This window comes from Ferruginibacter lapsinanis (assembly GCF_020783315.1).
GTDB lineage: Bacteria > Bacteroidota > Bacteroidia > Chitinophagales > Chitinophagaceae > Ferruginibacter > Ferruginibacter lapsinanis.
The window spans coordinates 3,219,626-3,276,936 of sequence record NZ_CP086063.1 but is presented as its reverse complement, the minus strand read 5'-3'; the positions used below and the strand labels follow the sequence as shown (position 1 = coordinate 3,276,936).

The window sequence follows — 57,311 nt, the reverse complement described above, 5'->3', positions numbered from 1 at the left end:
GCAATGCTATGTTTAAAGTTAAGCTTGAAAACGGGCATGAAATATTGGCAACTATCTCCGGAAAAATGCGGATGCATTACATCAGGATCTTACCGGGAGACAAAGTGGGGGTTGAAATGAGCCCATATGATTTAACAAGAGGTAGAATTATTTTCAGATATAAATAAAACAAAGCAAAATGAAAGTTAGAGCTTCCATTAAAAAAAGAAGTGTTGATTGTAAAATTGTACGTAGAAAAGGCGTACTATTTGTGATCAATAAAAAGAATCCTCGTTTTAAACAAAGACAAGGGTAAGAACAATTTGCAATAGACAATTAGCAAATTGTGTATTGTTCATTGCCAATTCTAATAAAAAGAAAACAATAAATTAAAAGAAAATTATGGCTCGTATTGCCGGTATAGATTTACCAAAAAACAAAAGAGGCGAAATAGGACTTACCTATATATATGGTATTGGTCGTAGCACTGCTCAGTACATTTTAGGAAAAGCTAACATTAGCGTTGACAAAAAAGTGAACGAGTGGAATGATGACGAACAAACTGCTATTCGTAACATCATCAACAATGAGTTTAAAACTGAAGGTGCTTTACGTAGTGAAGTACAAATGAGTATTAAACGTTTGTTGGATATCGCTTGTTACCGTGGTTTACGTCATCGTAAAGGGTTACCGCTTCGTGGACAACGTACTCGTACTAACAGTCGTACTCGTAAGGGTAAACGTAAGACAGTTGCCGGTAAAAAGAAAGTAGCTAAGAAATAAGTAAGAGTTACGAATGTTGAATAACGATCAATTCGTCATTCAACATTCGGTATTCTAAATTTTAATAAGGCTTATTATTTTGAACCAACGCCAGATCGCTTTATAAGCCAGCGGGAGGGTTAGTTCAGCTCTGATGAAAATCGGAGTGTATTTTTTAAGATTACCTAAGTTTAAATTAATTATGGCAAAAGCACAGAACAGCGCAAAAGCAGCTGCAAAAAAAAGAGTAGTTAAAGTAGATAGCTACGGAGATGCACACATCGTTGCAAGTTTCAACAACATCATTATCAGTTTAACCAACAAACAAGGTCAGGTAATTTCTTGGTCTAGTGCAGGTAAAATGGGTTTCAAAGGAAGTAAAAAGAATACTCCTTATGCAGCTCAAATGGCTGCTGCTGATGCTGCAAAAGTAGCTTCAGATGCTGGATTAAAAAGAGTAGATGTATTTGTAAAAGGTCCAGGTAGCGGTCGTGAAGGTGCTATCCGTTCTTTGTCTCAAAATGGCATCGAAGTAAATATGATCAAGGATGTAACTCCATTACCACATAATGGTTGTCGTCCTCCAAAGAAAAGAAGAGTATAATCAAATAAGCAATGTGCAATAAGCAACTGGCAATTTGTCTATTGTTTATTGCCAATTTTTAATAACAGGGTGTATCATTAAATTTTAGATTTTTACGATGATGCACTGTAACTAAAAAATCAATTAACAATTATGGCACGTTACACAGGCCCCAAAACAAAGATCTCCAGAATTTTCGGAGAGCCTATCACAGGCAATGGTAAATGGTTGACTAAAAACAGCAACCCTCCCGGAATGCACGGTGCAAACCGTAAACGTAAAACTTTAGGCGAATACGCTTTACAGTTACGTGAAAAACAAAAAGCAAAATACACTTATGGTTTGTTGGAAAAACAATTCCGTAAAACTTTTGATGAGGCTGCTCGTCGTAAAGGTGTTACCGGTGAAAATTTGATCAAATTATTAGAAGCTCGTTTAGATAATACTGTTTACCGTTTAGGTATCGCAGTTAGTCGTCAGGCTGCTCGTCAATTAGTAAGTCATAAGCACATTACCGTTAATGGTGAAGTGGTGAATGTTCCTTCTTATTCTTTAAAACCAGGTGATGTTATCGGGTTGAAAAATAAGAGTGCTGTGAATGCTTCTATTACTGGAAATGTTCGTCCTAAGAATGTAAAATTCAACTGGATCGATTTCAATGAAACCGAAGTTAAAGGTACATTCATTGCATATCCTGAAAGAGAAAGTGTTCCGGAAAATATCAAGGAACAATTGATCGTGGAATTGTACAGCAAGTAAGAAATTAAAAGTCAAAACCCAAAAAACAGGTTTTGACTTTTACCTTTTGACTTTACTAAATGCTTCATTTTAAAAACAATAATAAACATTCATATGGGTATTTTAAATTTTGTTAAACCCGATAAAATTGTTCTTCAAAAAGCTAATGATTTTGAAGCTCAGTTTGAATTTCGTCCGCTTGAGCCAGGATATGGTGTAACCATAGGTAACGCACTTCGTAGAGTATTGCTTAACTCTTTAGAAGGGTATGCAATTATTGGTATCAACATCGTTGGTGCTGATCACGAGTTTGCTACCATCAAAGGTATCACTGAAGATGTAACAGAAATTATATTGAACCTTAAACAAGTTCGTTTCAAAAAGAAAATTGAAGGAGAGATCGGTACTGAAAAAATTACCCTTTCTATCAAAAATAAAACTGAATTCACGGCAGGTATGATCGGCGAAGCATCTCCTTCTTTTGAAGTGATGAATCCTGAATTAGGTATCTGTGTTATGGATAACAGCGCTAAGTTGGACATCGAGATCACTATCGGAAAAGGTAGAGGTTATGTGCCTGCTGAAGAACACAAAGAAAAAAGTTCTCATTTCGGATATATTCCGGTTGATGCTATTTACACACCGATCAAAAACGTAAAATACACCATCGAAAACACTCGTGTGGAACAACGTACGGATTTTGAAAAATTGATCATGGAAGTTATTACCGATGGTACTATTCATCCTGAAGAAGCGGTAAAACAAGCCAGCCGTATCTTAATTCAACATTTGATGATCATCACTGATGAAAACATCACTTTTGATACTAAAGAAGATAAGAAAGAAGACTTAGTGGACGAACAAACTTTACAATTACGTAAAGTATTGAAAACTCCATTAGAAGATCTTGATCTTTCTGTACGTGCATTTAACTGTTTAAAAGCAGCTAAGATCAATTCATTAAGTGAGTTGGTACAATACGAACAAGAAGACCTGATGAAATTCAGAAACTTCGGTCAAAAATCTTTAAGCGAAATCGAACAAGTACTAAACGAAAGAGGTTTAGGATTTGGAATGGATCTGAGCAAATTGAAAATAGACGACGAATAATTAATTAGTTGATATGCCGATGTGCTGAAGTGCTGATTAATTAGCACATTAACACATCAGCACATCAGCACATCAATAACCAGTACTCTGCAAATCCTGACACGGTGCAGAGGAAATTTAAAACAAAAAAGTCATGCGTCACGGAAACAAAAACAACAATTTAAGCAGAACAGCTTCTCACAGAAAAGCCTTGCTTATGAATTTAGGTTGTCAGTTGATCACTCACAAGAGAATCACTACAACTTTGGCTAAAGCTAAATCTTTACGTGTTTACATCGAGCCATTGATCACCAGAACTAAAGCTACCGATAGTAAAGAAACGATCATGCACAATCATCGTGTTGTGTTTAGTTACTTAAACGATAAAGCTGCTGTTAAAGAATTATTTACAGTAGTTGCTCCAAAAGTTGCTAGTCGTCCGGGTGGTTACACACGTATCATCAAATTAGGTAAAAGAATTGGTGATAATGCTGAAGTTGCAATGATCGAATTAGTTGACTTCAATGAGATCTACGGTAAAACTGCTGTTACAGCTGCTGAACCTGCTAAGAAAACAAGACGTAGTGGTGGAGCTAAAAAGAAAGCTGATACTACTGCTGTTGAAGAAGCAGTTGAAGTAAAAGCTGAAGAAGCTACCGGAACTGATTCTGAAGAAAAAACAGAAGCGTAATTTGAAGAAATTATAATCATATAAAAACTCCGGTATTAGTATCGGAGTTTTTTTTATGTCTAGATCAAAATTTTTTGAATTAAAGAATTCTCAGAATTGCACTTTTGTGATGAAAATGCATTCACTATTTGAAAGTTATTGCTAATTAATTACTCTAATTCTGCAAATTTTATAATTCCGAAAATTCTGAGCCGAATGTGAAAAAAATATTTATCTATTAACCAATTTGAATTCTTTTCTTTGCATAACCTTTAAACAATGACTCCAACAAACGTATCTCAACAAGCAATTTTAGTATTACAGGACGGAACAGTTTTTTACGGAAAATCCTTTGGGAAAGTAGGAACTACTACCGGCGAAATATGTTTCAATACAGGTATGACCGGTTATCAGGAAGTATTTACCGATCCTAGTTATTATGGCCAGGTATTGATCATGAACAATGTTCATATCGGCAACTATGGTGTAAAAGACGTAGATGTAGAAAGTGATAGTGTAAAAGTGAAAGGTGTGATTGGAAGAAACCTGGAAGAACAATACAGCCGTTTTATGGCTGATAATTCTTTACAAAAATATTTCGAAGATCAACAGGTAGTTGCTATTGATGATGTTGATACCAGGGCTTTGGTAGCACATGTGCGTAGAGAAGGTGCAATGAATTGTATTATCTCATCTGATAACATGGATGTAGAAAAATTAAAAGCAGAATTGGCTAAGGTACCATCAATGGGTGGACTTGAATTGGCCTCAGTAGTATCTACTAAAGAATCATATTATTTAGGCAATCCGGATAGTAATATCAGAGTAGCGGTCTTGGATTTTGGAGTAAAGAAAAATATATTGAACTGCCTGGTTGAAAGAGGCGCTTACGTAAAAGTGCATAATGCAAAAACCAGTTTCGAAGAGCTGCAGGAGTTTAAGCCTAACGGATATTTCATCAGTAATGGTCCTGGAGATCCGGAACCAATGGATTATGCAGTAAAAACTGTAAAACAAATTTTAGCAGCAGAAAAACCTTTATTCGGTATTTGTTTAGGGCATCAACTGCTTGCATTGGCAAATGATATTCCTACATTTAAAATGCACCATGGCCACAGAGGATTGAATCACCCCGTAAAGAATCTCATAAACGGTAAAAGTGAGATCACTACGCAGAATCATGGGTTTGGTGTAAATCCAGATGCTGTAAGGGCCTCAAACGCTGTAGAGATCACTCATCTTAATCTCAACGATGATTCTATCGAAGGGATCAGAATCAAAGGAAAACCGGCCTTCTCTGTACAATATCACCCTGAAGCTACTCCGGGGCCACATGATAGTCGTTATTTGTTTGATGACTTTATTTCAATGATTAACGTAAATTAGTTTTCATTACACTGATTTCAACTAATTACAGGATCGTTTTATTTATCAGCGGTGTAAAAATTAGTGTAATTAGTGTAATTCTTTTAAATTCGTGGATATGAAGATAGCCATTATCAACGGACCCAATCTCAACTTATTAGGAACAAGAGAAACCAGTATTTATGGAGCTCAGACCTTCGATGCTTTTTTTGAATCATTAAAGCAGAAATTCCCTACGGTTGAATTCCATTATTTCCAGAGTAATATAGAAGGAGAGTTGGTAGATGAGATACAACGTGTTGGCTTTTCATATGACGGGCTCATTATTAATCCTGCGGCCTACACACATACGTCTGTAGCCATTGGGGATGCGATTGCTGCTATTAAAACTCCGGTGATAGAAGTGCATATCTCAAATATTTTCGGCAGAGAAGATTTTAGAAAATTATCTCACGTGTCAGCAAAAAGCATTGGTGTTATCAGCGGGCTAGGATTAAAAGGCTATGCGTTGGCGGTAGAGTATTTTCAACAAGATTAAATCATTGTTCCCAATACATCGGGATAAAGGCTTACTGATCAATTTCAGCTCATGAAACTACCTTTTGTATTTATCGGGCTTCTGTTTGTTTTGTGTTATTCCTGTACATCTACTACAGATGAACAAACAAAGGAAATTGACTCATTAAATAATTCCACAGACTCTATCAATATAGATAACTCTTCTCAGGCAATCTGGAAAATGGATTTTGATTCCGTTTTGAAGAAAGATACCATGATCAAATTAAGAGAAGTAAATAGTGATACATTAACTCCACAAAAACTCATCTCCATTCTAAATAATACCTGGCCCGATATTCATATTGATTTTATAAAAACAGCACATGATACTATTTTTATAAAGATACCTGATAGTAATGTGTTAACCCAACAGATGGGCACCAGCGGATCAAATAGTTATGTGTCTACTGCGATATATACACTAACAGAATTAAAAGGGATCAGGTATGTGAACTTCGACTTTATAGAAGGTGATCACGCCGTTCCGGGAACTTACGGACGTATATGGTAGTTAAGCAATTGCATCATTGCATTTACATTATTTCATGCCGATTACTAATACTAAATTGTTATATTCTGCTAGCCTGAACCAATATAGCAGTTTGGAGTGTGAGCGTTGCAAGCAGAATAACAAATTGCATGCTGTCTAAAACTTCATTAGGGAAAGTTACTGCACATAAAAATTGTACTATTCCCAACAAGTTGATCATGAAAAAAAATAAGAGATAAAATCTATGATTTTTTGAACTGCTTTTGAGACATTTCAATACCATTAATGAAAAGATGATACTCAGATTAGCATAGACCATATTCATCATTTTATAGTCGCTGATGATTATCCCTGCAAGGCTGTTTAGCGCAATTGTAGCTAGATGAATTATTACCAGATTAGCTTTCATAGTTTGTTTTTTACAAAATTAAAAACAGACAATGAAGCAAAAATAATTTACGTATTTACACTTATAGTTGGATGATGGTTATTGACTAAAAGAGCCTGCAATTTAGCTCGAGATCCTTCTGTATAATGGATTTGATGTCTCTGGTGACGGATAGTCCAGGTTATTGTTTAGCATTGTTTGATCAGTTTTTTTAGGGATATTAAGCATAGAGTAGTGGGTCAGTTTTAAAATATCATGTAATGTAGAATTACCAATGTTCAGTTTACAGTTTGAAAATCCCGAGCGTAGTCTCGGGAAGTACAAAAGTTTAATCAGGGAACCATCCCCAAAACGGGATGTAATCGTTTTGGGGCGGCTTTGGCGCCTGTCCCGATTATTTCGGGAGTTACTTTTTTTCCGCAAAAAAAGTAACAGAAGAACATTTACCTATAAAACAGTTCTTATTATAATTTTCAAACTGACCAACTACTGAACATAGCTTATACAAAAAAAACAGCATCTGTAAGATGCTGTTTCCATTGAGGGATATAAGTACCCAAGGTCTAATTTTTTTCGGCTTCAGCTTTTGCTTCGGCTTTCATTTTTTCGTTTGCAGTAATAACAAATTGTACACGTCTGTTCAAAGCCCTGTTTGCATCTGTATCGTTAGGTGCTATTGGTTGAGACTCTCCATACCATTTGATCGTTAATCTTGATGCAGGAACACCTACAGCTTTTAGATAATCGCCTACAGCATCTGCTCTTCTTTGAGAAAGACTTAAATTGTATGCATCAGTCCCTACATTATCTGTATGTCCTTCTATCAGAATATTTGTTTCCGGATATTCAGCAAATATTTTTTGCAGTTTATCCAATGCCAGTTTTGAATTAGCGCTGATAGCATATTTATTAGTTTCAAAATATACACCTGCTTTACTTCCATCAGGATTATTTTCATCAAAAGTTACGTTGATACCTTCTCCGATACGCTCAACTTTTGCTCCGGGTATTTCTGTTTTTATTTTTTCAGCCTGACGATCCATTTTGTTACCAATGATACCGCCGGCAACACCGCCAACAACACCACCAATCAATACGCCTAATGCAGTATTGTTTTTATTACCTACATTGTTACCAAGGATACCACCAATGATACCGCCTCCGATTGCACCTATGGCCACACCTTTATCCTGATTAGTAGCTTTCTTTGTTGTTTGGCAACTGCTTATCAGCAACATCATTGATGCAGCTGTTAATAGTATATTTCCGGTTCTGTTTTTCATTATTATTTAGTTGTTAGTTTTTTGTAAAATTGTAGATGATCGCAGCAGGTTTATTTTCAAAAGTTATAGTTGATTTCAGCTGCATGGTAGTTTTATCCAACTGCACAATGGTAAATCTATAACCATCACCATTGTCCATTTCTTTTAGTTTTTCATCCAGTCTTTTAAACTGAAAGAGTTTAGGTTCTCCCGGGGCTTCGTAAATGCTCCAACGGAAATTTCTTTTTACAGAAAAACAATTGTTGGTATTACTGGTAGTATAGGTTCCCAGGCTTCTTCTGTAATCAAACGTCCAGCTTGTACCTACAAAGCACTGAAAGTCTGCTTCATTGAACAGATCGATCTTTACTTTCCCGGTAATACCTTCAGTAACTACGGTTTGTAACTGCCAGTTGCCGTCTATTAAACTCTTATACGTACGGGCTTCTTTAGACGTTGCACAAGATGCCAACAGGCAAATGATAATAAAGCTTAAAAGGATGTGATGTTTTCTCATGATTGAAATAGTTTCAAATTAAATGCCAAATAAAAAAGTCTCAGTACTACTGATTACAGATTAAACACTATAGTTTTTCAGGGGCAACTGTGGAAGAAAATCTACAAATTGGGAAAGGCTTAATGGTAGGATTAATATGGCACGAAGATATAAGATATTTTGGAAATGGTACAATTCTTAAATAAAAACCTTGGTCATAAAAAATGAAATTCCATTTGATTACCTTTGCCCGAATTTTAAATTAAAAAATATGAAACTCGAAGATGTACTGCTAAACAGAAGCGAAAACAAATGCGAATTATGTAAATCAGAAAATTCACTTACTATATATGAAGTTCCGCCGTCATCAAACAAGAGTGAAGATGATTGTATCATAGTATGTGAAACATGCAAAGCGCAGATTGAAAAGAGAGCAGAGTTAAATAGCAGTCATTGGAATTGTTTAACAGAGAGTATGTGGAGTGAAGTACCGGGTGTGCAGGTTGTTTCATGGCGTATGTTGAACCGGTTAAGAAATGAAAGCTGGGCAGCAGATAATTTAGATATGATGTATTTGGATGATGAAAGGTTGGCCTGGGCAAAAGCTACCGGCGATCATGATAATGATGGCAGTGTAGATCTGCATAAAGATGCTAACGGAAATATTTTGCAGAACGGCGATACGGTGGTGTTGACAAAATCATTGGATGTAAAAGGCTCTACCTTAAATGCAAAAATGGGTACGGTGGTAAAAAACATTCGTGTTGTAGAAGATAATACAGAACAGATAGAAGGAAAAATTGAAGGACAACTGATTGTTATCCTCACAAAATATGTAAGGAAACAGAACTAACAAAACGGCTATTTTTTTAAAGGGTAATGCAGTAGCCATTGCACTCCATATTTATCCGTAAGATCTCCAAATAATGCCCCCCAGAAAGAAGTTTCCGGGGGGTGTGTTTTTTCTCCGCCTTTAGATAGTTTTTCGTACAATGAGCGTATCTCTTTTTCGCTGTTACAGTGTAGCAGCAGCGAAACTGTATTGCCTTTGATCAGGCCCTTATCTGCCACCATATCCGAAGCCATTATAGAAATTGCTCCTTTTGATAATACCGCATGAAGAATTGAATTTTTCATCTCTCTCGGCAGTTTATCTGCCATTGGCGATTTACCAATTGTTTGTAAGGAGAGTTCTCCGCCCAAACATTGCTGGTAAAATTTCATGGCTGCACGGCAATTGCCATTGAAAGTAAGGTATGGTGCAATTGAAGTGGTCACGGTTTCTTTTTTACTTGCTGTAAATTTTGCTGCACCTTATACTTTACGATCTTTGTGATCAGGCTGTAAGGCATTGGCTTATCTAATGGAAATTGTACAGAGCCTTTTCCTGTTTTGTAAGCAGATAATTCTTTTTTGAATTGACTATGTGCTGTAGGAGTGGCATACAAACCAATATGATTTTTGTAAGCTGCAAAATAAACCAGCACACCATGTAGTTTGTATGCCGGCATTTTATAGCTGATGAGTTCTTCTGCATTTGGAGCGGCTTTTTTTATGATGGCTCTCAGCTGCTGTAATTTTTCCTGTACATCTTCAGGAAAGCTAGAGATATACTCGTCAACATGTAAAGGAGTCAACTGCTTCATATCAAAATGTTTTATGCATTCACCAATGCATTAATATCCAGTTTTCTCATCTTAAATAATACTGCAGATACCTTTGCTGCTTTTTCAGGATCACTCATCAACTGACCGATGATCTTTGGCACGATCTGCCATGACACACCAAATTTATCTTTCAGCCATCCGCACATACTTTCTTCTCCGCCTTCGGTCAATTTATTCCAGTAATGGTCAATTTCTTCCTGTGTATCGCAGTTTACTACAAATGAGATTGCTTCATTAAACTTGAACATTGGTCCACCGTTCAATCCCATAAATTTTTTTCCGTCTAATTCGAAAGTTACCACCATCGGATTTTCGGCTGTTATTTTTGAATTGTTGAAAACGGTGCAGTAAAATTCTGCAGCTGCTTTGGCCTGTCCATCAAACCATAGGCAGGGATAAATATTATTTGACATGGGGATGTTTTTAGTTGTTATACACTTTGTTATTATAGATGTAAGAAATTATCCCTAATGCAAATGGAAGCAGCATAAAAGATATTTGCGGAGATACGCCATATATTGCGATCACAGAATAAGTAGCACCTATCAAGTCAAAGAACAAACCTGCATAAGCCCATTCTTTTATTTTAGGAAACCCGGGAATTAAGATGGCTATACAACCCAGTATTTTTGCCACACCGATAAAACGGGTGAAATAATCAAGGTAGCCAAGGGTTTTCATAAACGCAACTGCCTCGGGAGTTAACCGTACATCGGGAATGGCAGTAAATGCCATGAATGCGGCAAACAGAATAGTGAAGACCCAGTAAATTATTTTTGTCTTTTTCATATAAAGAAGATTAGTTGTTTTCTACATATTTTTTAAAATTGTTCATTATCGATTGCCAGCCTTGTTTCTGCATGTCGATAGGGTTGGTTTGTTCTGCTTCAAAAGTTTCGGTCACGATGGTTTTGTGGTGAGATACGGTAAACACGATGACTACTTTTCTGTTATCGCCTAATGTATAGGCAATCTCTTCATTCGGTACTACTTTGGTGTATACACCGCCAAAGTCGAAACCAAAGCTGCCATCTTTGGCTTCCATACGGGAAGAAAATGTGCCACCAACCCGTAAGTCGTTTTCAGCTTTGGTGGTATGCCAGTCTTCGGAGGCATTGTTCCATTTTACAATATGTTCCGGGCTGGTAAAAAGTTGCCATACTTTTTCTACAGGAGCATCTATACTTGCTTCAACTGTGATCTTGGTTAAAGCGGTTAATGTTTTCATTGTTTATGTTTTGAAGGTTAAGCTTGGTTTAGTATTGCAAACATACGATGACTTATAATATAACAAAATGTGCAAAAACGACAATTGATGGGTGTTTTGCGACAATAAAAAATTCTATATTTATGGAATGAAAAATGTATCAATTCTTGTGCCCGAAACGGCTATCATTGAAGCAGTGGCTGATCCGCTGTATATGTTTAAAGCAGTGAATCAATTTTTAGAAGCTTCGGGTAAAAAACCATTGTTCAATATCAAGCTGGTGGGATTGACCAAAGAGGTTAAACTACACAACAGTTTATTTACAGTGCATATCGATCAGTTATTGAATGAGGTAAAAAAGACCGACCTGATATTTGTTCCGGCCATCAGTGGAGATATTGCCACCGCATTGGCGTTGAATAAAAAAGCTGTTCCGTGGATCGTTAGCCAGCATAAGAAAGGAGCAGAGGTGGCATCGCTTTGTATCGGTGCTTTCTTGCTGGCATCTACGGGTTTATTGAATGGTAAAAAATGTTCCACTCATTGGAATGCAGCGAATGAATTCAGAGCCATGTTTCCGGAAGTGGAATTAGTAGATGGAAGTGTGATCACAGAAGAACAGGGTATCTACTCAAGCGGGGGAGCCAACTCTTACTGGAGTTTATTATTGCACCTGGTAGAAAAATATACGGATAGAGAAACGGCTATCCTTGCGTCGAAATATTTTGCAGTGGATATTGACAGGAACAGCCAGGCGGCTTTTGCCATGTTTCAGGGACAGAAAGAACATACTGATGATGCCATCAAACAGGCACAGGAATACATTGAAAAAAATATTGAAGACAGGATAGCTGTAGATGAATTGGCCGAAAGGGTAGCATTGGGCAGAAGAAGTTTTGAAAGAAGATTTAAACAGGCTACTAATAATTCGGTGCTGGAATATATTCAGCGGGTGAAAATAGAATCGGCCAAACGCAGTTTTGAGAACAGCCGCAAAAATATCAATGAAGTGATGTACAACGTAGGATATACTGATACCAAAGCTTTCAGAACGGTATTTAAAAAAGTAACAGGCCTTACGCCGGTTGAGTACCGAAATAAATATAATAAGATGGTGATGGAGTGAGAGCTGTAATAAATAAAAAAGCTGCCGGTGTAATGAAACACCGGCAGCTACACTACACAACTATAAAGATCATCAGGGAAGATTAGAATATCCGTTCCTCATTTTCCACAAAAAATATTTCTCTAATAATACTTTAGTGAAATCATACAATACGTTGGGCAACATCAAAGCAAAACTTCTTGGCTTAAATAATCTGTTAGACAATATCAACACTTCTTTTTTGCCGGCATCCATCACACATAAGCCTGCTATATCTCCCCATTTTTTTGATTTCAATTCATTGTTGCCATTGGCAATGCGTACAATATTTTCTGCAACGATCTTGCCAGTTTCATCGCTGGGATAACCCGTTTTAGGAACAGCATACGGTACTTTTTCAGGAGTGAAAGGAGCGGTAACATTTACTGTTAATCCTGCGGCCCAAACATTTTTATATTTCTTGTGCTGGTATGTTCCATCTACATCCAAAAAGCCATTGGTCATCGCTTCTAATTTAGGAGAATCTTTTATAAAATCTACTCCGATGAACGGCGGCATCAACATCACAAATTTTGTTTCAATGGTTTCGCCATTGGTAAGTCTGATGCTATGGTCTGTTACTTCTTCCACACCAACCTGTGTACGGTAATGAATGTTGAACATTTTCATAAAAGCTTTCAGCATACTTTCTCCGCCGGGCATTCCGTCTATTCCAAAATGTCCCAGGTAGTCTTCAGGAGTAACCCAATACAGATCTACTTTGTTCCTGATCTTTTGTTCCCTTAACCATTTTTCTATGTTGAATAAAAATTCATACGCAGCACCCATACAACCGGCGCTTTGTGTGGCACCAATTACAATAGGGCCGGGTTGTTGTTTGAATGCTTCCAGCTTTTCTCTTGTCTTCATTGCACCAACAGGTGTGCCGATATAACAGCAATGTTCTCTTACACCGGGAGCAATATCAAAGTTCACTTTAGGGCCGGTGGCAATGATCAACTGATCATAATTGAAATTGCCTTTTTCTGTATATAGTATCTGATCATCGGGATCAACTTTTAATGCAGTGGTGCAAACAAATTTTACTCCTTTTTTTTCCAGCACACTTCTTCTGGGAATACTGATCTCACTTACCTCTCTTCTTTTGAGCGGCACCCATATCAATGAGGGAACATACAAAAAGTCTTCGCTTCTGTCGATAACTGTTACTGTTGCCCTGTTTTTTAATTTTCTTTTTAATTCGAGGGCTGCAGTGAATCCTGCGAAATTGCCCCCAACCACTAAAATTTCCATACTGTTATTATTTATATAGTTGACTGATTGTTGTGATCTGTATGGTAAAATTATCGCAGCCAAAATAGGGGTGTTGTAACTTTAGTTACATTAGAGGGATACATGATGAAAGTCATGTAAATGGGAGAGAGAAGCCTGTATGGTTTGTTGGAGCAGTTTCGTATAATCGTTTGAGTAACTTGTTGCCTGGCCGTTGTTGTGGTGGGTTTTACTCCTCTATCAGTCGCCTGTGATAATTGACTTGTCCAAGATGATAAGCCAAATGAGTGGACAGATGAACCAATAAATATTCGGTTGTTGTCTTTTCTGCAAACACCAAAATAGGGTACTCGCTATTTAGATCCTCGCTTGTTAGGGTAGCAAGCGATTTTTTAACCACACTGATGGTGTCATTTAATTTTTCGATCAGCTCTTGTCTTGCAATATTTTTTTGAGAAAATTCAAGTTCTCGGTTTCTGACATAAGTAGTTTTTCCGATCTCTTTTCCGATATAAGTATTTAGGTTTCCGATTAGATGCAGTGCTAAATTCCCTGCCGAATTTGAAATGTTTTTTTCTGTCCGCCATATATTTTCTTCCTTTTTATAAAGGTTGATCTCAGCGATCAGTTTGTTCAGATCTCTTTCAAAAAGAGATAGTAAGGTCTGTATGAGCATGGTGTTTTGTTTATTTTGATGCAGATCTATTGTAGGTTTTTTATTGCTGGATCATCTTTCTTAGTAAAGCCACTTGCCCTAAATGATAATAACTGTGTTCAATAACCCCTTCTATGTTTCTTAAATAAGTGCCGTATTTTTTGTCTTCAAATGGTTGGTCTAACATGGTTTCATCCATTTGCTCCACCTTATTGGCAAACAACTCGGCATTGTGTAAAAAATCGTTGACCAATGTATGCCAATCTTTTTCAGATCTGATTGGCGGAAGGTCAAAACTGTATTTGTCTCTGATCTCAAGAGCCCCTCCGTTAAACACGTTTAGCAGACCGGCCAGGTAATAGTTTATATGATAGGTTAATAAAGCGATGGTATTAAGTGTATCAACTTTTTGAATAGCCTGTTGCCAGCTCACACTTAATATTTGTTCTTTAAAATTTGTATTGGCGATCCATTTACCGTTTAAAAGAACTTCCCTGATCCGGTTTGCGATAACTGAATTTCTTGTCATTGTATCTGTGTGTTTAAATATGCAGATTTACCTTAAATATAGGTAAAGTTTAAAAAATTGCGAAGCGGTTTACTTATAACAATGGGGGAAACGCATTGGCTATAGCGGGATATATGCAGCACAAATAAGTGGCCTTGGTAAGGGGAGGATAAGAATATCTATTATTAAAAACTAAGCAATACGTAGCAGAAATCGATTCTGTCAGAGCAGAAATCGATTTTGTCGGAGCAGAAATCAATACTGTCAGAGTGGAAATCGATTTTGTCTGAGGAGAAATCGATTTTGTCAGAGCAGAAATCGATTTTGTCGGAGCAGAAATCGATACTGTCAGAGTGGAAATCGATTCTGTCAGAGCGGAAATCAATAACTCCAAGACGGAAATCGACAACTGCAAGAGAGAAATCAACATTGTCGGAGCAGAAATCGATTCTGTCAGTGTAGAAATCGATTTTGTCGGAGCGGAAATCAATAACTCCAAGACGGAAATCGACAACTGCAAGAGAGAAATCAACAACTTCACTAAAGAAATCGATTTTGTCAGAGTAGAAATCAACAATCTCTTGCTGGCACAGATATGCCAGCGCTACTTATCCATGCTGCATATCTGTGACAGCGAGGAAAAACATTTATATCAAATGTTGTTGGTCAGGCGACCAACAACGGCGGAAGCCTCTTTAAAAATTATTTGAGCAGATCTGGTATTATAATGTTCACCTGCAAACTGCCCCTCAAATAACCAATTTTTGGGTTTATATGCTACAAAGTATTCTCTTAAAATCTCTAAAACTGCTTTGCTGAGCGTCGCCACTCTGTCTTTTTTGCCTTTTGCATTACTAATAGTGATCTGCATTCTATCGCTATTTATGTCCGTGATTTTTAAGGAGACTACTTCACTTACTCTTAGGCCGGCACTATAGGCTGTCATCAATATAGCTTTATGTTTAAGGTTTTCGATTTTTAAAAGACCGGCAATTATTTTTTCTTCGCTTATTACTTTAGGTAAGATGACCCTTTTTTTCCTTCTAAGGTGTCCACTTCGTCTTTACTACAGCTAGCTGGGCTATTTTTTTTCAATAAACAAACTCCAATTATTGGCTAGTGGAATACTTTTGCATCCTTCAGTCTCAAGAGCAGTTTTATACTCATTGCAGTAACTATAATAATAGTAATAAGTATAATTATCAATAGATGAATTTAATAATTCAAATATAACTAGATCAAATTTTTTGTTAATTCCACATCCCCCATTTTCAAAATTTATTGCTACAACTCCTTCCATTTTCATCCAGCTAGATATCATAGAATCACAAATTCTATAATCATTATGTATTCTTTTTTTAGATTCATTGCATAATAAAAAGGAAATTCGATTATTTTTTTGCAATTCTGAGGTATCAGAAAAATACTTTAAAATTATTTCATCCTGCATTTTTTGAAATGCTGGTTTATCTGCTTTAAATTTTTCAATTAAAACATGCTCGTAATTTTTATTTTTACAACTACTGAGTGTGATAGCAGTAAAAGCACATGCAAGAAAAATGATACTACATTTCATATAAAAAATTGATGCGGTTAATAGGGGGTGGTTGGAATAGTAGGTTGTACCCCTTCTCTTTCCCTAAACTCCTTAAGATATCCTAATGTATTCGACGGTCGGTAAATCCCTGTTTCATTATCCTTATGAAAATCAGAGTAATCCTCACAATATCGATTTGAAACATCTTCGTAATACTTTTCTTCTTCTGACGACAACACAAAGTTGGAGCCCTTATTCATACCCGCTTGAATCGCCTTTTTTTCATTAGGTTCGTCGTGTCTAAATTGTATATTGGATCCAGCTTCTGCTAGAGATTTAGGATCTAAAATAACTCCATTATAACTAAGTGATAGTGCCCATAAATAATTCCCGGCTTCATTTGTATTGTATAGGGTACCGTAAAACGTCCTCGGCTATGCTACTTGGGCTCGGTGAGAGACGTTGCGGGGAAGAGAAACTAAATCACTATTATGAAACCCTCTCATTGTGGATAGTAATTAAATTTTATCACAGCTTCTATTTTCGCAATTCCATTAAACTGTTTAAAAACTGTTTTTTTTAGTAAATTATTTTTGCCATAAAAATATTCATTTGATGCATAAAGAATCTTTTTTCCAGTTTTTTCATCCGACCTATAGTAATTTAGTCTAGTGATTTTTTTTTCTTTTTTTATTTTCTTGTAACTAAATTCATACATATCAGAAAAGATTTCTTCCCCCAAATATTTTATTATACTATTATATGAGATATCCTTGTGTTTTTTGCCATAACGAGTAATTCTCTTTATGTTATTCTTGTCATCAAATAAACTTGTTATATAACGACACTCCACATCAAGATTTTTGCTTTGTTTAAGAATAAAAAAATTTATTTCTGGATAAAACAAAGTCCTTTCTATAAAACTATCTGTATAATATTTATAAGATGTGTCAAATATTTTAATAATACGACCAGAACTATCAATAACATTTATTTTTTTACCATTAAAAACAGATGTGTCAAAATATATCCCATCTAACAAATTATCCAGCTTATTTTTTGCTGTATCATTTATATCATAAACCCCATCCCTATCAGATATAAAATTTAAGGTATCAGTAAATGGATTATTCGGTTTTTGATAGAAGAAATTTGATATCATATTTATCCTACCGATAAATTTCTTTTCGAACAAATTAAATTGATAGGTATACGTTGGGGTGAATGCCCCTCTAACAATTCTTTGTTGTGAGTATAATGCCCCCGAAGCGAATACCAATATTATAATAAATAAACAAACTTTCATATTAGCGTTGGATTGTATTTAATTGATCTTTTTCCCATTGTAAATTTGAGTAAAAATCTGACCCCAAAATGTTGCCGGATTTTGTATGAATTATATAATTGTTTAATCTAGCTGGTAATTCAGATTGTTGGTCACTCGGAACAGCAAGTAATGTTGTTCCATTTAGCCCCTTCATTGAAAAAGCACTGGTAGATGAAAAAGCTATTCTGTTGGTTTGTGCTATCAATAAACTACTTGTTGCTTTTAAAGCTCTCTGCCTAAGAGCCTTCATATATCCCGAATTATAGGTAAAATCATAGGTATATACAAAAGATACTTTCCCTAAAGTACCCAGAGATTCTTCCGTTCTGCCAGTGCTTTGCAGATTATACACAATTCCCCATTGCATGGAAGTGATTTGGTTACCTAAATTACTCATCATATTTGCCATTCCATTATGATTATCATCATGCCCAGAAGGCAAGATTCCCATTGGAACTGTAATATTAGCCCTCTGCTTTTCAACAAATTGTTCTCCTTTTGCTCCATTAGCTCTACCATATAATTCGTAATACCTATCCATCAATCCTGCAGTATGCAACCATTCATGTGTAGAAACATTAGCATTGTCACTCATATCTGACAGACTAATATACATACTACTTCCGGCCATACTTGAATGTGAAGTTCCCGTGGCTCCAAACGTAACGTTTATAACTGTGGCTAAAGGATCACTCGTATTCAATGATACATTATTCCCATTATATGTATGTCCCCCTTGGTTAATTTGTTGATTTAAATTAGCTAAAAAACTATTTTGCATGTTTAGGAATGTAGGGTCGGTACTACTTCCATCTCCAATTGTCCCATCATTGGTAAACCTAAATTGTTGCCCTAACTGACCATTACCAGCATTGCGTGGTGTATCTAAAGCTATGTCAGAGTAAATAATAGGGTTATTTGAATACATGGTATAAGGTGAAACTGAAACATCTGGTTTAGGATCTAGGTTCCATCTTCTCATCAATCTACTATCATATTCTCCAAACTCTGCCGTAGTAGTATTCACCACAATCTCATCACTCCTCATTTGCCCATTAATACTATAAGGATATTTCGCTTTATCTGTTGCACTTGCATTACTAACAGCACCGGGCAACTGCTGCATGTATCCGTTCAGCGTAAAATCATCCAGCCTGAATACATTGGTTGAGCCATGATTTCCTCCACTCAGGGTTAATACTGCTTTTACTGTCCCACTAAAAGTTGCCGGACCAGATAAGTTAACTGTATTTAATGCAAAGCTCCCTGTAATATTACCATTGCCAACATTTACATTATTAACAGATAGCTGCCATTGCTGATAACCGGAACTGCCTCCATTACGACAATAAAAACTAAAACTGCTTACATTAATTGTATACCCACTGCTCAGGTTAAATGTAAGTGTAATAGTACTTTCAGTTGGTGTAGCAGTAGGGAGCGATAATGATTTACCTGTTACTCCATCATAATTACCAAAGCTTGGTTGAGAGGTAGTCCAGCTACTATTATTCAAATGGCTGTCAATAGTATTTGGCGCTGCTACATAAGGCTTACTACCAATTGGAGTTCCTTCAAAACTATGCTTGTATAGTATTATTGGCGCTGTAGCACTACCGCCGTTAGTAACAGGCTGTATTTGCTCGTTCTGTGGTACCGGGTAGATCCTTCCCGGCATCTGCATACCGCCGGGATAGTAATCAGTGGCCGTTACCACATCCGGCACAAACAAACCTATCGTGTTGCTATATCCGTTACCACTGCTGTTGGTAATGGTTTTGTATATCTTTTTATCTGATACAGTTGCCATTACATTCCCAACCTGGTTGGTTAAATTATATTGTTTATTTCCTCTTGTAACATAAAATACCTCCGAAGTGCCGATACCAATATCCTGCCATCCGGTGCTGTTAGACCATTTTTTTCTTACATCGGTCATTGCCTTTTCCATCAGATCCAGTAAAGGTATCGTCATATCGGGTATTAAGGTATAAGATATTTTTTGCTGCAACAATTTTATGTGCTCCTGTGCCGGCCTTACCAGCTTGCTGCTCATATCTGCGGCTGCTGTTTTTCTTTTATTGGTAGCCGCCTGCTTTTGCAAAAACGTACAGGTGTATGCTAATTGCCATTGCAGCCAGCTGCGGTATATGGCAAACAGGTCAGCTTTTTCAGGATCTATTTCATGCAATCTTGTTGGTTTTATTTTAAAGCTGTCTGCAACGATATTTTTTTTATCATAAATATAAACAGTGGCTGTTGTCATATTTAAAACAGCTTTCGAGAGTATTGAATTGTTATTGATATATCCCACATATTGAACAGCATTACCGTTGTTTTCCCGCTGCAGTTTTAATTTGGACTGCTCATAGTTTTTCAGGCTATCTTTTTTTTCATAGATATTTACCGGCTGATAGAGTATTGTGTTCATTAAGATGCACTGCTGCCAGATCGATCTTTCATAATTATCAAGCAGGGATAGTTTGTCTGATGAACCGGGAGCTGATAGCAGGGGTGTATAATTTATAAAAGAATTTTCGGGCAGGTATTTTTTCAGGTCGTTGGCATGAATGGTTACAAGTGTCCTCATTGCATGTATCTCCTCCAGGCAATCCATCGTAAACAGCCGGGAGAAATAATCAAATACATCTACATTTTTGAGGGCAATTTGTTCCGCCAGTTTGGGGCCAACAGCAATGGAATCGAATATCTTTCCGAAAGTGGTGACATAATATAGTTGCTGTTTTTGGGTATCAAATATTGCAAGTGGGATGTAATGATCATCATCCGTAGCGTGATGAAGTGCAAGGAATCCGGGAGTGTACTGATCTGCTGCTTTAATGACGGGATGTTGCCAGGGTGAATAATTTTGAGAGAGAACCGTTTGCGTAAAAAATAAGATCAGCATGAACAGGTAGTGTTGGATAAATCTCATTGCTAGCGGATTTTTTCCATAGATGAAAAAATCCAAATAAAGGTTGCATACTGGTATGCAATGATTTTTTTCTGTAGCGATTCCGTTGCTCAATAATGATATATCGCACAAGAGTGCGACGCCACTGAAGCTTAATAGCAGTACCACAGCCCGTCACATAAAAAAGTCAGGTACAAAGTACCTGACTTGCTATCATAAAAAATTTGTTTACGCAGAATTTCTTCCGGCATTAATGATACCAAACGAAGAACGCATTACCAGCTTTTCGTAAGTGGGTTTCAGCGGTGAGTTGGATATCAGTTTATCATCCAGCTCCCTGATATTATTAATGGCGTATTGTTGAATGGTCAATATCGGTAATACAATTCTTTCTCTCATAGCGATCGATAAATTGTCTACAGGAAAATCTCCCATCAATTCATATTTGCCCGAAAGTTTTAACACGTATTGCTGCGTTAATAAATACTCATTGTAAATGGTGGTCCATATTTCACCGTACTTAGGGTCATCTGCAAGGTATGCCGTTAACGGAAAGAAACTTTTCTTCATCGCCATCTCACAGTTATCCATCAATGTTTTAAAGAACAAAGAGTTTTTGTATAGTTTCTTTAATTCGTTGAATTTACCTTTTTTCTCCATTGCCTGCAGGGCAGTACCCACACCAAAATAACCCGTTACATTTTGCTTTAACTGTGCCCATGCACCTACATAAGGAATAGCACGAAGATCTTTCAGTGTAAGTTTTGCAGAAGCCGTACGTTTTGCAGGACGGCTGCCGATATTGGTTTCGCTGTAAAATTTCAGCGGACTTACCTGCGATAAATAATCTGCAAAATAAGGATGGCTCTTCAGCGAAATATATTTAGCAAAACTTTCATCTGCCAGTTGTTGTAACAATGCTTCGTCTTTTTGCTCTAACGTAACGTGTCGGTTATTGAAAAGATCGTTAGAGATACCGGCATGCAATAATTTTTCCAGGTTAAATTGTGCGGCATCAATTGTTCCGAAGTTAGAACTGATCGTTTGTCCCTGTACCGTTAGTTGAATTTCTTTGTTGGCAATGTTATTACCCATTGATGCATAGAAATTATGTGTTTTACCACCGCCTCTTGATGGTGGGCCACCACGACCGTCGAAGAACACTACATCAATATCATATTCTCTGGAAACAGCTGTCAGTTGTTCTTTTGCTTTATAGATACCCCAGTTGGCCATAAAGTAGCCACCATCTTTGGTTCCATCGCTAAAGCCCAACATGATGGTCTGGCGGCTATTTCTTTGTTTTAAATGTTTGGCATATACTTTATTGGAGTATAATGTCTTCATTACTTCAGCAGCATAATGCAGATCTTCCACTGTTTCAAACAAAGGAATGATATCTACACTTAATGATTTTTTATCCCAGCCGCTTAATAAGAACAGCCCGTATACTTCCAGTACATTCAGTGCACTGTTGCACTGGCTGATGATATACCTGTTGCAACCCAGTTCGCCATTGGCTTCCTGTATCTTTTTAATAGCACGGATGCTATCCATAGTATCTTCCTGTACGTTATTGGTAAAATGAATATCTTCTGTAACAGGGTTTTTGATGGCGGTAAGTACATCCATCTTTTTCTCTATAGACAGCGAAGCATAATCTTTTGGCAATGCTTCAGACTTTTCAGCGATGGCTTCCAGTACGGTGTTGTGTACGGAACTTTCCTGGCGAATGTCTAAGGAGGCAAAATGCAATCCGAAAACATTTACTTTATTGATCAGGTGATCTATCAGGTGTAGGAACAAGCCATTGGTTTCATAAATAATGGTCTCTCTTACCTTGGTCAGTTTATCAATGATATATTGTTTGGTAAGATCCGTCCGTTGTCCCGGAATGAAAATGTTTTTATAAAATTCATTTTCCAGGTCGGTCAGTAATGCTTCCACTCCTCTGAAAGTTAATCTGCGTTTTAAACGACGAACTTCGAGGTAATAACATTTGATGATACCGCCTCTCAATGCATCAGCCACTTTTAAAGTGATATCAGCATTTACAAAAGGGTTACCATCTCTGTCGCCACCGGGCCAAAAGCCCATGTTGATGATAGGGTTGTTATTATCAATCGACTGCGGAAACTGACTCTTTAAGAAAGAAATTATTTTCCCGGCAGCAGAATAAAATACATTTTCTAAAAACCATATCAGGCTGATGGCCTCATCGTATGGGGTAGGTTTTTGTTTTTTAAAGAAAGGTGTTTTGCCCAATTGTTGCAGATACATATTTACCTGCAGGGTATCATTGTCTTTCAGCGCTTTTGCCAGGTCGTTGATGATACCTAAAACAGAATCGGGATAAAACTGGGTAGGGTGGGCCGTTAGTACCAGCCTTACCGCAAAGTCTTTTAATTTAGCAGTTAATTCTTCTTCTTTACCGTGTTGAATGATTTCGCTTTCAAGATGTTTTAAAGTACCCACACCGCTGGTGTCATTAACATCTTTATAGGCAGCATCTTCCAATGCATCAAACAATACTATCTGCCTTTCTGTAAATTGTATGAAACGAAATAACAGGTCGAGCCTGTCTTTCGGGTCTGTATAAGTGGTGTGTTTTGTAAAGAAATCGTCGATGATCTCTGTAGGGCTTTTTTTGTTTTTATACCCTTCTTCGCACATATTTAGCAGCAAAGAGAGTAGTATCCCCGTTTTTTCAATACGATGGAACGGGAGAGAAGTAAATAAACTGTTATACAGCTGGAATTTAATGCCCACGGCATTTTTAAACTGCTGCAAACCCCTTGATGACTCAATACTCATATTAATAAAAATTAAAATAAATGCAATTGGCGTGGCAGCAACTTGTATTTGGCGTGAAATTACTTTAAAAATTTCAAAATATTTGTACAGACTACAACTTATTTGCCAAAGCGGGAGGCAGGGGGGCATTTATTGAACACAAGCTGTACCTCAGTATCAACATTGGTCCCGCTTTTCGCTGCTACTCCGGCACAGGGCTATGCTGCAATGCCCTCACCGGGGTATTCGCTTCAATCGGGTGTAGTGGCCCGACAATTGGATCTTTGAGCAACATTAAGGGATAAATTCTTGGTGGTTTACGATCAGCTCACAATTGGGAAAGCGTTGTGCAATAGTTGTTAGATCACTGTGATGTTTTTCAGGCTCATCTATGCTTACCAGTAACATCCGTAAATTATGGTTAACGCTTAATTGCATCAGTCCGTTAATACTTACAGAAGTGCCACCCAAATGCAGCAGCTCAAGCCCTTTGATATTGTTAAGATGAGGAAAAGCAGCGTCATCAATTTCTCTGCAACCCTTCAATCGCAACTCTTTAATGCAATCGAGTTGGGAGAGGAGTTGAACGCTGTAATTGGTAATATCAGTTTCGTCAAGATCAAGCATATTGATGGATCGTATATGCTGTACCATCATTTCTATCTGTTCATCTTCTACATGATCCCAGATACGGAAATTCACCCGCTCTATATGGGAAGGAATTGTCTCTAAGTTTTTGGGAACATTAAAAAAAGCAAAGCTGCTCCAGAATTGCTCTTCTTTTAATTTTTGTTTTTTCTTGTTACGCAAGGTGTAATGGGTTTGCGTATTAAAGATAGGTAGGATATTGTATTGGAAGACTGTGTTGCCTCTTATTTTATGGCTAAGTATATAAAGAAGTCCTGAGTTTGCGGCTCAGGACTTCTTTATTCTTTATACGAACGATCCGTTAAAACTTGGCAGTGATATATTCTACCAGTTTTTCATCGCTCATTTTATTGGAAGTAGATTCTTCCGTTTTTGCGTTTTTGAATTGAGGAGTATCTGCCAGGTAATGCATGAATTGTTCTTGCGCTACCCCGGTACCCGTTAAGTGTATATGGGTGGCATTTACCAAATGCGTTGTTATTTCTTTAAAGAATTTTGCCTGCACAGTTCTTTCATGATTGTTGGCATTCTTTTCACTTGAATTTTGGGAAACATTTTCCCCAGTTACATGTGCAAGTACCAGGAAAGTGGCCTCTTCTGCATTATCACTACCTACTACTACTGCCTGGTGGTTATCCATCCAAACGCCGAATTGTTTTTGATTGCTCATAATCTTATTTTAATTACTACTATCGAACCAATAACCGTACCGCAAGTTGAAAGTGATGAATAGTTGATATGGCCATCAAGTAAAAGCCGCCGGCATTTTCGCCGGCGGCTGTAAGTATAAAAAAATAAAGGTTGTTTATTGGTTAGACTTTTAAAATTTAAATCCTTCAATAGTATTATTATCGGAGTGATAATACACTACTTTTCCCAGGTCATCAATGGTATAATCAGGACTCGTTTTATCTCCCAACAACATATCTGCTTTGCGTTTTCCTGTTACTTTATCTACAATGGTTATACCTGCATCCTTGGCCTGGTTGCTGTTGCCAAAGTTGGTCAGCATCGCAATAAAACCATTGGCTTGTTTAGTAGCATTAAAGCGTTTGCCAATACTTTGAAAACTTGCTATCGCAGATGACATGCCCGCTGATGCCAATTGATTGCTGTTTTTAATATCCCTGTCGAGTTGCGGATCTGTACTTCCGTAATATCCTTTAGCATAACTCAGTTGTGCACTGTTTGCAGCGCCGGCTGCACCAACAGCTAAACTGGCTGCACCACCAAGCCCGGATAATAATTTACCTGTTAATGTACGGCCCGGTGCCACTACATAAGTATGATAGATCAACTTGCCTGATTTATCATACAGACTTGCATTTTGATTAGAGGCAACAAATACACCTTCCGGCAATAGTTGTATTGAATTCGGGTCTTCATCTTTATTGAAGCCTAATCCTTTTACCCAATCTTCCATATCTCCGGTATTGAAATTCACTTTGTAGATCATATCATTGGCGCATACATATCCCACACCACCATTGTCATTATAGCCTACACACTTTTTTACAGTAAATCCTTTTTTCCATGTTTTATCGCCGCTTTCCAGGTCCAAAATATTTATCTGATCGGTAGTTCTGTAATACAGTCCTTGTGGGGTTACCTGCAGGTCCTGAATTTCTCCTTTAATGTTCAATGGTTTTTTAGTTACTGATTTACCGGCATCCAGATCTGCAATACTGATAAAATTATCTCCATCATCTTTTTGTGTAGCTAATACCAATTTATTGCCTGTTAATTTATAGGCCAACACATCTCCCTTCAGGTCGATATCACTATTCCATTTTTCGGCTCCGGTAGCAGGATCAATTAAATATAATGATGCCCTGTTTTTATTGGCAGCATTCTTTGCTTTGATTTTTCCTAATAAACCACCGCCGCCTTTGTTGGCCTTGTCAATATCTTCTTGTCTTTTTTCGGCAGTTGCTAACAACATGCCTCTTGTGTCATGTAAAATATAGGCAACCGGAGAAGGCAATTCAAATCTTTTCCATATTTCTTTACCTGTAGCTACGTCAAATTTGGTGAGTACATCCTGGTTCCAGAAATAAAATGAATTATCGTCTTTATGCTGAAAAAAATCAGCAGAGGTCATTGTCTGCATTTCATTGGCTTCTTCCATATTCCCGCTAAATGCATTACCCATTGCTTTAAAGCCACTAAACATGCCACCTTTTTTCTTCTTGGGTGCCAGCACCGGCAGATCGCTTTTCATATCGATGTTGTACATTTCTTCGCCACTCAATTTATTCAGCTTGTAAATTCTTTTATTGGTAGCGATCAATATGGCATCATTCAATTCTCCGGCTTCTGAAACAATTTGCTCAGAATTTTTTTCGAATATTTTTTTCTGCTCCCATACTTTTTTCCCTGTTGTCAGGTCCACCAGCATCAGCATTAAGCCTTGTTTGGATGCTCCGTAAAAAAGTAAATTATTGCTTCTCGGTAAATACAATCTTTTACTGACTGATACCAATCCTTCATCTGCCGTACTTATCACCGTTTTACCCGTTACCACATCCACTACTTTATTGGTTCCTTTAGTAGTACCTTGTTTTACTACCACTATGTAGGGAGTATTCTCAATAAAATCCAGGTTAGATTCTTTAATGTTTTCGATATCATCTGCTTTCCAAACATCTTGCCCCTCCGGCGAAATTCCATACAGCGCATCTTTTGTTGCTACCAGCAACACGCCTGCATCAGAAATTTTATACCAATTTATTTTAGAGGGGAAATCTTTTTTCCAGTCTGCATTTTTTTGTGCTATCAGCATTGCGCTAACTGATTGTAAGATCAGTAAAAAAAATAGTTTCTTCATTTGTGAGGTTTTAGCCACAAATGTTTCAAATTATTTTATCTGTTGCAATACCCTCATGTGGGTATTTTGTAATAGCAGATTTTACTCGGCTATTACATCTACACTATTTGTATTGATCTTATCAATTACTTCATTTGTTTTTATCCTCTCTGCAGCAATACCATTTTGTTCAATAAGGTAATTTTTAATAGCATTCAATTGATTATTTGCAGATCGTTGCAGTGATTTGTTTTCGCCAATGTGCAGGGTGAGGCGTATGTTGCCTGTTGGACATTCTTTTAGTGAATTTGCAATAGCGTCAAGTTGCTTTTTTGTAGCTTCTGATAGATCGCTGCTATTGTTTTTAAAGTTTACGGTAAATGTTGTAAAAGGGACACCTTCGCACAGTTTTATTTTATTACAGCATATGGAGGGTTTGTAAAGTGTAATATCATAAGTCGTATTTACCATAGACGGGTGATAACTTCTTACAGCAGTTACTACACCTTCGGCACTAACAAATATATTTTGTGAGGCAACCTTTTCCTTTTTTAATGTAAAAGAGAATGCACCGGAATTATCGGTAAGTAACTCTTCTCCATACTCTGCTCTTACTTTAGCATTTGCAAGGGGAGCTCCTGTTTCATCCTTTACAAACCCGTTGATAGTGACCTCTTCGGGCATTTCAATTTTTGGTGCTTTCACAACGATAGGGTAATATTCTTCCTGCAAGTTGATATAGCCTTGTGCTGTTGCGGTATTCAAACCTGCAACAGCAGTCATGATAACGATCGCATGTTTGCAATACTTACGGAATGAAAATTTGGTGTTTTGTTCGTACCATATAGATAGAACAAATGTGTTTATCTTTTTCATGTTAAATTAAATGCAGAATGAAATAACTCAAACTAAGCCATTCCTTCCAACAGTATATTTAACTGCGGTACTAACGAATAAGGTTGGGGGATAATCAAAATAAAAAAAGATGCTGAGTGTATATACTCAGCATCTTTTTTACTTAACTGTTAGTTGCGTAAACTATAATTTGCTAAAACGTGTGATATTGATATCGTTGACATTTACAAGCTTTAATATATATCCGCCGGCAGGTAAATTGTTTACAGTCAGCTGAACTTTATTATAGCCGGATACTACCGGTATTTGCTTAGTAGATAATAATCTTCCTGTGTGATCAAATATCAGTGCGGTTGTTACTCCCTGTTCATTCGCATTTAATTCGAGCGTTAAATTACCGGAAGTAATTTGCGGATAAATTTTTACTAATGAGCTGCCCGAGAAGTTGACCTTAACGATAGGAGAATAGGTGAATTTGCCATCGGCATCAATTGTTTTTAATCTGTAAAAATTATTACCCGTGGTAATATTTTTATCTGAAAAAGAATATTCTTTACTTACATCAGAAGTGCCTGCTGCATTCATTGTACTGATGTTTTTAAAATTGGTTCCGTCGGCAGACCATTCCACTTCAAATTGTTTGGCATTTATTTCATTGGCAGTTTTCCAGGTAACGGTAACATCTTTACCTTTTTGAATAGCGTTGAAAGAAATTAGTTTTACGGGGGTTACAATTATAGAACAGCCATTATTTACATACTGCGTATTTCCTGATGCATCCCATGCTAATGAATTCCCATCTGCTTCGGGTGTATTTCCAGGGTTGGCCCATAGATCACCATCATAACTTCTGATGCCGGAGGTGCAGGTATTTCCATTGTATTCAAGCTGTAAATATCTTAATGTTGTAGCAGCGTTTGCCAACGTGCCATTATTCGACCATTTACTGTCACTTGCTGCTGTGATGTCTATATATACTACATACAGATCACCGTTCTTACATAATGCGGACATGTCATATTGCTGATCGAAATTATAAGGGATGAATACTACGCTGCTGCTTGCAGGAATAACTGTTGACGGAGAAGTGACTTCATGCAAAGTGCATCCGTTTTGAATTACAATTGTGCCTGTTCCAGTTTTTGCTGCGGCATGAGTGCCGGCTAAAATTCCCGTGGGTGAGTTAGTAGCAGGAGGAGTGTTGGAACCATAGCTGAATTTATATAAAGAGATTGCTCCCGAAGCACCTGTTGTAAAATAAATAAATTCATTATTTCCCTCCGCTGTGCCACCGGAAGGAGCGCATGAATTGACCATAGCGCCATTAATGACAGGACATTGGGCTACTAATATTTGTGAGATACAAAATGATAAAATAAGAGAGTAAATTTTTGACATACTTAATTTCTTTAAAAATTTTTATGAATAATTTGACTGCCCGGGCAGGTGAATTATTTTTCCATGTGGCAGGAATTCGTATGCAGTTAAATCATAGAAGAGTAGGATACTGCAAAATACATAAAAATTTGTAAGTAGAACTTTCTCTGTTTAGTGTTACCGGGAATCTATCACATTTTTTCTTATTGAAGGATCAAATCGCTTGCATAGGTAAAAAAAATGTATTACCTTTTTCCTACACTAAAAAGTATTCTGTTATGAAAAAGCTATTTTTTCTTTCTTTACTTATTACAATCATTGGTGCATCCTGCAAAAATGAAGGAGGTATGTCGGCCACGGCAAAGAAAAACATGGAAGTGAATGAAGCGATCATGAAAGCTTACGAGGCAGGCGATTTTGGTAAAATGGGAGATTATATTGCAGTTGATGCTGTTGATCATGGAGGTGAGCATGGCGATGTAAAAGGACTTGACAGCATAGTTTCAGAAATGAAAAGATACCATGCACAAATGCCCGACATGAAAACTAAGATGTCTAAAAGTCTTGCTGATGATGAATATGTTTTTACCTGGTCTACAATTACAGGTTCCTCGATGGGCAAGCCCACTTCCATGTCTTCTGTTGATGTATCCAAATTTAAAGATGGTAAGGCTGTGGAGCATTGGATATTTATGGATCCAAAAGAAATGATGATGATGATGCAATCAATGCCACCAATGGCTGTTGATACAGCAAATCATGTTGTTACAGATTCTCTTAAAAAATGATCTGATTTTTTCCGTTAAGAATGTTAATAAGGTTCGACAGTGAAACGAACCTTATTTTGTTGTTGGTATAAAAGAGCGCAGGGTATGAATGTTATTTTTTTAGCTGAGATGCCAACGATCAATTATTTTTACAGTACTAAGTTTGTATCCGATAAAATAAAAATCATGAAAAATTTTACCCTGAGTTTTTTTTCGATCCTTTGCATTGCAGTTTGTTCAGCACAAAATGTAGGTATCAACCAAACAAGTCCTTTAATGCCTTTGCATGTGTCGGCAAATGATAGTGCTGTGCTGCTACTACAAAACAAACAGGCTTTCAATACAAACATAAGCACCTCTTTATATTTTAGCACCGGTGCAAATTATACAGGAGCTATAAGAACGATTGGGCAAAATACTACAGATGCAAGGCTGGGCTTATTTACGTTTGCAACCGGATTGGTAAGTAACCTGAAAGAAAGATTGAGCATATTAGACAACGGAAATGTAGGTATAGGGTTGATCAATCCTTCTGTAAAACTGGAAGTGGCGGGCACCACCAAAACAACCGATCTTATTATTACCGGTAGCGGTTTACAATACGATGTTGCTAAAAAAGGAGCAGGAGGTAATATTGTTTTTGAAAAAGGCCACAAAGGTTTGGGGCTTAATTACATTATTTCCCTGTATGGTATCTTTCCTTCTTCCGGTAGTGGGAGTCCCTCTTATACTCAACAGATAGTTGGAGAGGTTAGACTTTTTGCAGGGACCTATGCACCTGCAGGATGGGCATTTTGTAATGGCCAATTATTGTCGATTGCAAGCAATGAAGCCCTGTTCAATTTAGTAGGAACCACCTATGGTGGAGACGGAATTTCTACATTTGCCCTTCCTGATCTGAGGGGAGCAGTACCTGTTGGCCCGGGCACACCTTCAAACGGAGCTTCCTGGACACAGGGTGAAATCTCAAACTGATTTTTTAAGAAAATGGAATAGGTTGATCCTCCTCTCTAAGATAGGAGATGTTAGTGATTTCCGTCGCCTTGTTTTATAGCATACCCTATAATTTTAGTTTCCCGATTCGAACAAATAAGTTGTGGCTGTAACATATGCCCAAAATATTATTAGATATGCCCAAAAAAGAGTATTTTTTGTGCCTAAACTTATTGTTATGAATACTATTGAAATGCGTCTTCAAAAATTGGAGGCCTCCAATCGGCGTTATAAAATGATCGTAGTTTTAATGATAGCCTCGTTTGCTACAATTTTTATGGCATTTAAAAAACCTGCATCAGTTCCGGATGTATTACAGGCTAAGCGATTAGAAGTAGTGGATAGTTATGGAAATGTATTGGTTAAAATGACACAGGATGAAGGCAAAGGAATTATTAAGACATACAATACCGAAGGAAAAAAACTGGTGAATATTACCTACACTACCAAAAATGAAGGTTACCTGGCATTAGAAGATGGCACCGGGCAAGAGATGATGCGATTAACAAGTTCTAATGATGGGGGCGGAGGGTATATAGGCGTATACAATACTTCCGGTAAAAGAACATTGACCCTATGTAATGAATCGGACGGTGGTAGTATTTATGTAAATAATAAAGAAGGCAATGGCCGCGTTAACATGCAATGTAATGCCAGCTCGGGTGGATATTTGGCTCTTTATAACTATTTGGGCTATACCTCTGTTAAACTTACACAAACCAGCAGTGGAAATGGAGATGTGTATGTCAATAATTCTTCGGGTAGCGAAAGGCTCAGACTGTCAGTGAGTGGTTCAGCAGGAAATATGCAGGTAAAGAACAATAGCAATACAATGGTAGCAGAGATCGGTGCTACTTCCGGAGAGAACGGTGTAGTTAATACTTATAACTCCAGTGGCACTTTTGTGCAAGGAATAGGTAGCAGTTATTAAGGATACAGTTTTTTTTATTGACGCATATATGCAACTGCTTAAAGCTATGTTGCATATATGCGCTGTATAACCATATCAATCTGATCAATATTTTTGATCTGCTGAAATTGATCATGCATAAAAATTCACGGCACCGGTTTCCACATTATATAATGCTCCGATAATTTTTATCTGGCCCTGTTCTTCCAATTCAGCAATGATCGGGCTTTCTCTTCTTATCCTGTCAATTGTAAGGTGCACATTTATCTCCGTCACATTTTGTACAAAATCAGGGTTTGAGCCATCTCTGTTTTCGATGGTTGTTTTTTCTTTAACGATCGCCGGCTGAATCTTATTAAGTAATGTGGTTAAATTACCCATTTCCACATGATTGCAGGCACCCACTATGGCACCGCATTTTGTATGCCCCAGTACCACTATTATTTTTGTACCCACCACTTTAGTAGCAAATTCCATACTGCCCAGGATGTCTTCGTTTAAAATATTTCCTGCAATACGAATGCTGAAAATATCACCTAGTCCCTGATCAAAAATAAGTTCTGCAGAAGTACGGCTATCAATACAACTTAGAATAGTAGCAAAAGGGAACTGCCCTGAGGATGTTTCGTTAACCTGTTGCAACAGATTTCGGTTGGCTTTAAGATTGTTAATAAATCTTTGATTGCCTTCTTTTAATATTTGCAATGCAGTGTCTGGCGTTAAGCTGCTTTGTGTTTCTTTTGATTGTGTACGCATGGATGTTTGATTTAATTGTTATAATGAATAAAATGTTTCAGGTTGTAAAGGTTTGGGAACATCGGTTTCTCCTGATAATTGTTTGATATTTATTTCGATAGTAGTTGCTATAGTTGTTATTGCAGTATCTGTCGGACGATTGCTGAACGGGGCCTGCAAATGCGTAGCTGATTTTTCTAAAAGGAAAAATGCTGACGAGATAGCCAGCAGCAAAGGGATCTCAAAATAACTTTCAATATCTCTGATGGCAATCGACAGCGTAACCACAAAAATATAAATGAAGAAATGCAAAAAGAGTCGATATGTTACCGGAAATATGGTGGTTTTAATGCGTTCGGCCATTCCCATGGCATTGGAAAAATTAACCATTGTATTATTGATCTGTACCTGACTGAAAATATCCAGATTTTCTTTCTCTTTCAGACCAGCTATCTGCAGCGCATTCAATTTTGGCAGTGCCAGAGGTTTGTTATTATGCGAAGCGATCTTATTGATATCTGCTGAAATAAATGATTGTAATTGTAATACAAAACTTCTGCTTTCATTTACAATGCTTTCCCAAATTTTTAGGACTACCCACCATCTGTCATAAGAGTTGATCAGCATACCGGTTATAATTTTTAGTTGTACCGCAAAAGTATAAAAACTGCTTTAAACAATAGTAATACTATCTTAAATAATTGTTTAAATTCTTTTAAAGATACATTTGCTATCGTTTGTAAATAATTGCTACCTTTGTCTAAATCTATAACAATATGGACTTTCAAGTTAAGTTTGACATCAATGACAAGATCTATCTGCGAAATCCTGAAAGCAGTGAAGTGGGTAAGTTAATGGTAAAAAAAGCCATTGACTTAATTTATGAATTGGGGTTTGAGCAGTTTACATTTAAAAAACTGGCAATAGAGATCAACAGTACAGAAGCAACTATATACAGGTATTTTGAAAATAAGCACCGGTTGCTGTTGTACATACTAAACTGGTACTGGTGTTATATGGAATTTTTGGTGACATTTAAGCTGGAGAATGTTACAGACAAACGGGAAAGATTGAAGATAATTGTGCACTTATTAACGCATGAACTGGCTGAAAGTGCTAATCAATTTGATTATAATAAGAAGTTGTTAAATCAGATAGTCATTGCAGAAAGCAGTAAAGTTTATTTAGTAAAAGAAGTGGCCACAATTAATAAAGATGCTGTGTTTAAACCATATAAAGATCTGTGCGCTAAAATTGCAGAAGTTATTTCTTCTTACAATCCAAAATATAAATATCCAAGATCACTCAGTACTACATTAATAGAAACATCTCATCATCAGCAATATTTTAGTGCTAATTTACCCCGACTTACTGATGTGTCTGTAAAAAATAAATCTGAATTTGCCACCCGATTTATTGAAGATTTTTTGTTCAAGGTGTTGAGTTGATGAATTTACTTTTCTATTGGTTAGGATAGCAGGAGGGCTTTCTGCTACAATGATCATCTATCCGGCAAATATTTCTGTATAATATATTACACCACGCCTGCTTTTAGCAATACCAATACCTATGTATCTGTATTTGCCCAACATATTTTTACGATGTCCCGGAGAGTTCTTCCACATTGTTACTACTTCTTTAGCTGAGTTTGCACCATAAGCAACATTTTCGCCAACTCTCCGAACGGAAGGAATGACTTTGACAGCCTTAGCGTTCCTTTGAGAAAAACCCGTGTGCCCGAAAGCCACCATTCCACGGGCCATATCCTCACTATGTTTCTGGGCCAATGCATTCAACTCGTTCCGGATAGTAAGTTCATTCAAGCCATACGACCTTCTGAATTGATTGGTCAGACGTAAAATATTTTCTGTAATACTGCTGTTCTCAGGAGATTTAAATGAATTGAGAGAAAAGAAAAGCGTAATGCATATGATGGTTGTATAGATATGAAACTGTTTCATAGTGATGTTTTTTGATATGAATCCAATTTTTATACCACGATAATTGTATTGAAAAAATTTATACTTTCTTCAATAGGGTAGTTGGGTTTAATTGGAAAAGATCATATGCTTTTAAGAGTAATGGGTAGCATGCAGGTTATTGCAGATTTTAACAATTAAAATAAACAAAAATATCCAGGATATAATTTCTATCTTTCTTATTCATCTAAAACTAAAGATCATGCGAACATTATTATCCGTTTTATTTTTAGGTTGTTATTTAAATGGGATGGCTCAAAATGTTGGCATTGGCACAACCAATCCTACAGAAAAATTACATGTGGAAGGTAATATTAATCTTGCCGGAAACCTTAAGCTGAATGATGTAAGTGGTCAGCCCGGGCAGGTAGTAATGACCAATGGCAATGGTAGTACACAGTGGGTGGATTTGAGTCAATATAAAAATTTTGTTAACCTGAGTTTTGCCAGCGGCAACTGGACGGTTCCTGATGGAGTTACAAAAATTATGGTGGAAATATGGGGCGGTGGAGGCGGAGGCTCCAAAGATGCCGGTGGTGGCAGTGGTGGCTATATGATGGCTAATATCACAGTTACTCCGGGAGATGTACTTCCGTATAATACTGGTGCCGGAGGCCTTGGTGCAGCTTCCATTGGTGGAGATGGAGCCAATAGCATTTTTACGGCCGCCGGTGTTTCATTTTATGCCATGGGCGGCGGTGGTGCACAAACAGATGGCATTAATGTTTCTTATGGTTCAGGCGGTGGTTTTGATATCAGTAGTGCCTTATTCCGCAGCTATTTTGGAGTTAATGGAGAAGCGGGGGCCATTAATAAATTAGAGTACTTCCAAACATCTCCAACTGAATTTCTGAAAGCTACATCGGGTGGCAATGGGGGCAATAGCCCCTATGTACCCAATACCGGGGGAAAAGGTAGGACGATGGTAATAAAAGCATCCGATAATTCTTATGTGCTGGTTTCTAAAACAACTCCCGGAATGCAACCGGGTGGTGGTGGTGGTAGCGGTTTTGATAACGGCAGTATCGGTGTAGGCGGCACAGGTGGAAGAGGTATGATACTGATACACTATTAGAAATCTTTGCTAAAGCAGGGATTTCTTATTCCTTATTTAAATAGTATATTTAAGAATAACTAAACCAAAACTATTATTATGAAAAAGTTACATGTTTGTTTAATTGCATTGTTATCAATGATTGCTTGCAATCAGAAACCTTCAATGGAAAACGCAGATAAAAAAGATAGCGATGCTAAAGCAAAGTATGAGAAAAATCTTGCTACGGTTAAAGCCTCTGTCGTTGCTTTTGAAAATAAGCAGGCGGATGCATTTGCTGCAACACTTGCAGATAGTGCTGTATGGGTGCCTGCGGTCTATGGTACCGTACCCGGAAAAAAAGCAGACTACTGTAATGATTCAAAATGGTATTGGGATAATTTCGATAGTATTCAATTGATCAATGCAGCTTATTTACCCGGTCTCGATTCACTTACACATGAATTTGATGGTAGTGTACGTTATTATGGAACCTGGATCAGCAAGCATAAATCGGGTGTAAAAACATCACTGAATTACTATGCTACTTTTGATTTTAATAAAGACAATAAAATAGTCTATGCCGCTGAGTTTTATGATGCAGGTGGATTAATGAATGCTATTAAAGCTAAATAAAAATAATAAAGTGCTTTATTATAAATGCCGGAAGAAGCGATTCTCCGGCATTTATTTTTCATGGAAATCGTAGTCAAAAGATGAATAAACGATCATCACAAGGAATGTTAAGATCGCTGAAATTTATTTACATAGATACGCTCACTACAGACTTACAGCTTACTTACAGATAGTAGTAAGTGAGTTAATTTCTTCTTAGGTAAACTGATTCAGTCAGTTGGCAGATCAATGCACAACAATAACATTGCCTTTTCTTTTTAATAAGTTTCCTTTGATATCTATTCCTTCTGTAAACCAAATGTAATTTCCTGCATCAACTCTTTTGCCATTATAATAGCCATCCCATCCTTTCTGAGCTTCGGTTGTAGTGTAAATAATTCTTCCTTCTCTGTCATACACTTTAAAGGATATGAATTTTGTTATTCCTACCGGAAAGCATTTCAGTATATCATTCATTCCATCTCCATTAGGAGAGAATGCTGTTGGAACATATATATCAGGACCTTTGTAAACTTTTACCATTACAGAATCTGTTGCTGTACAACCCGAAGGATGAGTACCTTTAACAACATACAATTGACTTGTATTTAATGAAGCGATCGGGTTTGCACTATATGGATTATCAAGACCTGTTGATGGAGTCCATTCAAATTTATTTATACCTAAATTAGATACTTCAACAACATGCAATTGAATTGTTTGTCCTGTTGTTATACTCATATCATTACCGGCAAATATTTTGGGAGGAGCGGCTATAGTAATAGAAGTTGTATCTGAAGTACTGGAACACCCTGTGATATTGTTGGTCATAGTAGCAGAATAATTACCACTGCTTGATATTTTTAATTTACCATCAGTTGTTGTAGAAATGAATGTGCTGCCATTATACCATTTATACTCAATGCCTTGCTGTGGTGAATTAATATTTAACATTACTTCGCCTCCATCACATAACAAATAACCAGTAGTTGGTAAAAGCGCAGAATCGGGTAGAGCGTTTATTGCCAAAGTAGCAGTATTGCTCATGGTTTTACAACCATTGGCATCGGTAACTTCAAGTTGATACACTCCTGCGGCACTTGCGGTAAATGAATTTACATTGGCTCCGGTTATTGCAGTTGTGTTATTATACCACTTAAATGTTTCGCCGGCTTTGGCTGTATGTGTAAATGTTTTTTGCGATCCTTTACAAACATTAAAAGTACCTAGTGGTGATATTGTAGCATCCGGGGCAGGTTTTAATGTAATGGTTGTAGTAGCTGATGTATTTGTACAAGAACTTGAGCTAGGAGAATAAACTCTTACCTGGTAATTGCCTGCCGCATTAGCGACATATGAATTACTTGTAGCTCCTGGAATAGGAGAGCCATTCAGTAACCATTCTATTGAATTGGTAGTGCTGGGGATGGATAAAGTAATATTTTCATTGGAACAAATAGCAGTGCTGGTTCCACTTGTTGAAATAACCGGTGTAGGGATGTTTTGAAATGTAAGTTTATAATTAGCTGATTGTCCTTTACAGGTGCCATTGTCAACAGTTACATAATAAGTGCCCGTAGTAGAAGCAGTGTACGTGTTGTTAGTTTCATTAGGAATAGCGACTCCGTTGTTGAACCATTGATATTGATAACTACCTGCAGGAACTGCAGATGCAGTCATTGTATACGTTTCATTAATACATTTTGTAACTGTAGCAGTAGACGGCGATACATTTACAGTGATCGTATTACCCGAAGATTTAATTTTAACTCCTTTTGTAACGGTGCAGTTCGGGTTAAATATATCACCCTCTCCTTTAACGGTAACATAATATGTACCTACAGCTAAATTGGTAGCCGTAGCATCTGTAGAGCCATTGCTCCACAAATAAGTAAAGGGTCCCTTGCCACTGGTTACAACTGCAGTAGCAGAGCCGGTAGGGTTTCCACAACCAATATCCTGCGTGGTAATATCTAAGCTGATATTGCTGCATTCGCAAAGGCATCCATACATTCGATCAGAGCCTGTTACTACTTTTTGCCGGATCAGATTACCGGGTAAAGGCCCAAAGCCATTTGCAAAATTGATACCTACGGAACTAACCGTATGACAATAACTCATTATCGTGCCGCCACCGGGGGGAGGAGTGGGACCAGTTGAGCAAGGCCCATCCAGAACAGGAGAACAATTATCGATTGGTCCTCCCGGCCACGTACAGCTATGCGTATGTGGTGATCCGATATTATGACCAATTTCATGCGTTACACCATTTATCGAAAAACTATAATTTGGGTAAGCTCCATAAGTGAATGAAAGATTTGCACACATACCTTTACCGCCTCCGCAAAGAACATCTAAAGATGCCAGTCCTCCGCCTAACTTATTTGTAGTTAAATAATGGGCAATATTTCCATTAAAATTCCAGGGAAGCCTGGCCTTAAACGAATTTAAAACACTATTGGTACTTAGCATATTATATTCCGGGTCGATCACATCCCAAACTTTAACTTCCCTGATCTGTGCCAAAATATTTTCATTAGCATATATCGCCTGAATTCCATTGAATAAAATGGTAAAATAATTCAAAGCGTTTTGTACAGACCTTCCTGCCCCGTCATAAATACTATAAGAGAGTTCGAAATTGATATTTACCGGGCATCCAACATAAGTTCCGGCAGGCCTTGCTTTTAAATTTTCCAGAGAAATACTTTTGCCGTTGTCATCGCTTGTAAAGCATTGAATTTTTGCGCCGGTATATTGTTTATCAGCGTATATGATATAATTGTCTGTTTCGTAATCTCCAATGGTGTTGGCAATAGAGAGTGTATAGTTTTCTCCATTTACTGATAGTACGCCTCCTACACTTTTTTCAAAAATACTGATGGCCACCAGGGATTTGCTTTGACCAGCGATCTTTCCCTGCAAATAATATCCGGGCTTGTACTGATATTGTTTTAAACTACTTGCCAATACCACATCAGCATTATTATAACTAAACAGGTTTACTTTATGCAAATTCAGAACCAACGTTTGGTTATTTTTATAAGGAAGCGATAATTGAACACTATCTTTTAAGTTTTTATTTAACAGATCCAGAACTGATCTGTTTAGCGTGAGTTTGGTTGCGCCGGAAATATTTTCGGTAGGCTTGCCTTTATACTTACCGCTATATGCAAAAAGTTCTTGAGTCTGAGCATGAGAGGATAAAAAAATAGTTATCAGACAAATAACAAGGGAAAATTTCGACTTCATATGCAACAAAATAATATTAAATCCCGTTGATGGAATTAATTAAAAAAATAATAATAAAATACACACTTAGGATAAAGGAATAGCAAAACCAATCATTTTGCACGTATAAGTTTACAATTAAGTAAAACGTAATATTAAACTGTGCATATTGAGTAATATCTGTGTTTAACACCCGTTCAAATTACTCGATCAAAAAAAACTATCCCGCTCTTTAGTAGAGATGAACGATGAGGGAAATCAATTGCTCAAAGGTTTTAAAACATGATAAAACTACATGTATTTTTTTAAAAGTATTCTGTTCTGCTCAATTTTTTATTGCCTGAATTTTAAAATCAGCTATTGATAGTAGTTAGCTGATAGCGGCGGCTTTTTACGGGAACGATTGCGTAATTATAAATCAGTAGTATTGACTTATAATACTGATGGAGTGAGTTGCAATATTCATATTGTTTAGTAGCACAATAAATAATATTATTAATTCAGTTGTATCTGGAACTTTACCATTTTTTGCACGTATGAGGGCAGAGGAGGAGCTATAGTTTTATGAAGGTATAAGTAATGTTGTTCCTGGTAGTTAAAAAATATACCCCCTTACTTAAATATCCTAAAGAAAATTTGTTTGCTCCTTTAGTAAGATAATGTTTCTTAATAATGCTTCCATTCAGATCAGCAATATACACCTCCATACTATAAGGAACAGTAATATTTACGATATCCGGTACAGGGTTAGGCCATAACTGCAATTGTTGTATTTCATATCGAACATAAGCAACATTGCTATATCTGTATTCACCATTATTGTCAATTTGTTTGATACGATAATAGTTGTTCCCTTGATTTGGTGCAGGATCTACATATTCATATTTCATCTCTGCTTGAGTGCTTTCTGATCCTATTAGTTCTCCTGCGACTTTAAAATGTATACCATCTATACTGTGCTCTATGATAAATTTTGCATTATTGATCTGTGAAGACACAGACCATGAGATGATGGATCGGTGGTCGTGAATTGTTGCAGTTACAAGCGATTCCCAATTAACAGGTACTGTGCCACTGACTATTTGAAAGGTAGTGTTCAAATTTTGATTAACCAGATCGGCATAAAAAGGAATTGCATTATTATTCGTTGAATCATAAAGAGAAACAGCATACATTGTTGCGGTACCTGGTTGAGAATATTGAGGGATCGTAATAACAGCCTGCCACACTCCGTTTAGTGTGGTCCCTGAGATCAGTGTTGCGCTTTGGCCCATACCGCTTCCTCCAGGTAACTGTATATTTGGAACAACCATTTTTGCACCGCTAATATTATCGGTTACATTTACTGTGATAGTAACATCAGCAGCCCCGTTGGTAATATCTACTGTTTGCGGAGAAAAATTAATTGAGGTTATTGAAGGAGCGGAGTTGTCAATAGTATTGCTGATTATTTGAAAGTCTGCATTCAAATTTTGATTAACCAGATCAGCATAAAAAGGAGTTGCATTATTGTTTGCTGAATCATAAAGAGAAACAGCATACATTGTTGCATTGCCGGGTTGCGAATATTGAGGGATCGTAATAACAGCCTGCCACACTCCGTTTAGCGTGGTCCCGGAGATCAGTGTTGCGCTCTGGCCCATAGCATTTCCTCCAGGCAACTGTATATTTGGAACAACCATTTTTGCACCGCTAATATTATCGGTTACATTTACTGTGATAGTAACATCAGCAGCCCCGTTGGTGACATCTATTGTTTGCGGAGAAAAATTAATTGAGGTTATTGAAGGAGCGGAGTTGTCAATAGTATTGCTCACTATTTGAAAGTCTGCATTCAAATTTTGATTAACCAGATCAGCATAAAATGGATTTGCATTATTGTTTGCTGAATCATAGAGAGAAACAGCATACATTGTTGCATTGCCTGGTTGCGAATATTGAGGGATCGTAATAACAGCCTGCCACACTCCGTTTAGTGTGGTCCCTGAGATCAGTGTTGCGCTCTGACCCATAGCATTTCCTCCAGGCAACTGTATATTTGGAACAACCATTTTTGCACCGCTAATATTATCGGTTACATTTACTGTGATAGTGACATCTGCAGCCCCGTTGGTGACATCTATTGTTTGAGGAGAAAAATTTATGCTGGTAATAGCAGGTGGTGTAATATCAGTTTGTGAAAAACAATCCATACTAATGAATAATACAAATAATAGACTACTGATATATTTAGCTCTACACATTTTATCATTCACGTTTAGGGAAGTACTATTGGATAGCTAATATACCACCAATTTATTACTTCGCAACATAACATTTGCTTAGTTGCAGGAATGCGATGTTGATATTTTTGCCAATGTAGGAGATCCTTTTTACTCTGAAATCTCGTACTTTAATTTTGCTCCTAAAAGTTTAGCAAGATCATTCATAGCGTCGAAACTGAGTTTGGCCGGAGTATCTTTTTTGCTGGTATTTGCAATGGTTTCTGATGTATTGGACGAGTTTATTTTTCCGGTGATAATGATCTTATCATCTCTGCAGATAAAAGTATAATAACTGGTGCCTGAACCTTCAATAGCTATTGGGCCACTTTCAATTTGAAATGCTTCTTTATCGAGGTTGGCGATCTCAATGCCCTTTTTTGCAAGTAATAGTTTTACGTCAATGAAATTAGCATAAGCAGTTTCATTATTTACCACAGTGATCTGGTTGGCTTTATCGGGTATAACCTGAGCAAAGCTAAATAATGGAAAGAGCAGGAGGAGTAATAATAATTTTTTCATTTTAGTACGTTTATTAGATTAAAGATAATGAACTAAATGGTCAGATAATAAGCTGATAAAAATGAGTAATGTATCATTTGAAATTTATAATAAAAGCCTTTTTATCTGGAGATACTCTTCTGTTACTTTTTTTGCGGAAAAAAAGTAACTCCCGAAATAATCGGGACAGGCGCCAAAGCCGCCCCAAAACGATTACATCCCGTTTTGGGGATGGTTCCCTGATTAAACTTTTGTACTTCCCGAGACTACGCTCGGGATTTTCAAACTGTAAACTGGGCATTGGTAATTCTACATTATGTTTTGTAAAACTGATATATTCTTAAAACTGATAGTTCTATTGTAAGTTCTTTTTATTTCGAAGAGAAGTGGATCCTTACGCCGAAAGAATTAAATTCGTTGGTATACTTGCGCCAATGTAGGAGGATGAGGAAGTATCCGGGTTAACGGATCATATCTTTAATATCTACCAGATCTATCTCATTTATTTTATTGTCTTTTCCCTTAATTAAATATTTAATCTCACCTATACCTTTAGCAGAATATACAGTTGATTCTATATTAAATTCTTTTTGAAATTTGTTATTTTGAAGTTTGCCCTGGAAAGTTGAAAAGGTTACTATTGATGCCGTCTCTTTTCCTCTCCAAAGTAAAGTAGTATCCTTTAAGTATGTCATTTTTGTTTCAATTGAAAATGTAGATCCCTGAGAAGCAAATTCAAAAGTAGAAATCAGTTCTCCTAATTTTTTACCATTATCAATTATCGTATCTGTATAAATATCTGCTTTAATTATTTTCTGCTTGCCGAACATATAGGAATAATTTTCTATTATTTTTCTGTTTAAATATACCAATGAGTCGGTGGTGCCATTTTGATCATATGCTCTAACAATTAAGTAATTTATATTATGAATGTTTAGGTGAAAAATATCCCGAAAAGTTTTTTCTCCATTGGTTTTACTTACATAAGTAAATGTTTTGCCATTGCCTACCTGTTCTTCCGGGAAGAAATAATCTGGTGGAACAAATGAGACATAGGTTTTTTGGTGTTTGCAGGCTGAAAAAAGAATCAATATTGAAAGGAAATAAGCTATTCTCATGTATTAAAAATTGCTGATGGTAAAAAAATATTCCCTGTTGTTGTTGATCATGTTGTATGTCCTGAGTTGCAAACTCAGGACATACAACTCGTTAGTATACGACGGATAGCCGGGCTAATTTGTTATTGTTAAAGTTGTAGGGGCTTGTATGTTAAGATGTGCATCAGGCGCAAGCTCCAACCCTTTAATGGTTGTGTTTGAGTTTACATTTACTGTTCCGCTATTTATAATTACATAGGTATTTGCATCCGGAATTACACCACAATTCCAATTTCCCGGATTTGCCCACTCATTATTTATAGCACCTGTCCAGGTGTTGGCTATTAAAATTTTAAAAAGGCGACTACTGCTACCATCAACCATGCAACGATACGTATATCCATTCCATGAAGAAATAAAATTAGTGATCGTTAATGAATCAGTATTTGCGCCGGAATAATTAATGCCGTTCAGAATGTTTGTAAACCCGCTGCCTGTGTTAACCTGCCATTGATAAGCATTACCTGCCCGGTCTGATCTTAGGCCGGTATTTCCATTAACGCAAATTTGTGATGGAATGTTTACCTGTGCTGAATAGGTCTTGCTACAGCCGGTGGTCTGATAGTATTTCAGTATAACCGTATATATACCCGGCCGCTTGTAGATATGAGAAAAATTTGAAGAAGATTGTTTGAGAGAATCTCCATCTCCGAAATATATTGTATGCAGCGGGCTTGGATAAAATTTTGCATTATTATAAAACCAGCTTGAGTCATAAAAACTAATTTTTAATGGGCTGGTGGTATCAGCGCTATAACTAAATTTTGGTGGATAGATCAAACAAGTATCCAGGTTAGTGACCGTGTGATATTTCATGTATACTTCCCTGTAATCACTATTACCAATACAACCTGATGCGATGCCAACAGATACATTGCCGGGTCTTACATAAATGTATTCTGCAGAAGTACATGAATAATTGTAACCGCAAGCAAAATAACTTGATCCAACATCCTGTACGCCATATCTTGATCCATATGGTTTGATCGAATCGTAGTAAAATTTATAAGTAAATAAATTGGGGAAGATATTACTTTGAATGACTTCTATCCTGGGGCCACTAACGGCAGTGCTTGGTGTAAAAACAGATACTACTGTATCTGAACATTGAGTAAGACTGTCATATTGAATATGTTTAACAGTACGGTTTTTTATATTGTCAATATCAATCAATGCAATGCTGCGACATCCACCGTAGGAGTATTCATTCCAATAAGAATTTACTTCGGTTGCAAAATATTTTTTTAATACCTGGTTGGTATTGCCTGTTTTAACAGTATCCTTATTATCAAAGATCCAGGTATTTCTTTTTCCTTTATTATTGGCGTTCAGTCTGCCAATGAAAGTAAGTGGTAAGTAAGTGCTATTACCGCTTCTGATAAATGATGCGTTACATCCCGGTTCAAGAAATACAAATATGGGTTTACAAACTGTTGCCACACAACCGGTGATCTTATTTTTAACGGTGATGCATACATTATAATATTTCGAAGAATCGTATGTATATACAAATGGAGAAGATCCTGTTTGCTTGTAAGTTTTTCCATCCCCAAAATTCCAGAAAACAGTATCAATTACCCAGTAAGAAGGGTAACTCTCCGATGTCCGTTCGAAATTATAATTGAAGGTGATCTTGTTTGTATAGAATGTGTCTGCTTGATTGGTAATACTAAGGAGCAGGCAGTTTTTAAGCCGGTCTATTGTAACAGTTTTTGTAAGAGAATCGATGCACCTGGATATTGTATTATACACGGTATGTTTTATTGTGTATGTTCCAACAACTTTGTAGTGATGTGTTAATATACGGGAAGAGCTATCCACAGTACCATCGCCCCAATACCAATAATGTTTGGTACCAAAAGCACTATCCTGCCCGGTAAATTTTACTGCCGAAGTATCCGGGGAGGCTATAGTAAATGCGGCGGTACAGGGAGCGGTATTTTTCCTGGTGTCTACTATCATTGAGCTGGTGTCTGAAAAATTGCCATTGATCACCACCAGTTTGACCGTGTCAATATACAACCTCGGAGATACATACGATGCGTTGTAATCTGTTGAAAATAAAACAGAATTTTTGAACCATTTATAAGTGTATCGAGGGTTACTATGATTGTTGAATTTATATAAATTATTGGCGGATACTTCTGTAAGATCTATGGTGAAAAATGCCCTGGGAATTGTATTGCCTCCGCCATTGGTAGTGATCGCTATGAGGTTATCTTTATAGCCTCCTGCCCAAAACAGGTCCTTACTTCTAAAGCATGAACTCTGCAGGTAATTTTGATCTATGTCAGGGTTATCAACTGGGATTTTTTCCCATATTTTTCCGGAGTCTGTTGTTTTATACCTGGAAAATCCAATTCCATACCCGGTACTGTCATTAAAAAATTTCATTTGTTCAAAGCCCACACCATTATACTCCACATCATTTTTCTGTATCCAGTTCATTCCGTTATTGTCGGAATAAAATATTTTATCATCTATATTCAAATAAGCTTTATCAGTACTGTAAAAATTAACTGAATATATATTACCGGTGGGAACATTTAATTTTTGCCATCCGGATCCTCCGGTTTTGGTGTAGATGATCTTATTAGGATCAAAGATCCGGCCGTTAGGAAAAAGAATATTGTCAAGACTATTATCACTCAATGCATACACTTCAAGGTCGTTGGTTGCTTCAAGCTTATCAAAACAGCTATTGGGGGCAATATATACCGGTGTCCAATTAAAACCGCCATTGGTAGTTCTTAAGATCCTGTCGGCATCTACCGCATACCCCGTGAAGCTGTTTTCCGGAAATATCATGTCCATGATACCGGTACTTAATTGCGAGGGGTCGTATTGAGAATGATATACTAATGTGTAAGAGTCGCCACCATTTACAGAACGAAGTATTGCCGGTACAAATCCAAAATGCCCGTATAAAATAATATTGTTTTGATCGAAGGCTTTTATGCCACTGTATGCGAAGCCAAATAAAATATTAACACCGGTATATCCATTGTAATTAATATTGGTTACGGTTTTCTTTGTGAATGTATGTCCGCTGTCGGAAGTAAAGCCGATATAATTATTGAAAGCTACGTACCCCTGAGTGTTAGAATAAAAGCTGATGCCTATCACCTGGTCATAATCGCCTTGATGATCTGTATATATTTGACGTAATTGCGCTTTTGCATTGAAACTGGTGATAAGGCAAAAAAGTATCAGGAATACTTTGCGTTGAAATAACGAATGGGACATGCTGTTAGGGATGTTATAAGTGTTAAAAGTAGTTCTTTTTACGCTTATAACTCACCAGTGGTAGCGGAGAAGAGGAGAATGGTTGCTATGAGCACGAGCCAGGGCGAAGGGATTCGAGCATTTTACCATAAGCGGATGCCAGTGCCAAGAGCATTACATTTGTTTGTATACTTGCGCTGATATGGGCAACGATTTATTTATTTGTTATTAAAACTCCCTGATTGCTCTTACATGTCCGGAACTGATGGTATTTTGTTCTATAGGAATGCCGCTTTTAAAATCTACCAGCCAGGCATTATTAAAATCAGTTTCGGAAGAACTCCAATAATATGCATCTGCAAAGTTTCCAAGATTCTTTGTTTTAAGATTGTCATATATAAGTTCCAGTTCTTTTTTTGATGGTAAGAACCAATCGTTGAATTTGTCTACTTTATAATGAGTACATAATCCTGCGGCCAGGGTGCTGTCGGTAAGTGTTTTGGTAATGATAGATGTGTTGGATCTTCCTGCGCCAATATTTTTTGCATTTGCATGAAGTGCAGTATCAGAAAACCCCCATTTTGCTTTTGTACTGATATCCTCGTTAGAAACAATGAATCCATGCTCTTCGGTTGAATCCACATAAAAAACAATACCACCACCAAATGCTTCGCCTATAAAATGCTTTTTTGTGGCAGGTAAGCTATTTTCAGTCTGACTTTTAAAACTGATCATCATAAAAGACAGGATAGATACAAAAGTAAATGTAAGTATTTTGTTTAAGGACAAGCCAGTGGAAAATCGGTTGTGATCTGCCATATAAGTAATTTTATATTTTTTAATAATTGAGATAGCTTAACGTTTTTTTTGCCTTTATTATTGCCTCACCACCAGTGCAGATATGCGACATGGCTTTGTGGGGTTAGGTATTTGTGTCTTGCCTGATCTTTTAATCATTGAAACTTCTGTCGGCTCAATTTAAACATTTTTCGTGATAAGATACGCCTGGTTACCTTGACCGGATGCATTGCTATGCCAGAGAGATGAGAAAGTATAAGTGTTCATTGCTTGACCACAGATGCTTATTGCTTAACATTAACCTGTCATTGCTTCATTATAATATGACATTGCTTCACATTAGATGTTCATTGTTTGACCTTAGATTTTTATTGTTTGACACTGACCTGACATTGCTTCATTATAATATGACATTGCTTCACATTAGATGTTCATTGTTTGACCTTAAATGTTCATTGCTTGACATTAATATTGATTGTTTGACATCAAATATTCATTGCTTGACATTAATTGTTCATTGCTTGACCTCAAATATTCATTGTTTGACATTAAATAGCTATTGTTTGACTGTAAATATTGATTACCACACATAGCGAATGCTTTCGGTAAGGGCATTACATTCGTTGGCATACTTGCGCCAATAGGGGATCATCAGCGTCAGTTTATTCCGAAATTGCTTCGGCCCTAAACACCCAATCCGCACTTTGTCTTACTATTTGCATTAACAAGTATGGAACTTCCGGGTGGCTTTTAGAAAGATATGATTGCAGTAATTGTACAGTTTCTTTATCATGGTAAGCGCTCAATGTGCCGGATATCCAGTCGGGAGCAAAAAATATATCGTTCGTATGTAGCACATCAGCTAAAATAGCCAGGGATTGCTTTATGTATTTTTTGCTATACTTCTGCCTGAGCGGATGGTGTAACAAGTATAAACTGGTTATCACATCACTGCCTTCAATTCTTCCTTCGTATTTCAGTAATGAGTTAAAAAAGCTGTCTCTTACCTGAACATTATTTGAAAGCGCTTTTGTGAGAAATAAGAATGACTTATGATCTGCATAAAAATTTTTCAGACTGTCGAGTTCGGTTTTCAGTACTTCATCTACCTTATAATTCATTAGAGCCAGGTGGGTGGCTATAGCGGTGAAGTCGGACAGGACAATAGAAATATCATAAGGGGCTTTTCTTTTACTCCAATAAAGATACAGGGAATCATTGGCCCTGGCAGACTCGGCTATCTTTATATAGGTTCTAAAGATTGAAGTTCTATTGGGTATTGTTTGTTGTTGTATTGCGTTCAATAAAGTTTCCTCCACTTGTGGACCAACCTTTTGCCTGGTTGCCGGTTTGAGTAAATTCCAATAGATGGTTGAGATATATCTGAGTTCTCTTTCTAACAACTGCCGATCCGTTTCTCTACTCACCAATGAACATAATATATCAAGCATTTCTTTTGGCCGCGGTTTATATAGAGTAGACAATTGACCGGGCTCTTTTTCTTTTGACCGGAGCATTAATTCAAAAAGATTTACGATAGCCGATGCTCTTGTTACTACTGAAGTATTACGCAGTCCTTTATTGACAAATGCTTTATCAATGGGGAATACCCCATAGCCTTCGCCTGATGTGTTGAACAGGATCAAAGCAGGAGCTTTTTTGCCAATGATCTCACTGATCTTTTGAGCTGCTTTGACCATATTGACATGAATGGTTTCTGTTGTGCTGCTGTCATAGTAAAGCATCATATCGAATTTCTGTGGTAAGATCCTTTTTGTATCATACTCACCATATTGTGTAAACGAAAAATCATTGATGATACCACCGGTAGTGTCGATAGTATATTGAATAACCGGCCTGCCTTGTTTTTTTACCCATGCTTCTAACCAATAATCGAGATCGGCAGTAGTGTATTTTTTAAACTGTTCAATTAGCTGGCTAAAATCGGCATTGCCCCATTTATATATTTTGATATAATCCTGTATGCCTTTCCTGAAATTTTCTTCACCAATCAATAGTTCCAATTGATGCATCATGATGGGTGTCTTAAAATAAGATATCTCGCCATAGGCAAGGCCGGCCTGATCCAGGTTAGGTAGCTGTAACAGAATAGGATTGGAAGAAGGGAACCTGTCTACTGAATAGGCGAGTGGAAAATTGCCCAGTAAAAATTTTTTATTGAAGTCTTTATCTACACCTTGTGTGTTGGTAAACTTATCACCCATATAATTTGCAAAGACCTCTTTCAGCCAAACTTCATTGAACCATTTCATTGTTACCAGATCGCCGAACCAGATATGACTCACTTCGTGTCCGATGGTGCGTTTGCGTACATAGATGTCTGTTGCGGATGGTTTTTCAAGAAAGATCTCATCTCCCTTATAGAATATGGAGCCGGGGTGTTCCATTCCTCCTACGCCGAATCCGGGGATCTCCACAAAATCAAACTTACTGAACGGATATGCTGATTGAAGATAATCTGAAACGAAAGCCAATGCTTTGAATTGAAGGTCCATACAATCGGCCAGGTTAGAATCGAGTTTATTTTTATTGGTTTCACGGTAATAGAAATTTATGGTACGACCATCTCTTGTTTCTGAATACACATTGAATTTACCGGCAGCAAAACAAAACAGGTAAGTGCTGATAGGGGTGGTAGGTTCAAAGTAGCAGGTCTTTTCGGTAGATGTTGCTGTTTGTTTTACAGCTTTGCCGTTACTAACGGATACCCATGTATTAGGAATGGTCAAGGTCAATTCAAATTTTGCTTTAAGATCGGGTTGATCAAAACAAGCAAAGCTCTCCCTTGCGTTGGCAGGTACAAATAAAGTATACACTAAACCACTGGTGTCTGTTTTTATTGAGTTGCCCGACACATTAAAATCGATCTGTACCCGGTTATTCTTTTTTAAAAGTAAAGCAGGTTCTACAATGATGTGCTCATTGATCAGCTGCGGTTTTACTATTTTATTATTTACAATTAAACTTTTTATTTGCTTTCCTTCAGTTTTAAAATCGATCTGCACTTTTTTATCTGTATGCTTCAGATCAAATTGAATGACCTCTTTGGCAGTGATATGTTTGGTAGAAGCCGGTATATGAAAGCTTAACCGGTATTGTATGTTGCTGATCTCCTTTTTGCGCCAGGCGGCAAGTTCATCAGATACGCCTTTATCTACTTTTTGAGCAAAAGCGCCGGAGCAAATGAATAACAATACAATGGATATGATCGATCTTGATTGCATAGATAAAAATGTTTTTTACCGACGGTGAAGTATCAGCGATGTGGGGTATTTAAAAATCGTCAGCCCGTAACCGCCGTTGATTGAAAATAGAAAATTGAATGTAAGAACAAAAGCTGAGAATATATCCTTTTGTTGCGCTCTCTTTGGCGTATCTGTGTCGGAATTAGACAGTTTTTTTGCTGACTAATATCATATTTATTATAACCATCCTGTTATATTTTTCGGGAGACATCAATTACTAATTAATTAAAACAAGTACAATGAAAAGCGCAATTTTTTTTACCCTGCTGATAACATTATGCTTAAACAATTTTGGACAAAATGTTGGAATTGGCACTAACAACCCCGGTGCAAAACTGGATGTCAACGGACAAATAAAAATTCAGGGCGGCCAACCCGGAAAAAATAAAGTATTAACATCCGATGAAAATGGTTTGGCCAGCTGGCAAGCGGCTATTGCCTGTTATGATGGTCTGGAAGCAACTGTTATTGCTAACGATTATGATACCACTATTATAACTTCGTCGGTGAACAATTGGAAAGGAGAAAAATTGATCATAATTTCCGGACACAGCACTTTAAAAACATTTGTGCCGGCATTTATCCCAAGAGACAATTTATCTTCCGGTGGATTCATAGATATTGAAGTATGGATAGAATATCAACACCCTACATATGGCAACATTAAATTTAAAAGCGTATATAAAAATGCGCTTGATTTAAGTGGCAAAATGACTTTACCACTTAACTGCATGTTGCCAAGCGCAAGCGGAGTGCCATATATTGTTGGAGCTCGAAATAAAAGCACCTGCACATATTTTGACAATACCTCATCCTCCTGGGTGATTGTACCGTTGCCACTTGTTTTAGATGTAGAAGTTCAGGGAATGGAGTTATAAAACCAAGGCAGAGGGTAACTAGTTTATTCAACTATTACTTGTTAGTTTTTGTTCCAGCGGGGTTTTCACTTTGTTCTTTTCAAATATTATATTCTTTCTGTGAAACCCCGATGTTGAATACTTTTCCATTTAATACAGCTAAAGTTTAAAAATTGCAGAATGGTTTTCTATATGTTGTGAAGCTGTTTAACGTCGGGGTTTCGCAATTGCAGTTTTAATTTACGGGAAGTGTGAGGCGAAAACCCCGCCGGGACAAAAGTTTGAAAAATATAATAAAAAAAGTTTTAGAAGTAAATGATCTCCTGTTACTTTTTTTGCGGAAAAAAAGTAACCAAAAAAGCCGCCCCAAAACGATTACATCCCGTTTTGGGGATGGTTCCCTGATTAAACTTTTGTACTACTGTAAACTGAACATTGGTAATTCTACATTATAATATATTTAAAAACTGACGCACTACTTAAATTTGGCATAAGCGAATGCTTGCGCCCATGTGGGGATATTAATCTTTCACCAACCTTACTTTTTGTTCCAGCGGGGTTTTCACTTTGTTCTTTTCAAATATTATATTCTTTCTGTGAAACCCCGATGTTGAATACTTTTCCATTTGATACAGCTAAAGTTTAAAAATTGCAGAATGGTTTTCTATATGTTGTGAAGCTGTTTAACGTCGGGGTTTCGCAATTGCAGTTTTAATTTACGGGAAGTGTGAGGCGAAAACCCCGCCGGGACAAAGATCTGCGGCAGAGGAGGCCTATCAGCGCTCAAAAAGGTGATAAATATCTTGATAATGCTTATGCAGTAGCTCTTGCATAACCAACTGTATCTCTGTACAATTGCGGAGATACATCTGCATTCACTTTAAAGAACCGACTGAAATAATATTCATCTTCATAACCTAATTCCCATGCAATCTCTTTGATGGTTTTATTGGTCAGGTATAATTCCCGTTTAGCTTCAATGATGATCCGTTCATTGATCATGCTGCTGAGTGTTTTATTAAAATATGATTTGGTGATCTTGGCTAAAGCTTTAGGAGTTATAAAAAGCAGTTCGGCATAGTCGGCAGGTGAGTGTTTTGTTTTAAAATTTGCTTCGATGGCATCTTTTAATTTTTGAAGAATGAAAGGTTCTTTATTATCTGTAATGATCGTTGCTGCATCTGGTTGTTGCTGCGTTTTTAAACGAGCCGCATTGATCAATAATATTTTCAGATATGAAACCAGCAGTTCATGTTGTGCCAGATCGGCGTTTTGCATTTCTGCTTTTATTTGCTCACAGATCATTGTAAAAGTTGCAGTAGAGTTATCGTCGAGCTTTACATATGGAGGCTGATAAATATTATTATACAATACCCCGTTGCAGGAAACCTCTTTATGGTGTTTATAGATGCAGAAAAATTCGGGGTGGAAATAAATAGCGATCCCTTTTATTGATTGTATTGTATTAAACATATAAGGCTGGTAAGGAGAGAAGGCAAACAGGTTGCCGGTTTCAAAATCGTACTCAGCAAAATCCGCATTTAATTTTCCTTTGCCTTCGGTGATCCAGATCAATGAAAAATAATTATTGCGTTGGATGTGATCGAAAAAACTATTGTCATCAAACTCGAGGTATTTGAAAGCAAGATTACCGTTCTGCGGATTTACCAATGTTAATGTAGATTGATTAAGCATGTATGAATGTACAATTTATATTGTTGATTGAGAAGCCTCTCTTAGTTTGGCCTTCAGGCTTTTAATTTCTGTTTCCAGCTGTGTGATATGATCTTTTTGTGCTGCAAAAACTTCGGCAATATCTTCTACGGTATATCTTGCCACAATATGTTTGGGGCAATTCCAATCATAAGCTTCTATATTAAAAACCATCATGCGCTCGGGTTTAAAATGATAATCGTTCAGGTTGAGCAGGTTATATAATTCAGGATTATCTTTTAGTTCAATCACTTCGGCCTTAGCTAAAATTTTTAATCTTGTTTTTGAAGGATAATCAACCATGATCAATGCTACATTATTATTGACGGCAATGTTACCTACTGATATGTACTGCATATTGCCCTTAAAGTCGATAAAACCGATCCTTTTATCATCGAGTACTTTTACAAAACCTTTTGGCCCGCCACGGTGCTGTATGTATGGAAAATTATTTTCGCCAATACTTGCCATGTAAAAGCTGTCACGCTGTTCAATAAAATCAATTTCATTCTCCGTTAAACCATTGATATAAGTATCTCTTTCCACTCTTGCATAACTTACCCTGCTGCCGAATTTTTCCTGTACGGCTTTTACCGCATTGGTAAATGCTATTGATGCAAAATTCTTAGCCATGTTATTGTTGGTTTGTTTTTTCAATATTGATCAATAAAGAAACAGCATTGTCCGATATGGCATTTGCTTTACACGCTTTCACTTCCTGTTGCAATACCTCATCCCATAGGCTATCTCCGCATTCGTCGGGAATAACTACAGCAGCTCCTTTAGTTTTTATATTATCTTCTTTCATAAAAATGATTGTATTATTTCAATTGTCTTTCACTTTCTTTTATCGGCAGATCATTAATGCTTGCATATCTTTTACACATCAAACCATTTTCGTCAAATTCCCAATTTTCATTGCCATAGGCACGAAACCATTGTCCTTCGGCGTTATGATATTCATATACGAACCTTACTGCCATCCGGTTCTCTCTAAATCCCCATAATTCTTTTTTAAGGGTATAGTCAAGTTCTTTTTCCCATTTACCTTTTAAGAATTCTTTTACTGCCTCTCTGCCATTGATGAATTCTGTTCTGTTTCTCCATTCTGTATCGATGGTATAAGCCAGGCAAACTCTCTCAGGATCTTTACTGTTCCAGGCATCTTCTGCCATTTGTACTTTTTGTAAAGCTGTTTCCATCGTAAAAGGTGGTAGTGGGTGACGTTGTTCCATGTGGTGATTTTTTATAGTGTAAAGGTGCAACTAAAGTTTTTGTTTGCAAATGGAGGATTAACGCAAAGGGATGGATAATTTTCCCCTGTAAAAATTAAGCCGGGAAGCATTTCCCGGCTTAATGAATATTGCTGTACTAGTTGAGTACTGCTTCAGCTTCTACAACCGGAGCTAAAGGAAAATCAACCGGTATCTGCGTAAGGTTGTGCAAATAGTTCATAGCGGTTTTATCACTTACCTGCAATATCAGGTCTACCAGGTTTTCGTTGGTGTAGCCTTGTGCGTAGAAATCATCTACCAGTTCTGCATCTGCTCTGCCACGGTTTTTTGTAATACCTGCTGCTAATTTTACCAATGCATTCAGTTTAGCATCTGTTGCTTTGCCCCTGCGGATATCAAGCAATTGTTCATCTGTAAAGCCATTCATCTTGCCAATAAGGGTATGTGCACTTTTGCAATACAAACAATTATTTACTTCGCTCACTATCAGGTTGACTGCTTCTTTTTCTTTATTGCTTAAGGATGATTTTGCATTCTGATATGCAAGGTATCTGCCTAAGCCGTTATCTGAATACCCGATCGTTGCATACAGGTTTGGTACAAAGCCCAGTGCTTTATGCAGGTTGTCGAAAATGGTTTGGTTGGCGGGAGCAACTTGTTCTCTTGTTGGGACTGTGAAATTTTTCATCGTGTATGTTTTATTTTGTTTGTCGATATTGACAGTGCAAAGATGCATCGGCAAACAGCCCCGGTAAATGGAGAAAGAACGCAAAGGGATGGATAATTTTTCAAGAATCACTAAATTTGATAGATCAACTTTAGTGATGCAGACATGAGTAATGAATTAAAAATAAAATTGCCCTCTAATTTTGAAAAAATTAATGTAAATCATTGCGGAGAATTTATATGGTGGACTGCCCATTTAGGAATAGGACCGGAAAAATTATTATCCATCATTGATAAAGTTGGTAATTCTGTTCCGGAAATTCGTAAGTACCTGAGGGAGAAGCCTCATAAAGCTTAATTATCTCGTTTCCGGGCAATGACTCTCTGCTTTGGTATAATGCAAGGGGAGGACGTCACTATATTTTACATGTAGTAGCGATAAGGTTAACTAACGTACCTACCCACTTGGCTTAGGAGTTACGAAGCAAGGCGATAAGATCCGGATAACCTCTTTCATAACAGGTAAACGCTGCTCGTACAATTTCAATTCTATCGGCTACAATTCCATACAGACCATTCAATATATTGATCTTTATCAATTCTACAGTTGATCAAAATCACATAAACACAACATCTCGGTTGGGGCGTATACTATTATTAAAGATTCATAGTTTTTTTGGGGTATAAAATCCAAATATCATGAACCTGAAATCTATGACTTGCAATAAGCCTCGTCAATCCTGCTATTTAACAGGCAGCCTTATTTTTTCCTTGCTATATCAATATTTTTTGTACTTGTCTTCATGGAGCCTATGGCAATGAATGATCAATTTATTTTGAAAAGGATGTCAGCATCAACAGTATGCAGCTGACTCCATTTGTTTAATAATCGGGTTCGTATTGGTTTTTCGCATACAACCAAACCCCCAAAAACCTTCTTACGTAAGTAAGATTTAATACCAATTGATTATGAATTCTTTTATTGCAAACAGAAACAGCAAATGGACCAATAGTGTAAAAGTTTTAGGTTTATTATTACTTTCTGTATTACTGACTAAAATCTTATGGTCAACTGTGTCTTTTACAGAATTGACTCATATCTCCAGACCCAGTTCATCTTTCGCTTATTTGCAATTAGGTGCTATAAGTTTTAATACTTTGTCAATGGGGCATTTAATTTTTGTATTGAGCCTGTTTCTATTTGGTTCCAAACAAGAATTTGTTATGAAACAACTAATGGCTTATGCTGTAGCGCACACTATTACTTTATGGCTAAGTGCTTTGCATTTTATTAATGTATCCGCTTATGTAATGCAGACGCTTGTTTTGCTAACCACCATTTATATTGCCGGAGAAAACATCACTGCTTTTAAGTTAAAGAATCCTCGTATAATAGCAGTATTCGTTTGCGGATTGATACACGGTGTAGGTATGTCTGCTAATTTACAGGAAGTAGGTTTTGGTGAAAGTAATTTTCAAATGCCTTTAGTGATGTACAATGTAGGGATAGAACTTGCATTTATTTGTTTTGCAGCTCCGGCTTTTATACTCCTGGCAAAATTTGCTGCAGGCAAATCTTTCAGCAAAGTTTTTATGAATATTATTTCCGCAAGTTTGGTTGTTTATGCTGCTTACTTAACTATACAGCAACTATTTATTCCTAACTTATAATTGACCAGGACATTTGCTATCACTAAAATTTCCTGATAGGCCACTGGGCTTGTGGGTTATAGGGGATGGCTGCCTGGGTGCCGGTATCAAAACCTTGTCCCCAGCACAAGTTATCTGAAAATTGTGATCCTCTTGGCACAAAGTAACTTGAACTGAAATATAGTTTGGTGCTGTTGGCAAGACCGGGAACTACACTTCGGTTCACATACAACTGGTTCAATTCGTCTTTGCTTGGCATAAACCAATCGCTGTAACCATTTGCAGAGTAATCCAGGCACATACGGGCAGCAATAGGGTATGGGGCGGCACTATTATTAACAATGAGATTTGAATTGGCATTGCCGCTACCAATAGCAGTAGAGCTTCCTGCTTTCATATTGGTGTTGTTGATACTCCAGGCCCACCTGCCACTTCCCTGTACAGTATTAGGAGTATCGGAAGGAGCTGCGATCAAACCATGTTGAACATAAAGATCGAAACCGGGATCTCCTTCTTTCAATAAATAAAATATAATGCCGCCCTGGTAATATTGACCGATATATAACCTGTTGGGAATGTATGGTTGTGCAGTACCACCAACAGCGTTCGTCCACATGGTACCGTTATATACTTGTAATTCCCCGGCCGTATCACAATTATTACACCAG

The 57,311-nt window shown here is 37.1% G+C and carries 61 protein-coding genes (2 of these 61 running past the window's edge); 22 read left to right on the top strand and 39 right to left on the bottom strand.

Annotation, left to right across the window (positions count from 1 at the left end; genetic code table 11):
- The 10 genes from infA to LK994_RS13610 form a co-directional block, all read left to right on the top strand.
- Window positions 1-167: the 3' portion of a translation initiation factor IF-1 gene (gene infA / locus LK994_RS13655; protein ID WP_229760653.1), read on the top strand. The gene continues 52 nt to the left of window position 1, outside the view; only the last 167 of its 219 coding nucleotides appear in the window; its start codon lies off the left edge, out of view; it ends in the stop codon at window positions 165-167.
- 11 nt (window positions 168-178) lie between these two features.
- On the top strand, window positions 179-295 hold the full coding sequence (gene rpmJ, locus LK994_RS13650; RefSeq protein WP_229760652.1) for a 50S ribosomal protein L36: 117 nt from the start codon (window positions 179-181) through the stop codon (window positions 293-295).
- A gap of 86 nt (window positions 296-381) precedes the next feature.
- Window positions 382-762: a 30S ribosomal protein S13 gene (gene rpsM, locus LK994_RS13645; protein WP_229760651.1), complete on the top strand. Its 381-nt coding sequence runs from the start codon at window positions 382-384 to the stop codon at window positions 760-762.
- A gap of 181 nt (window positions 763-943) precedes the next feature.
- A complete protein-coding gene (rpsK, locus tag LK994_RS13640) occupies window positions 944-1,345 on the top strand; it encodes a 30S ribosomal protein S11 (protein WP_229760650.1) in 402 nt (133 codons plus the stop codon).
- 132 nt (window positions 1,346-1,477) lie between these two features.
- Window positions 1,478-2,083 (top strand): 30S ribosomal protein S4, encoded by a 606-nt coding sequence (gene rpsD, locus LK994_RS13635; protein WP_229760649.1) that lies wholly within the window; start codon window positions 1,478-1,480, stop codon window positions 2,081-2,083.
- 93 nt (window positions 2,084-2,176) lie between these two features.
- Window positions 2,177-3,172, top strand: a complete 996-nt coding sequence (locus LK994_RS13630) for a DNA-directed RNA polymerase subunit alpha (RefSeq protein ID WP_229760648.1) — start codon at window positions 2,177-2,179, stop codon at window positions 3,170-3,172.
- Window positions 3,173-3,305: 133 nt separating this feature from the next.
- Window positions 3,306-3,842, top strand: a complete 537-nt coding sequence (gene rplQ / locus LK994_RS13625) for a 50S ribosomal protein L17 (RefSeq protein WP_229760647.1) — start codon at window positions 3,306-3,308, stop codon at window positions 3,840-3,842.
- 258 nt (window positions 3,843-4,100) lie between these two features.
- Window positions 4,101-5,207: a glutamine-hydrolyzing carbamoyl-phosphate synthase small subunit gene (gene carA, locus LK994_RS13620; RefSeq protein WP_229760646.1), complete on the top strand. Its 1,107-nt coding sequence runs from the start codon at window positions 4,101-4,103 to the stop codon at window positions 5,205-5,207.
- Window positions 5,208-5,304: 97 nt separating this feature from the next.
- Window positions 5,305-5,724, top strand: a complete 420-nt coding sequence (gene aroQ, locus LK994_RS13615; protein WP_229760645.1) for a type II 3-dehydroquinate dehydratase — start codon at window positions 5,305-5,307, stop codon at window positions 5,722-5,724.
- A gap of 51 nt (window positions 5,725-5,775) precedes the next feature.
- Window positions 5,776-6,255: a hypothetical protein gene (locus LK994_RS13610; protein ID WP_229760644.1), complete on the top strand. Its 480-nt coding sequence runs from the start codon at window positions 5,776-5,778 to the stop codon at window positions 6,253-6,255.
- Between the two features lie 58 nt (window positions 6,256-6,313).
- On the opposite strand, the gene LK994_RS13605 is transcribed toward LK994_RS13610, so the two are convergent.
- The 3 genes from LK994_RS13605 to LK994_RS13595 all read right to left on the bottom strand — a co-directional run bounded on the left by LK994_RS13605 (window position 6,314) and on the right by LK994_RS13595 (window position 8,401).
- On the bottom strand, window positions 6,314-6,643 hold the full coding sequence (locus LK994_RS13605) for a hypothetical protein (protein WP_229760643.1): 330 nt from the start codon (window positions 6,641-6,643) through the stop codon (window positions 6,314-6,316).
- Between the two features lie 542 nt (window positions 6,644-7,185).
- Window positions 7,186-7,905, bottom strand: a complete 720-nt coding sequence (locus tag LK994_RS13600) for an OmpA family protein (RefSeq protein WP_229760642.1) — start codon at window positions 7,903-7,905, stop codon at window positions 7,186-7,188.
- Between the two features lie 13 nt (window positions 7,906-7,918).
- The gene (locus LK994_RS13595) at window positions 7,919-8,401 is read right to left on the bottom strand and encodes a DUF5004 domain-containing protein (RefSeq protein ID WP_229760641.1); all 483 of its coding nucleotides are present in this window, start codon (window positions 8,399-8,401) and stop codon (window positions 7,919-7,921) included.
- A gap of 250 nt (window positions 8,402-8,651) precedes the next feature.
- Between LK994_RS13595 and LK994_RS13590 the strand changes: the two genes are divergently transcribed.
- Window positions 8,652-9,233: a PhnA domain-containing protein gene (locus LK994_RS13590; RefSeq protein WP_229760640.1), complete on the top strand. Its 582-nt coding sequence runs from the start codon at window positions 8,652-8,654 to the stop codon at window positions 9,231-9,233.
- 8 nt (window positions 9,234-9,241) lie between these two features.
- Here LK994_RS13590 and LK994_RS13585 read toward each other — a convergent pair whose 3' ends face one another.
- The 5 genes from LK994_RS13585 to LK994_RS13565 are packed head-to-tail and all read right to left on the bottom strand — an operon-like array spanning window position 9,242 to window position 11,275.
- Window positions 9,242-9,658 (bottom strand): VOC family protein, encoded by a 417-nt coding sequence (locus LK994_RS13585; RefSeq protein WP_229760639.1) that lies wholly within the window; start codon window positions 9,656-9,658, stop codon window positions 9,242-9,244.
- Window positions 9,655-10,026 (bottom strand): iron chaperone, encoded by a 372-nt coding sequence (locus tag LK994_RS13580; protein WP_229760638.1) that lies wholly within the window; start codon window positions 10,024-10,026, stop codon window positions 9,655-9,657. The genes LK994_RS13585 and LK994_RS13580 overlap by 4 nt, the downstream gene beginning before the upstream one ends.
- Before the next feature lie 11 nt (window positions 10,027-10,037).
- The gene (locus tag LK994_RS13575) at window positions 10,038-10,460 is read right to left on the bottom strand and encodes a VOC family protein (RefSeq protein WP_229760637.1); all 423 of its coding nucleotides are present in this window, start codon (window positions 10,458-10,460) and stop codon (window positions 10,038-10,040) included.
- Between the two features lie 10 nt (window positions 10,461-10,470).
- A complete protein-coding gene (locus LK994_RS13570) occupies window positions 10,471-10,836 on the bottom strand; it encodes a DoxX family protein (RefSeq protein WP_229760636.1) in 366 nt (121 codons plus the stop codon).
- A 10-nt stretch (window positions 10,837-10,846) separates the two neighbouring features.
- Window positions 10,847-11,275, bottom strand: a complete 429-nt coding sequence (locus tag LK994_RS13565) for an SRPBCC family protein (RefSeq protein ID WP_229760635.1) — start codon at window positions 11,273-11,275, stop codon at window positions 10,847-10,849.
- 127 nt (window positions 11,276-11,402) lie between these two features.
- On the opposite strand from LK994_RS13565, the gene LK994_RS13560 reads away from it, so the two are divergent.
- Window positions 11,403-12,380, top strand: a complete 978-nt coding sequence (locus tag LK994_RS13560; protein WP_229760634.1) for a GlxA family transcriptional regulator — start codon at window positions 11,403-11,405, stop codon at window positions 12,378-12,380.
- 72 nt (window positions 12,381-12,452) lie between these two features.
- On the opposite strand, the gene LK994_RS13555 is transcribed toward LK994_RS13560, so the two are convergent.
- The 3 genes from LK994_RS13555 to LK994_RS13545 form a co-directional block, all read right to left on the bottom strand.
- Window positions 12,453-13,652 carry an NAD(P)/FAD-dependent oxidoreductase gene (locus tag LK994_RS13555; protein WP_229760633.1) on the bottom strand — a complete coding sequence of 400 codons (1,200 nt, stop codon included), beginning with the start codon at window positions 13,650-13,652 and terminating at the stop codon, window positions 12,453-12,455.
- A gap of 208 nt (window positions 13,653-13,860) precedes the next feature.
- On the bottom strand, window positions 13,861-14,307 hold the full coding sequence (locus LK994_RS13550; RefSeq protein ID WP_229760632.1) for a DUF1572 family protein: 447 nt from the start codon (window positions 14,305-14,307) through the stop codon (window positions 13,861-13,863).
- 40 nt (window positions 14,308-14,347) lie between these two features.
- Window positions 14,348-14,815 carry a DUF1572 domain-containing protein gene (locus LK994_RS13545; RefSeq protein ID WP_229760631.1) on the bottom strand — a complete coding sequence of 156 codons (468 nt, stop codon included), beginning with the start codon at window positions 14,813-14,815 and terminating at the stop codon, window positions 14,348-14,350.
- Between the two features lie 332 nt (window positions 14,816-15,147).
- Between LK994_RS13545 and LK994_RS13540 the strand changes: the two genes are divergently transcribed.
- Window positions 15,148-15,504, top strand: coding sequence for a hypothetical protein (locus tag LK994_RS13540; protein ID WP_229760630.1), 357 nt, complete (start codon window positions 15,148-15,150; stop codon window positions 15,502-15,504).
- Here LK994_RS13540 and LK994_RS14615 read toward each other — a convergent pair.
- From LK994_RS14615 to LK994_RS13490, 11 genes are all read right to left on the bottom strand, one after another.
- Complete coding sequence (locus LK994_RS14615; RefSeq protein WP_394799433.1) at window positions 15,447-15,740, bottom strand: tyrosine-type recombinase/integrase; 294 nt, start codon at window positions 15,738-15,740, stop codon at window positions 15,447-15,449. The genes LK994_RS13540 and LK994_RS14615 overlap by 58 nt on opposite strands.
- A 135-nt stretch (window positions 15,741-15,875) precedes the next feature.
- The gene (locus LK994_RS13535; RefSeq protein ID WP_229760629.1) at window positions 15,876-16,370 is read right to left on the bottom strand and encodes a hypothetical protein; all 495 of its coding nucleotides are present in this window, start codon (window positions 16,368-16,370) and stop codon (window positions 15,876-15,878) included.
- Between the two features lie 17 nt (window positions 16,371-16,387).
- Window positions 16,388-16,591: a hypothetical protein gene (locus LK994_RS13530; RefSeq protein WP_229760628.1), complete on the bottom strand. Its 204-nt coding sequence runs from the start codon at window positions 16,589-16,591 to the stop codon at window positions 16,388-16,390.
- Window positions 16,592-16,833: 242 nt separating this feature from the next.
- Window positions 16,834-17,493, bottom strand: coding sequence for a hypothetical protein (locus tag LK994_RS13525; protein ID WP_229760627.1), 660 nt, complete (start codon window positions 17,491-17,493; stop codon window positions 16,834-16,836).
- A 145-nt stretch (window positions 17,494-17,638) separates the two neighbouring features.
- The gene (locus LK994_RS13520; RefSeq protein WP_229760626.1) at window positions 17,639-20,593 is read right to left on the bottom strand and encodes an RHS repeat domain-containing protein; all 2,955 of its coding nucleotides are present in this window, start codon (window positions 20,591-20,593) and stop codon (window positions 17,639-17,641) included.
- 207 nt (window positions 20,594-20,800) lie between these two features.
- The gene (locus tag LK994_RS13515) at window positions 20,801-23,386 is read right to left on the bottom strand and encodes a phosphoenolpyruvate carboxylase (RefSeq protein WP_229760625.1); all 2,586 of its coding nucleotides are present in this window, start codon (window positions 23,384-23,386) and stop codon (window positions 20,801-20,803) included.
- A 273-nt stretch (window positions 23,387-23,659) separates the two neighbouring features.
- Window positions 23,660-24,175 carry a hypothetical protein gene (locus LK994_RS13510; RefSeq protein WP_229760624.1) on the bottom strand — a complete coding sequence of 172 codons (516 nt, stop codon included), beginning with the start codon at window positions 24,173-24,175 and terminating at the stop codon, window positions 23,660-23,662.
- Between the two features lie 139 nt (window positions 24,176-24,314).
- Entirely contained in the window at window positions 24,315-24,683 is a 369-nt protein-coding gene (locus tag LK994_RS13505; RefSeq protein ID WP_229760623.1) for a hypothetical protein, read from the bottom strand.
- Window positions 24,684-24,833: 150 nt separating this feature from the next.
- A complete protein-coding gene (locus tag LK994_RS13500) occupies window positions 24,834-26,840 on the bottom strand; it encodes a PQQ-binding-like beta-propeller repeat protein (protein ID WP_229760622.1) in 2,007 nt (668 codons plus the stop codon).
- A gap of 81 nt (window positions 26,841-26,921) precedes the next feature.
- Window positions 26,922-27,695 (bottom strand): carboxypeptidase regulatory-like domain-containing protein, encoded by a 774-nt coding sequence (locus tag LK994_RS13495; RefSeq protein WP_229760621.1) that lies wholly within the window; start codon window positions 27,693-27,695, stop codon window positions 26,922-26,924.
- A gap of 162 nt (window positions 27,696-27,857) precedes the next feature.
- Window positions 27,858-29,072, bottom strand: a complete 1,215-nt coding sequence (locus LK994_RS13490; RefSeq protein ID WP_229760620.1) for a T9SS type A sorting domain-containing protein — start codon at window positions 29,070-29,072, stop codon at window positions 27,858-27,860.
- A 257-nt stretch (window positions 29,073-29,329) separates the two neighbouring features.
- On the opposite strand from LK994_RS13490, the gene LK994_RS13485 reads away from it, so the two are divergent.
- The 3 genes from LK994_RS13485 to LK994_RS13475 all read left to right on the top strand — a co-directional run bounded on the left by LK994_RS13485 (window position 29,330) and on the right by LK994_RS13475 (window position 31,742).
- The gene (locus LK994_RS13485; RefSeq protein WP_229760619.1) at window positions 29,330-29,839 is read left to right on the top strand and encodes an ester cyclase; all 510 of its coding nucleotides are present in this window, start codon (window positions 29,330-29,332) and stop codon (window positions 29,837-29,839) included.
- Between the two features lie 165 nt (window positions 29,840-30,004).
- Window positions 30,005-30,793 carry a phage tail protein gene (locus LK994_RS13480; protein WP_229760618.1) on the top strand — a complete coding sequence of 263 codons (789 nt, stop codon included), beginning with the start codon at window positions 30,005-30,007 and terminating at the stop codon, window positions 30,791-30,793.
- A 196-nt stretch (window positions 30,794-30,989) separates the two neighbouring features.
- Window positions 30,990-31,742: a hypothetical protein gene (locus tag LK994_RS13475; RefSeq protein ID WP_229760617.1), complete on the top strand. Its 753-nt coding sequence runs from the start codon at window positions 30,990-30,992 to the stop codon at window positions 31,740-31,742.
- A 111-nt stretch (window positions 31,743-31,853) separates the two neighbouring features.
- Here LK994_RS13475 and LK994_RS13470 read toward each other — a convergent pair whose 3' ends face one another.
- Window positions 31,854-32,477 (bottom strand): carbonic anhydrase family protein, encoded by a 624-nt coding sequence (locus LK994_RS13470; RefSeq protein WP_229760616.1) that lies wholly within the window; start codon window positions 32,475-32,477, stop codon window positions 31,854-31,856.
- 18 nt (window positions 32,478-32,495) lie between these two features.
- The gene (locus LK994_RS13465; protein WP_229760615.1) at window positions 32,496-33,083 is read right to left on the bottom strand and encodes a bestrophin family protein; all 588 of its coding nucleotides are present in this window, start codon (window positions 33,081-33,083) and stop codon (window positions 32,496-32,498) included.
- Window positions 33,084-33,232: 149 nt separating this feature from the next.
- Here LK994_RS13465 and LK994_RS13460 point away from each other — a divergent pair, with 149 nt between their 5' ends.
- Window positions 33,233-33,904 (top strand): TetR/AcrR family transcriptional regulator, encoded by a 672-nt coding sequence (locus tag LK994_RS13460; RefSeq protein WP_229760614.1) that lies wholly within the window; start codon window positions 33,233-33,235, stop codon window positions 33,902-33,904.
- A 57-nt stretch (window positions 33,905-33,961) separates the two neighbouring features.
- On the opposite strand, the gene LK994_RS13455 is transcribed toward LK994_RS13460, so the two are convergent.
- On the bottom strand, window positions 33,962-34,417 hold the full coding sequence (locus LK994_RS13455) for a CAP domain-containing protein (RefSeq protein ID WP_229760613.1): 456 nt from the start codon (window positions 34,415-34,417) through the stop codon (window positions 33,962-33,964).
- Between the two features lie 220 nt (window positions 34,418-34,637).
- On the opposite strand from LK994_RS13455, the gene LK994_RS13450 reads away from it, so the two are divergent.
- Complete coding sequence (locus tag LK994_RS13450) at window positions 34,638-35,510, top strand: glycine-rich domain-containing protein (RefSeq protein WP_229760612.1); 873 nt, start codon at window positions 34,638-34,640, stop codon at window positions 35,508-35,510.
- A gap of 78 nt (window positions 35,511-35,588) precedes the next feature.
- Window positions 35,589-36,104, top strand: a complete 516-nt coding sequence (locus LK994_RS13445) for a nuclear transport factor 2 family protein (protein WP_229760611.1) — start codon at window positions 35,589-35,591, stop codon at window positions 36,102-36,104.
- A gap of 225 nt (window positions 36,105-36,329) precedes the next feature.
- On the opposite strand, the gene LK994_RS13440 is transcribed toward LK994_RS13445, so the two are convergent.
- The 7 genes from LK994_RS13440 to LK994_RS13410 all read right to left on the bottom strand — a co-directional run bounded on the left by LK994_RS13440 (window position 36,330) and on the right by LK994_RS13410 (window position 50,501).
- The gene (locus tag LK994_RS13440) at window positions 36,330-39,335 is read right to left on the bottom strand and encodes a M12 family metallo-peptidase (protein WP_229760610.1); all 3,006 of its coding nucleotides are present in this window, start codon (window positions 39,333-39,335) and stop codon (window positions 36,330-36,332) included.
- 533 nt (window positions 39,336-39,868) lie between these two features.
- A complete protein-coding gene (locus LK994_RS13435) occupies window positions 39,869-41,557 on the bottom strand; it encodes a T9SS type A sorting domain-containing protein (RefSeq protein ID WP_229760609.1) in 1,689 nt (562 codons plus the stop codon).
- Window positions 41,558-41,686: 129 nt separating this feature from the next.
- A complete protein-coding gene (locus tag LK994_RS13430) occupies window positions 41,687-42,097 on the bottom strand; it encodes a hypothetical protein (RefSeq protein WP_229760608.1) in 411 nt (136 codons plus the stop codon).
- A 440-nt stretch (window positions 42,098-42,537) separates the two neighbouring features.
- Window positions 42,538-43,194, bottom strand: coding sequence for a hypothetical protein (locus LK994_RS13425; RefSeq protein ID WP_229760607.1), 657 nt, complete (start codon window positions 43,192-43,194; stop codon window positions 42,538-42,540).
- Between the two features lie 114 nt (window positions 43,195-43,308).
- Window positions 43,309-46,479 (bottom strand): PKD domain-containing protein, encoded by a 3,171-nt coding sequence (locus LK994_RS13420; protein ID WP_229760606.1) that lies wholly within the window; start codon window positions 46,477-46,479, stop codon window positions 43,309-43,311.
- Window positions 46,480-46,686: 207 nt separating this feature from the next.
- Window positions 46,687-47,277 (bottom strand): Lcl domain-containing protein, encoded by a 591-nt coding sequence (locus tag LK994_RS13415; RefSeq protein WP_229760605.1) that lies wholly within the window; start codon window positions 47,275-47,277, stop codon window positions 46,687-46,689.
- Window positions 47,278-47,918: 641 nt separating this feature from the next.
- Entirely contained in the window at window positions 47,919-50,501 is a 2,583-nt protein-coding gene (locus LK994_RS13410) for a M1 family metallopeptidase (RefSeq protein WP_229760604.1), read from the bottom strand.
- 260 nt (window positions 50,502-50,761) lie between these two features.
- Between LK994_RS13410 and LK994_RS13405 the strand changes: the two genes are divergently transcribed.
- Window positions 50,762-51,400: a hypothetical protein gene (locus tag LK994_RS13405; RefSeq protein ID WP_229760603.1), complete on the top strand. Its 639-nt coding sequence runs from the start codon at window positions 50,762-50,764 to the stop codon at window positions 51,398-51,400.
- Between the two features lie 792 nt (window positions 51,401-52,192).
- Here the strand turns inward: LK994_RS13405 and LK994_RS13400 are convergent.
- The 5 genes from LK994_RS13400 to LK994_RS13380 all read right to left on the bottom strand — a co-directional run bounded on the left by LK994_RS13400 (window position 52,193) and on the right by LK994_RS13380 (window position 55,015).
- Complete coding sequence (locus tag LK994_RS13400; RefSeq protein WP_229760602.1) at window positions 52,193-53,074, bottom strand: helix-turn-helix domain-containing protein; 882 nt, start codon at window positions 53,072-53,074, stop codon at window positions 52,193-52,195.
- A 15-nt stretch (window positions 53,075-53,089) separates the two neighbouring features.
- On the bottom strand, window positions 53,090-53,725 hold the full coding sequence (locus LK994_RS13395; RefSeq protein WP_229760601.1) for a pyridoxamine 5'-phosphate oxidase family protein: 636 nt from the start codon (window positions 53,723-53,725) through the stop codon (window positions 53,090-53,092).
- 1 nt (window position 53,726) lies between these two features.
- On the bottom strand, window positions 53,727-53,900 hold the full coding sequence (locus tag LK994_RS13390) for a hypothetical protein (RefSeq protein WP_229760600.1): 174 nt from the start codon (window positions 53,898-53,900) through the stop codon (window positions 53,727-53,729).
- A gap of 13 nt (window positions 53,901-53,913) precedes the next feature.
- Entirely contained in the window at window positions 53,914-54,327 is a 414-nt protein-coding gene (locus tag LK994_RS13385; protein WP_229760599.1) for a nuclear transport factor 2 family protein, read from the bottom strand.
- Between the two features lie 136 nt (window positions 54,328-54,463).
- Window positions 54,464-55,015, bottom strand: coding sequence for a carboxymuconolactone decarboxylase family protein (locus tag LK994_RS13380; protein WP_229760598.1), 552 nt, complete (start codon window positions 55,013-55,015; stop codon window positions 54,464-54,466).
- Between the two features lie 144 nt (window positions 55,016-55,159).
- Between LK994_RS13380 and LK994_RS13375 the strand changes: the two genes are divergently transcribed.
- On the top strand, window positions 55,160-55,351 hold the full coding sequence (locus LK994_RS13375) for a DUF3606 domain-containing protein (protein WP_229760597.1): 192 nt from the start codon (window positions 55,160-55,162) through the stop codon (window positions 55,349-55,351).
- 112 nt (window positions 55,352-55,463) lie between these two features.
- On the opposite strand, the gene LK994_RS14560 is transcribed toward LK994_RS13375, so the two are convergent.
- The gene (locus tag LK994_RS14560; RefSeq protein WP_262907830.1) at window positions 55,464-55,592 is read right to left on the bottom strand and encodes a hypothetical protein; all 129 of its coding nucleotides are present in this window, start codon (window positions 55,590-55,592) and stop codon (window positions 55,464-55,466) included.
- A gap of 370 nt (window positions 55,593-55,962) precedes the next feature.
- Between LK994_RS14560 and LK994_RS13370 the strand changes: the two genes are divergently transcribed.
- On the top strand, window positions 55,963-56,664 hold the full coding sequence (locus LK994_RS13370) for a HupE/UreJ family protein (RefSeq protein ID WP_229760596.1): 702 nt from the start codon (window positions 55,963-55,965) through the stop codon (window positions 56,662-56,664).
- Between the two features lie 22 nt (window positions 56,665-56,686).
- Here LK994_RS13370 and LK994_RS13365 read toward each other — a convergent pair whose 3' ends face one another.
- Window positions 56,687-57,311 carry the 3' portion of a hypothetical protein gene (locus LK994_RS13365; protein ID WP_229760595.1) on the bottom strand. 440 nt of this gene lie beyond the right edge of the window, so the window shows 625 of its 1,065 coding nt (coding positions 441-1,065); its start codon lies beyond the right edge, outside the window — the gene reads right to left on this strand; it ends in the stop codon at window positions 56,687-56,689.

Excerpts from the sequence above, each read along its gene's own strand:
- rpmJ (WP_229760652.1), top strand. The coding sequence starts at position 179 with ATGAAAGTTAGAGCTTCCATTAAAAAAAGAAGTGTTGATTGTAAAATT.
- rpsM (WP_229760651.1), top strand. The coding sequence starts at position 382 with ATGGCTCGTATTGCCGGTATAGATTTACCAAAAAACAAAAGAGGCGAA.
- rpsK (WP_229760650.1), top strand. The coding sequence starts at position 944 with ATGGCAAAAGCACAGAACAGCGCAAAAGCAGCTGCAAAAAAAAGAGTA.
- rpsD (WP_229760649.1), top strand. The coding sequence starts at position 1,478 with ATGGCACGTTACACAGGCCCCAAAACAAAGATCTCCAGAATTTTCGGA.
- LK994_RS13630 (WP_229760648.1), top strand. The coding sequence starts at position 2,177 with ATGGGTATTTTAAATTTTGTTAAACCCGATAAAATTGTTCTTCAAAAA.
- rplQ (WP_229760647.1), top strand. The coding sequence starts at position 3,306 with ATGCGTCACGGAAACAAAAACAACAATTTAAGCAGAACAGCTTCTCAC.
- carA (WP_229760646.1), top strand. The coding sequence starts at position 4,101 with ATGACTCCAACAAACGTATCTCAACAAGCAATTTTAGTATTACAGGAC.
- aroQ (WP_229760645.1), top strand. The coding sequence starts at position 5,305 with ATGAAGATAGCCATTATCAACGGACCCAATCTCAACTTATTAGGAACA.
- LK994_RS13610 (WP_229760644.1), top strand. The coding sequence starts at position 5,776 with ATGAAACTACCTTTTGTATTTATCGGGCTTCTGTTTGTTTTGTGTTAT.
- LK994_RS13605 (WP_229760643.1), bottom strand. The coding sequence starts at position 6,643 with ATGAAAGCTAATCTGGTAATAATTCATCTAGCTACAATTGCGCTAAAC.
- LK994_RS13600 (WP_229760642.1), bottom strand. The coding sequence starts at position 7,905 with ATGAAAAACAGAACCGGAAATATACTATTAACAGCTGCATCAATGATG.
- LK994_RS13595 (WP_229760641.1), bottom strand. The coding sequence starts at position 8,401 with ATGAGAAAACATCACATCCTTTTAAGCTTTATTATCATTTGCCTGTTG.
- LK994_RS13590 (WP_229760640.1), top strand. The coding sequence starts at position 8,652 with ATGAAACTCGAAGATGTACTGCTAAACAGAAGCGAAAACAAATGCGAA.
- LK994_RS13580 (WP_229760638.1), bottom strand. The coding sequence starts at position 10,026 with ATGAAGCAGTTGACTCCTTTACATGTTGACGAGTATATCTCTAGCTTT.
- LK994_RS13575 (WP_229760637.1), bottom strand. The coding sequence starts at position 10,460 with ATGTCAAATAATATTTATCCCTGCCTATGGTTTGATGGACAGGCCAAA.
- LK994_RS13570 (WP_229760636.1), bottom strand. The coding sequence starts at position 10,836 with ATGAAAAAGACAAAAATAATTTACTGGGTCTTCACTATTCTGTTTGCC.
- LK994_RS13565 (WP_229760635.1), bottom strand. The coding sequence starts at position 11,275 with ATGAAAACATTAACCGCTTTAACCAAGATCACAGTTGAAGCAAGTATA.
- LK994_RS13560 (WP_229760634.1), top strand. The coding sequence starts at position 11,403 with ATGAAAAATGTATCAATTCTTGTGCCCGAAACGGCTATCATTGAAGCA.
- LK994_RS13555 (WP_229760633.1), bottom strand. The coding sequence starts at position 13,652 with ATGGAAATTTTAGTGGTTGGGGGCAATTTCGCAGGATTCACTGCAGCC.
- LK994_RS13550 (WP_229760632.1), bottom strand. The coding sequence starts at position 14,307 with ATGCTCATACAGACCTTACTATCTCTTTTTGAAAGAGATCTGAACAAA.
- LK994_RS13545 (WP_229760631.1), bottom strand. The coding sequence starts at position 14,815 with ATGACAAGAAATTCAGTTATCGCAAACCGGATCAGGGAAGTTCTTTTA.
- LK994_RS14615 (WP_394799433.1), bottom strand. The coding sequence starts at position 15,740 with ATGACAGCCTATAGTGCCGGCCTAAGAGTAAGTGAAGTAGTCTCCTTA.
- LK994_RS13535 (WP_229760629.1), bottom strand. The coding sequence starts at position 16,370 with ATGAAATGTAGTATCATTTTTCTTGCATGTGCTTTTACTGCTATCACA.
- LK994_RS13530 (WP_229760628.1), bottom strand. The coding sequence starts at position 16,591 with ATGAATAAGGGCTCCAACTTTGTGTTGTCGTCAGAAGAAGAAAAGTAT.
- LK994_RS13525 (WP_229760627.1), bottom strand. The coding sequence starts at position 17,493 with ATGATATCAAATTTCTTCTATCAAAAACCGAATAATCCATTTACTGAT.
- LK994_RS13520 (WP_229760626.1), bottom strand. The coding sequence starts at position 20,593 with ATGAGATTTATCCAACACTACCTGTTCATGCTGATCTTATTTTTTACG.
- LK994_RS13515 (WP_229760625.1), bottom strand. The coding sequence starts at position 23,386 with ATGAGTATTGAGTCATCAAGGGGTTTGCAGCAGTTTAAAAATGCCGTG.
- LK994_RS13505 (WP_229760623.1), bottom strand. The coding sequence starts at position 24,683 with ATGAGCAATCAAAAACAATTCGGCGTTTGGATGGATAACCACCAGGCA.
- LK994_RS13500 (WP_229760622.1), bottom strand. The coding sequence starts at position 26,840 with ATGAAGAAACTATTTTTTTTACTGATCTTACAATCAGTTAGCGCAATG.
- LK994_RS13495 (WP_229760621.1), bottom strand. The coding sequence starts at position 27,695 with ATGAAAAAGATAAACACATTTGTTCTATCTATATGGTACGAACAAAAC.
- LK994_RS13490 (WP_229760620.1), bottom strand. The coding sequence starts at position 29,072 with ATGTCAAAAATTTACTCTCTTATTTTATCATTTTGTATCTCACAAATA.
- LK994_RS13485 (WP_229760619.1), top strand. The coding sequence starts at position 29,330 with ATGAAAAAGCTATTTTTTCTTTCTTTACTTATTACAATCATTGGTGCA.
- LK994_RS13480 (WP_229760618.1), top strand. The coding sequence starts at position 30,005 with ATGAAAAATTTTACCCTGAGTTTTTTTTCGATCCTTTGCATTGCAGTT.
- LK994_RS13475 (WP_229760617.1), top strand. The coding sequence starts at position 30,990 with ATGAATACTATTGAAATGCGTCTTCAAAAATTGGAGGCCTCCAATCGG.
- LK994_RS13470 (WP_229760616.1), bottom strand. The coding sequence starts at position 32,477 with ATGCGTACACAATCAAAAGAAACACAAAGCAGCTTAACGCCAGACACT.
- LK994_RS13465 (WP_229760615.1), bottom strand. The coding sequence starts at position 33,083 with ATGCTGATCAACTCTTATGACAGATGGTGGGTAGTCCTAAAAATTTGG.
- LK994_RS13460 (WP_229760614.1), top strand. The coding sequence starts at position 33,233 with ATGGACTTTCAAGTTAAGTTTGACATCAATGACAAGATCTATCTGCGA.
- LK994_RS13455 (WP_229760613.1), bottom strand. The coding sequence starts at position 34,417 with ATGAAACAGTTTCATATCTATACAACCATCATATGCATTACGCTTTTC.
- LK994_RS13450 (WP_229760612.1), top strand. The coding sequence starts at position 34,638 with ATGCGAACATTATTATCCGTTTTATTTTTAGGTTGTTATTTAAATGGG.
- LK994_RS13445 (WP_229760611.1), top strand. The coding sequence starts at position 35,589 with ATGAAAAAGTTACATGTTTGTTTAATTGCATTGTTATCAATGATTGCT.
- LK994_RS13440 (WP_229760610.1), bottom strand. The coding sequence starts at position 39,335 with ATGAAGTCGAAATTTTCCCTTGTTATTTGTCTGATAACTATTTTTTTA.
- LK994_RS13435 (WP_229760609.1), bottom strand. The coding sequence starts at position 41,557 with ATGTGTAGAGCTAAATATATCAGTAGTCTATTATTTGTATTATTCATT.
- LK994_RS13430 (WP_229760608.1), bottom strand. The coding sequence starts at position 42,097 with ATGAAAAAATTATTATTACTCCTCCTGCTCTTTCCATTATTTAGCTTT.
- LK994_RS13425 (WP_229760607.1), bottom strand. The coding sequence starts at position 43,194 with ATGAGAATAGCTTATTTCCTTTCAATATTGATTCTTTTTTCAGCCTGC.
- LK994_RS13420 (WP_229760606.1), bottom strand. The coding sequence starts at position 46,479 with ATGTCCCATTCGTTATTTCAACGCAAAGTATTCCTGATACTTTTTTGC.
- LK994_RS13415 (WP_229760605.1), bottom strand. The coding sequence starts at position 47,277 with ATGGCAGATCACAACCGATTTTCCACTGGCTTGTCCTTAAACAAAATA.
- LK994_RS13410 (WP_229760604.1), bottom strand. The coding sequence starts at position 50,501 with ATGCAATCAAGATCGATCATATCCATTGTATTGTTATTCATTTGCTCC.
- LK994_RS13405 (WP_229760603.1), top strand. The coding sequence starts at position 50,762 with ATGAAAAGCGCAATTTTTTTTACCCTGCTGATAACATTATGCTTAAAC.
- LK994_RS13400 (WP_229760602.1), bottom strand. The coding sequence starts at position 53,074 with ATGCTTAATCAATCTACATTAACATTGGTAAATCCGCAGAACGGTAAT.
- LK994_RS13395 (WP_229760601.1), bottom strand. The coding sequence starts at position 53,725 with ATGGCTAAGAATTTTGCATCAATAGCATTTACCAATGCGGTAAAAGCC.
- LK994_RS13390 (WP_229760600.1), bottom strand. The coding sequence starts at position 53,900 with ATGAAAGAAGATAATATAAAAACTAAAGGAGCTGCTGTAGTTATTCCC.
- LK994_RS13385 (WP_229760599.1), bottom strand. The coding sequence starts at position 54,327 with ATGGAACAACGTCACCCACTACCACCTTTTACGATGGAAACAGCTTTA.
- LK994_RS13380 (WP_229760598.1), bottom strand. The coding sequence starts at position 55,015 with ATGAAAAATTTCACAGTCCCAACAAGAGAACAAGTTGCTCCCGCCAAC.
- LK994_RS13375 (WP_229760597.1), top strand. The coding sequence starts at position 55,160 with ATGAGTAATGAATTAAAAATAAAATTGCCCTCTAATTTTGAAAAAATT.
- LK994_RS13370 (WP_229760596.1), top strand. The coding sequence starts at position 55,963 with ATGAATTCTTTTATTGCAAACAGAAACAGCAAATGGACCAATAGTGTA.